Consider the following 57,671-nt stretch of genomic DNA (forward strand, 5'->3'; position numbering starts at 1 on the left):
CTGGTCATATCTGAACAGAACGGCAGGACGCGGGTACAGGTGGCCGGCATCATCCGTGGCGGTGACGGAACCCCTCGTGAATTGACGGCACCTGTCACCTTGGCCACCGAGAGCAACCCTGACCAGGGGGCGTGGGTCAGCGACACAACGGTGGCGGTGATGAAGGGGGCGGCGGCGTCCAACGTCACGCCGGAACTGCTGTCCCTCACGTCCGGCCAGCCGCAGCAACTGGCTCCGTGGCCCGGGCTTGTGGCCCTCAGCGCGGGAAATGGCGCCGAAGAGGTCTACGGGCAGTCAGCCGAGGGCATCTTCCAGCGGCTGGGCAACGGCTGGTCACCGCAGATCAAGGGACCTATCGATCCGTCCTTCCCCGGTTAACCACAGGAGCTGCGGCGGAACTGCCGCATGCTCCCCCGGCAATGTCCACATGCCATGACGGAGGACTGTCCTTCAACGCCCGCGGCGTGGAACGTGGAGCCATGACCAGTCCAGCTTTCCTGCCTCCCCCCGGCCGCCGCCACCGGACCGATCCCGATCTCTTTCCCCTGCCACCCCGATCCGCCCGGCACCGGTCGGAGCACAGCAGCCGTTTGCTGCGCCTGGCGGAGCAGCTGTCCGGCGCGGCCGCTGAGCTGCTGGCATTGGCCGTTCCGGTGGACTGCGTGTGCTGCGGCGCTGAAGACCACGCGCTCTGCGCCGCATGCGACCGGCAGATCAGGCGCCTGACCAGGGATCCGTTCCGTGCGGAGACCGGAGCGCCGGCGCTGATGGACATTGGCGGGAGGGTGCTGCTGCCGGTCGTAGCCTCCGGCGTGTACCGGGAGGAACTTGCGCAGGCGCTCCTGTCGTTTAAACGGCACGGCCAGCATCAGCTCAGGAGCAGCCTTGGCAGAGCCCTTGCCCGCGGTGTCCTGGCCGCGGCGGGGGAGGGGCAGGCAGCCTGTCTTGTCCCCGTTCCCACCAGTTCCACGGCCTTCATGAGCAGGGGTTTCAGCCCCGTCCACCTGCTCCTGGCACAGGTGGCGCGGCTGATGCCGGGAGTCACGGTGGCGGACGTCCTCGGCAAGGCCGGCAGGGCGGGCGTCCGGGTGGCCGGAGGGCAGAAGGGGCTCGGCCGGGGAGCCCGGGCCAAGCGTGTTCGCGGCTCAATGAAGGTCCGGCGCCGGGATGGGGTACGGATTGCCGGACGACGCTGCATCATCGTCGACGACGTCCTTACCACCGGCGCCACCCTTGCCGAAGCGGCCCGGGCTTTGCACCAGGCGGGGGCCTTAGTCACCGGTGCGGTGGTCCTGGCCGCGACACGCCCGCCCGACGCTGCTGGCGCCGGCACGGATGCCTCCGGGGCCGCGGAAGCAACCATGACTTAGAAAAAAATAAACCGGGAAAGGATGAATAACGGATGGCTATGAACTAACGTCGGTGGTGGGTACCAAGAACAGAATGTACCTGTCGATGGCGGCTCGGAGAGGGGCTTGACTGTCAAACAGCTCGGCCCAGCGAAGTGCCGCCGTCGTGTCACCGAAGTCATTTGGAGGGCACCATGGAGTTTATGATCAGCGGACGAAATCTGACAGTTTCAGACCGGTTCCGCGAATACGCCGGGGAGAAGATCTCAAAGATCGAGTCGCTTGGAGACAAAGTCCAGCGCGTCGATGCCAAGGTCTCCAAGGAGACGAATGCCCGGCAGACCGGCGACCAGCTGACCGTTGAGGTGACAGTATTGGGCCGTGGACCTGTGATCCGTGCCGAAGCCAGTGCCGCCGACAAGTTCGCAGCGTTCGATCTTGCATACAACAAACTGCTTGAGCGTCTCCGCCGCGCCAAGGACCGCAAGAAGGTCCACCACGGGCGGCACACTCCGAAGGCCGTCCGGGAAGCGACCGCCACACTCGAGCCTGCCAGTACCCACGAACCGCTTTATGTCGAGGCAAGCCACCGGAACGAAACCACGGCAACGCCTGTTGACAAGTCCCCTTATGACGTGGACAACGACATCCCGGCCGGGGATTCCCCCGTGCTGATCCGCCGCAAGGTCTTTCCGGCCGCATCCCTTTCGCTGGATGACGCCGTGGACAATATGGAGCTTGTGGGCCACGATTTCTACCTCTTCGTGGACAAGGCAACCAACACGCCGTCGGTGGTCTACCGGCGCCGCGGCTGGACCTACGGGGTCATCACGCTTGACCACGAATGCGAGCCCGGGGACACGGTAATCGAGGAAAAGATCCTTGCCTACCGCTCGGATGAATCTGCAGCCAACGCTTAAGGTGGCCATAGCCACCAGAGAGGACTGACGTGCCACCGCTGAGCCTGGACCAGGCACGGCGGATCGCCTTGGCAGCGCAGGGACTTCACAAAGGACGGCCCGCCGGCCCCGTAACATTACGGACGGTGGGCCGGACCTTTGCCCAAATACAGCTGGTACAGATCGACTCCGTCAATGTCCTTTCACGCAGCCATTTCCTCCCCTTTTTCTCAAGGCTTGGCAATTACGACCGCACCATCCTGCAGCGGATGTCCGGCACCCACCCACGACGCATGGTGGAGTACTGGGCCCACGAGGCAAGCTATATCCGGCCCGAGCACTACCAGGACCTCCGGCTCTGGCAACGGCGCGCCTGGGTGGGTGCAGGGCGGATGGATCCCGGCCAGCGCGCCGCCATCACGGCCAAAATACTCGAAACCCTTGCCAGCAGCCGCCCCCTGACGGCTTCGGAACTGACCGCCAGGATTGGCCACGTCGAGGAAAAACAGGAAGCGAACTGGGGCTGGAACTGGAACGCGGTCAAGCGGGTGCTGGAGCATTTGTTTGAGGAGGGGCTGGTCTCCGCGGCCTCCCGGACAGAACAGTTCGAGCGCAAGTACACACTGGCTGAACGAGTGCTGCCACACGCGGACCGGAACGGCGACGCGGATTCGGCGGCGGCACTGCACCGGCTGACGGAGGCCGCAGCCCAGGCCCACGGCATCGGAAGCATCCGCTGCTTTGCCGACTACTTCCGCACGCCCGTCAAGGCAACCGCCCAGTCCGTTGAGCATCTGGTGCAGCTGGGCAGGCTTGAACCCGTAACGGTAACCGGCTGGAAACGTGACATCTACCGGCACGTGGACGCCGTGCTGCCACGCCGGGCCGTGGGGCGCGCCCTGCTCAGCCCGTTCGACTCGCTGGTCTTTGAGCGCCGCCGGCTCGAGGAACTGTTCGGGTTCCACTACAGGATCGAAATCTATACTCCCGAACATAAAAGGCGCTTTGGCTACTACGTCCTTCCGTTTCTCCTCCGTGACAGGATCGTCGCCCGCGTGGACCTGAAAGCCGACCGCGCCGGCGGGAAGCTGCTGGTGAGATCCGCCTTTGCTGAGCCGGGCGCACCGGCGGACACCGGCGTCGAACTCGCCGCGGAACTGGCCCTCATGGCTCAGTGGCTGGGGCTGAGTGAGGTGGAGGTGCAGCCCACGGGCGACCTGGCGCCGGGCCTCGCCAAAGCCGTGGCACTCGGATAGGTGAGTATCAGCTCTGAGGGAAACCGGCGTCTGCCGGTGGTCTCTCCCGTAGACTAAAAACGCCAGAATTCGGCGGCATGAGACTGGGAGCATTTTCACGTGGCATCACTTATCGAAAAACTACTCCGCACGGGTGACAAAAAAACCCTGCGGCAACTGCGGAACTATGCCGACTCCATCAATGCACTCGAAGACTCGTTCAAGACCTTCACCGACGCTGAACTCCGCGAGGAAACGGACCGTCTGCGCGAACGGCACCAGGACGGCGGGAAACTGGACGACCTGCTTCCGGAGGCCTTCGCCGCGGTAAGGGAAGCCGCGTCCCGGACCCTGGGCATGCGGCACTTCGACGTCCAGCTGATGGGTGGCGCCGCCTTGCACCTTGGCAACATCGCCGAAATGAAGACCGGTGAAGGCAAGACCCTGGTGGCAACCGCTCCTGCCTACCTGAATGCCCTCACCGGCAAGGGTGTGCACGTGGTGACTGTGAACGACTACCTGGCCGAATACCAGTCCGACCTGATGGGCCGCGTCTACCGGTTCCTGGGCCTGACCAGCGGGTGCATCCTGTCCAACCAGGATCCTGCCCTGCGGCGCCAGCAGTATGCAGCCGACATCACGTACGGCACCAACAACGAGTTCGGATTCGACTACCTCCGCGACAACATGGCCTGGGACCGGAACGAACTGGTCCAGCGCGGGCACCACTTTGCCATCGTGGACGAGGTGGACTCCATCCTGATTGACGAGGCACGTACGCCACTGATCATCTCCGGCCCCGCCCAGGGCGACACCAACCGGTGGTACAGCGAGTTTGCAAAGGTTGTTCTCCGGCTGCAGCCCGAGAAGGACTACGAGGTCGATGAGAAAAAGCGGACCGTCGGTGTGCTGGAGAGCGGCATCGAGAAAGTCGAGGACTACCTCGGCATCTCCAACCTGTACGAATCGGCGAACACTCCGCTGATCGGGTTCCTCAACAACGCCATCAAGGCGAAGGAACTGTTCAAGCGGGACAAGGACTACGTCATCCTCGACGGCGAGGTCCTGATTGTTGATGAGCACACGGGCCGCATCCTGGCCGGGCGCCGCTACAACGAGGGCATGCACCAGGCGATCGAGGCCAAAGAAGGCGTCGAGATCAAGGCCGAAAACCAGACGCTGGCCACGGTGACCCTGCAGAACTATTTCCGCATGTACGGCAAGCTTTCCGGCATGACCGGTACCGCGGAAACCGAGGCTGCCGAGTTCATGAGCACCTACAAGCTCGGCGTTGTGCCCATCCCCACCAACCGGGATATGCAGCGCATCGATCAGCCGGACCTGGTCTTCAAGAACGAGACCGTCAAGTTCGACGCCGTGGTGCGTGACATCGCCGAACGCCACGAAAAGGGCCAGCCCGTCCTGGTGGGCACCACCAGCGTTGAAAAGAGCGAATACCTGTCCCGGCTCCTTGCCAAAGAAGGCATCCGGCACGAGGTACTGAACGCGAAGAACCATGCCCGTGAGGCTGCGATCGTCGCCCAGGCCGGCCGCAAGGGAGCCGTCACCGTCGCTACCAACATGGCCGGCCGTGGTACGGACATCATGCTGGGCGGCAATGCAGAGTTCACTGCGGTTGCCGAACTCGCAAAGCGCGGACTGGACCCGGAGGAAAATTCGGAGGAGTACGAATCCGCCTGGCCGGCCGCCCTGGAAGCAGCCAAGCAGTCGGTGAAGGACGAACATGAGGAAGTGCTGAACCTCGGCGGTCTCTACGTCCTGGGGACGGAGCGGCACGAATCCCGCCGGATCGACAACCAGCTCCGCGGCCGGTCCGGCCGCCAGGGGGACCCGGGCGAGTCCCGCTTCTACCTGTCCCTGACCGATGACCTGATGCGGCTTTTCAACTCTGGTGCTGCCGAACGCCTCATGAACAGCTCGGTACCGGACGACGTCGCGCTGGAATCCAAGCTTGTCTCCCGGGCCATTGCCTCTGCGCAGGGACAGGTGGAAGGCCGCAACGCCGAGCAGCGCAAGAACGTGCTGAAGTACGACGACGTCCTGAACCGCCAGCGCGAGGCCATCTACAGCGACCGCCGCCGAATTTTGGAAGGCGACGACCTGCACGAGAAGGTGCAGTTTTTCGTTGAGGACACCATCACGGCACTGATCGACGACGCTACGGCGGAAGGGAACGGCGACGACTGGGACTTCCAGCAGCTCTGGACCAACCTGAAGACGCTCTACCCTGTGACCGTCACGGCCGAGGACATCATTGATGAGGCCGGCGGCAAGTCGCGCCTGACGGTTGAATTCCTGAAGGAAGAGCTGCTGTCCGACGCCCGCCTGGTCTACCAGGCGCGGGAGGAAGCCATCGGCTCCGAGAGCATGCGGGAGCTGGAACGCCGTGTGGTCCTGTCCGTCATCGGGCGGAAGTGGCAGGAACACCTCTACGAGATGGATTACCTCAAGGAAGGCATTGGCCTGCGCGCCATGGCCCAGCGCGACCCGCTGGTCGAGTACCAGCGTGAAGGGTTTGTCCTTTTCCAGAGCATGATGGAGGCTATCCGCGAAGAAAGTGTTGGGTTCCTGTTCAACCTGGAAGTGGAAGTCACGCCTGCACAGGACGTCGTGGTTCCGGATGCCGCCGGCGGCCACACTGAACATGTTGAGCCACAGGTGAAGGCGGCTGGCCTGGAAGCGCCTGAAAAGCCTGCTCAGCTGCAATACACGGCACCGAGCGAAACCGGCGGAACCCAGACCCGGGTGGAGACGCGATCGTCCGGACGTTCCGGAAATCCCGCCAAGGCAGCGGCGCAGGATGCGGCCCGGCGGTCGACGGGCAAGAAGAAGCGCCGCTGACCCAGCGCTTGTTGATCGGGTGCGCCGGACGGTAGACACCTAAGGAGGCAGGTCCGTAAGTTCCGGACCTGCCTCCTTTCTGCATATCAGCCGATGACAAGTTGGGTCACCCTCCACACCTGCTTGCTGCGCTCCAGCCGGACGGCGACGGCGCGGGCACGGACGTCATCCACCACCACCGCGCTTGCTTCAAAAACACCTTCGGCGACTTCGCAGACGCGGACCGAGCGGACGATGGAATTTCGGTGAAGCCGGGCCAGCGCCGGGTTTCCGGTGCGGTTTATCTCCCGCCTGATGAGGGAAGCGCGGTGCTGCAGATTCCCCAGGCAACGCGGATCCAGCCGGCGGGCCAGTTGGTGGATAGGCCGTATCCCGGCCAGTACTTCCATGGCGGCCTGGACGGTGCCGCGGGTGATGGCCCGGACCTCTGCTGTTTCGTCCACTGCCCGAAGCTCTGGTGCATTTGGCGGCCGGGGAGTTCTGGTGCGGCGCTGGTCCAGCGGAACTCCCGCTGTCCCCGGCGCCCGTCCTGTTCCAGGATTGCTGGCTGTTGGTCCCTGGGCGGCACGGATTGGCGTGACTGCAGACATGGATTCCCCTTTGTAGTGGTTTCGTTTGATGAATTCGTGCCGTCGGTGCCCGGCGGGTCAAGTTCCTGCCGGGGCGGCTGGTTAGGCAGGTGCCGGCGGAAGCAGAACCTGACCCGGGAGGAGGACATCCGGGTTCTGGCCAATGAGCTCCCTGTTGGCTTCGTACCAGCGCGGCCACTCGAGGGCTATGTCCACGTCCGACGCCCCGTGGCCCAGATGGTTCGCCACGATGCTCCACAGGCTGTCGCCGGCAAGGACGGTTACGGCCCCGGCAGGCCAGCCCGTTGCCGGTGAGGAGAAATCACCCCGGACGGGGGACGCGGCCAGCGGCCCGGGTTCGACGACAGGTTCCCGCGGCTGCCACCCGGGCTCAAACGTTGATGGGGGAGTGTCGCTGGAGGGGGCATCAGAAGCCGGTGAAGCCTGGGTTCCTGCGGTTTGTACCCGGGCCAAAGCGTTGTCCCCGGCGTCAGTCGAGGTTCGCTCCTGTCCCTGGCTTGTGGGTGCCCATTCCGGCCCCGGTGCTGCCGCATTGGCTGCAGCCCCGGACAAGAGTTGGAACGACACTGTGGCAATGACCAGCCGCCGCATGAACGCCGGTGCCATGCTGCCTGCCGCTGCGGCGGCACGCATCCTGCCGCGTTTCTCCAGAATCAAACTGGCTGCCGCACTGGCGAGAGAAAGCAGCCACCAAAGGAGCAGGATGGCACCGGAGGCTGTTGCGGCCGCTCCCAGAATCTGGTCGACGGTGAATTCGTGGTTCCGGTCAATGGATTCCTGCCATTGGTCGAGGAGCCCCGCGCCGATGACTGAAAGCAGCACGCCCAGGAGCAGCAGGCCGGCGGCTATCGTTGCGTCGGCGCCGAGGGTGGAGTCGGGTCGTGCCATCTTTACCCCTTTGATGCACTTTGATGCAGTTTGATGTGACTGGTTCAGTTTGCCGCCGGATCTACATGTTTGTCCAGACGTTGGAGGGCGGAAGTTTTTTGTTGACCCGCCGGGGATGCGGCCCTACTCTGGCCGGATGCGCTGGGATGCACTCTTCAATGACATGGAAAGCCAGTTGGCGGAGTCAGACAGGCTCTCGCTCGACTCCGAAGTCAACGAACGCGCCAGGGCCGAGGAGGTGGGCTTGGGGCTGGCCGACCGGTTGCGCGCGGCGCTCGGTTGCCTCGTAGGTGTGCATCTGTCCGGCGGGGAAACGCTGCACGGCACACTAAGCCATGCGGGTGCGGACGCCCTGGTCCTGCATGACGATCCTCACCAGATCCTGGTTCCGTACGCCGCGGTAGCCCGGTACACGGGCCTGGGCAGGTTCTCGCGTTCCGAGCCGTCTCAGGTGCGCCGGGCGTTGGGTCTCGCGCACTCTCTGCGTGCCCTCGCCAGGGACCGGGCGGTTCTTACCGTTACCTTGGGATCCGGCCCCGGCACCGTCCGCCTCGAAGGGGTCATCGACAGGGTGGGCAGGGATTACCTCGACCTCGCGGCAGTGGTTCCGGGGGAGCCGCGGCGAAACCCTCACGTCACGGGGGTTTCGACCGTTCCGTTCGCGGCATTGGCAGCTATCAGGTCGCCCCTTGTGCGGGACATGTGACCGCACGGCCGGAAGGTCTCCGGGGCGCGTGCCTTGTCAGACGGACCGGGACTTGGACTCCTGGATCATGCGGCTGGCCTCGGCGTAGCGCTCCTCGATGTACTGCTCGAGCATTTTCTCTTCCACGCGCCACTGGCCGCGCCCGCCCACCTGGATAGCCTTCAGTTCTCCGCTTCGCACCAGTGCGTACGCGGCCGGCGAATTGATCTGGAGCTGCTCGGCGACATCCGCGAGCGTCAGGAACCTGGGCATGCCTCCATTTTGCCATTACCTGAATCACTTTGCGTTCGTTATCCACAGATTGGCCTTGTTTACACCAATGACTTTCGTTTGGCGGCCCTGGCCGCAACAATGAGGTGTCCGGCCGCAACGGGGGTGCCGGCGCTACCAGGGGGAGACACGGCATGGTTCCAGAATCGACGGCCACGGCTGCGCGTCTGAGGCGCCCCTCCTGGAAGGATCCCCGCCTGCTGGTGGGCATACTGCTGGTCCTGGTGTCCGTGGCAGGGGTGGTCTTCCTGATCAACGGTGCGGACCGGACCACGGAGGTCTACGCGGCCCGTGACGGCATCGCAGTGGGAGAGGAGCTGACCCCTGAAAACGTTGTCCGGGCCAAGGTCCGGCTAGGCGAAACCGAGCAGCATTACATCCCCGTTGAATCCGGTTTGCCGGAAGGGGTGGTGGCGGTGCAGCGGATCGGCAAGGACCAGCTTGTACCCCGGGCAAGCCTTGGTGAAGTTGATGACCTTGATCGCAAACCGGTGGCTATCAGCATCGAGGAGACCCTTCCCTCGCAGGCGGTAGCTGGTGCCAGGGTTGACGTCTGGGTAGCCCAGCCGGATGCGAAGAACGGCTTCAGCGAGCCAAAGCTCCTTCTTCCCGGAGCTGAAATAGCTGAGGTGGCAGAAGGTTCCTCTGCGCTCGGCTCCACCAAGACAACGGTGCTCATGGTCCTCGTGGAGGACGGCCAGATGCCGGCTCTGCTCGGCGCGCAGGCCAACGAAGCCAAGATTTCGGTTGTCTGGAATCCCGGTGGCGGAACGAGATGAGCATTCCGGTGGTCACCGTAGGCCAGAGCCGGGAGGATCTGGTGGGCGGACTTGAACGGCTTCACGGCCCTGTCACGGTCGTCAGGAGATGCGCCGAACTCCCGGAACTGCTGGCCGCATGCCAAAGCGGGCTGGCGCGGGCTGCTGTGGTTGCGGATGGCAGTGAGGGATTGACGGCTTCGCTCGTGGACAGGCTTGAAGCCGTGGGAGTCGCCATCATCGCGCTGACGGATAATGCCGAAGAAGCCGCCAGGCTGCGGAAAATCGGCGTCTCCTGTGCTTTGTCCGGGGTGGAATCAGCTGAGTTGTCCCGACGGATCGCGGAGGCAGTAAAGCAATTAACGACTGCAGGCCGGCGATCCTCCGGCCGTACCTCCTCGCTGGCGGACACCGGCGCAGCCCTCCAGGCGGAGCCGGCTGACACACCCGCAACTTTTCCCGAGGGCCCGGGAGCAGGACGGATTATTGCCGTGTGGGGTCCGGCAGGCTCTCCGGGACGCACCACCCTCGCGGCCAACATCGCCGGCGAGCTGGCCGCGGACGGGCAACAGGTGCTCCTCGTTGATGCCGACAGTTACGGAGCAAGTATCGCCGCCGTGCTGGGTTTGCTGGATGAATCAGCTGGCTTGGCGCAGGCCTGCAGGCTGGCCGACCAGGGGAGGCTGGACGATGCCGCCCTGGAACGGATTGCCACCCCGGTTGCCACTGCTTCCGGCACCTTCAGGGTGTTGACCGGCATTACCCGGGCAGACCGGTGGACCGAGCTTCGGGCGCCCGCCCTTGCGCTGGTCCTGGAGCGGGCACGCCGGAACGCTGACGCCATCATTGTCGATACCGGGTTTTGCCTCGAAGCAGATGAGGAACTTAGCTTCGACACCATGGCCCCCCGCCGCAATGCCGCCACGCTGCGTCCGCTAGAGCTGGCCGACACAATTTATGCGGTCGGCGCCGCGGATCCGGTGGGAGTGCCGCGCCTGGTGCGTGGGCTTGCAGAACTTGAGGCCGCAGTGCCGCAGGCCTCTCCCGTTGTGGTGATGAACAAGGTACGTGCATCGTCTGTGGGCAGGAATCCCGAACGGCAGTTGCGTGACGCCTGGGAGAGGTTTGGCCCGGCGGCTGCCCTCAGGGAGTTCCTTCCCTATGACCCCGCAGCTGCGGACGCAGCCCTCCTGTCAGGTTCACTGCTTCTTGAGGCGGCGCCCGAGTCGACGCTTCGCCGTGCAGTGCGTAGGCTCGTTTGTGCACCTGACCAGCAAAAGTCCAGATCCTCTGTTTTTTCTTCCACAGCACGGCGCCGGGCAAAGGACTAGGCTCGCCATAAGAGCTGCAATGGAGCGGCAAAAACTTGTGATGGAGGCGTGTGTCGATGTCGTCGGGATCCAGCGTGGAGGATCAGCCCCTTTCCATTGAAGGCGCTGAGGGCTTCATTGGGGACTACTACCAGCATCTGGCCGAGGAGGACGCGCGGAGCTATCCCCGCGAGATCCTCGTCGCCCGGGCAGAGAACCACCGTGAGGTCGCGGCTGTACGGCGGCCCGGCCAGGCGAAAACCGCCATCATGGACGAGGAAGACAGCAGTGTCGTCTTCGTGGTCACGGACGACATGCCGTTCCTGGTTGACTCGGTCAATGCGGAACTCGTCCGCCAGCACGCCGCAATCAAGCTGGTGGTCCACCCCCTGATCGTCGCCACCCGCAACAGGGAAAACGGGAACCTGGTCAAAGTGAACAGGGTCCCGTCCCACATCGGAATCTCCAGCGGTGACACGGCGGCGATGCCCAGCCTGTCCCACCTCATTGCGCAGGGCGAAGACGCCTCGCACATGGAGTCCTGGATCGCCGTCGAAATTAACCGCGTGTCCGAGGAAGCCAAGACTTCATTGCTGGAGGGCCTCAACCGCGTCCTTAATGATGTCCGTGCTGCCGTGGAGGACTGGCCGAAAATGCGCCAGAAGGCCCGCCAGATCTCCGAGAGCCTGGACCAGGTGGCAAACCCGGCTCAGATCGCCGAGCTGCGGCAGGCGAAGGACCTCCTCCGCTGGCTGGACGACGGCAACTTCACCTTCCTGGGCTACCGGGAGTACGACCTCATCAATGTGGACGGCGAGGATGTCCTTGAGCTGCGCGAGGACAGCGGGCTGGGGCTCCTGCGGGCGGCCGCCGACTCACCGCATATCCAGCACCTCACCGACACGGGGCGGAAGAAGGCGCGGGAAAAGCGGGCACTTGTCATCACCAAGGCCAACTCCCGCTCCACCGTCCACCGCTCCGCCTACCTGGACTACATTGGGGTCAAGAGCTTCGACGCCGCCGGCAACGTCAACGGCGAGCGCCGATTTATCGGCCTCTTTGCCACCAGCGCCTACACCGGCTCCGTCCGGAACATCCCCATTGTCCGCGAGAAAGTGGACGCCGTCCTGCGCAGCGCCGGCTTCCCGCCTGACTCCCACTCCGGCAAGGACCTGCTGGGAATCCTGGAAACCTACCCCCGTGACGAACTTTTCCAGATTGAAGTCCCTGACCTGGCCGCAACTGCCCTGGGCATCCAAAAACTGCAGGAGCGCCGCAGGACCCGGCTGTTCCTGAGGCCGGACATCTACGGACGCTTCATGTCCGCCGTCGTCTACCTCCCCCGCGACCGGTACACCACCAACGTCCGGCTCCGCATCGAACAGGAACTGCGCGAAACATTCCAGGCCGTGTCCATTGACTACGAGGCACGCATGACCGAGTCGGCACTCGCACGCCTGTTCTTCCGCATCCGCCTGCCGAAGAACGCGGACGTCAGCCACGTGAACACCGCCGAACTCGAGAAACGGCTGGTCCGCGCGGCCCGCTCCTGGAGCGAAGGCATCGCCGAGGTCCTGCGTGAGGGGCGGGATGCCGAGGAAGCCAAGGAGCTCGCCGCGATCTGGGCTGAAGCCTTCCCCGCAAGCTACCGGGTGGATTACGAGGTGGAGGATGCCCTGGAGGACATCGCCCGCTTCGAGAAATACGGTGCGGCCGCCGAACGTGCGGTGGGCGCCCGGCAGGAACGGCCCGGTGTCCATGTCTACCTTCCCGAAGGGGCAGGGGCGACACTCGAAGAGGACGCCCGTGTGAAGCTCTACATGCTCGAGCCCAAGAGCCTGAGCCAGATCCTGCCCTACTTCCACAACCTGGGGCTTGAAGTCCTCGACGAGCGCCCGTTCGAGATTGAGACCGCGGACCGCCGTGACTTCTTCCTGTACGACCTGGGGCTGAAGTACCCGGCGGGTGTGGATCCCGTGTCCACCGGCGAACTGCTGGCCGATTCGTTCAGTGCCGCAGTGACAGGGGCCGCCGAATCGGATGCGTTTGACCGGCTTGTCCTCCGTGAGGGCATGCACTGGCGGCAGGTCACCGTGCTCCGCGCATACGCCCGGTACATGCGGCAAATGGGAAACAGCAACTCCTTCGGCTTCATGGCGGACACCCTGCTCGCCAACCCGGACGTCGCCAGGGGCCTGAGCGCGCTGTTTGCTGCGCGCTTCGACCCGGAGCTCAACGACGCCGAGCGGGCGGACGCCCAGGAGACCGTGCGGCAGGAGCTCGCTGCCTCGATTGAGAAGGTGGCCACGCTCGACGCCGACAGGGTCCTGCGCACGTTCGCCAACCTGATCGAGGCCACACTGCGGACCAACTACTACCAGGACAAGCGGCACCTGAGCTTCAAGCTTGATCCCTCCCGGATCGACGGGCTGCCGTTCCCGCGGCCCATGTTCGAAATCTGGGTTTACGCACCCCGGGTGGAGGGTGTCCACCTCCGCTTCGGCAAGGTTGCCCGCGGCGGGCTGCGCTGGTCGGACCGCCGGGAGGACTTCCGCACCGAGGTCCTGGGCCTGGTGAAGGCGCAAACCGTCAAGAACGCCGTCATCGTGCCCACCGGTGCGAAGGGCGGATTCTTCGCCAAGCAGCTTCCGGACCCCGCCGTTGACCGGGCTGCCTGGATGGCTGAGGGGGTCGAGAGCTACAAGACGTTCATCAGCGGCCTGCTCGACCTCACCGACAACCTCGTGACGGAAGGAGACGGCGAAAGGCTCGTGCCGCCGTCGAACGTTGTCCGGCACGACGACGATGATTCCTACCTCGTGGTGGCTGCAGACAAGGGAACGGCCACGTTCTCCGACATCGCAAACGGGCTGGCCGCGGAATACGGGTTCTGGCTGGGCGACGCCTTCGCCTCCGGCGGATCCGTGGGATACGACCACAAGGCCATGGGCATCACTGCCCGCGGTGCCTGGGAATCCGTGAAGCGCCACTTCAGCGAACTCGACCTGGACACCCAAACCCAGCCATTCACGGTGGTAGGCGTCGGCGACATGTCAGGTGACGTCTTTGGCAACGGGATGCTGCTCTCACGGCACATCCGCCTGGTGGCCGCCTTCGACCACCGCCACATCTTCCTGGACCCCAACCCGGACGAGGAGGCCTCGTTCGTGGAACGGCAGCGGCTGTTCGAACTGCCGAGGTCGTCCTGGGACGACTACGACAAATCGCTCATCAGCGAGGGCGGCGGTGTCTTCCCGCGGCAGGCCAAATCAATTCCGGTATCGCCGCAGGTCCGCGCAGCGCTGGGGCTTCCCGCCGAGACTACGGAACTCAGCCCGCCGGAACTCCTGCGGGCGATCCTCCTGGCCCCCGCCGATCTGCTGTACAACGGTGGCATCGGGACCTACGTCAAGGCCAGCACGGAGTCCAACGCGTCGGTGGGGGACAAGGCGAACGACGCCATCCGGGTTGACGGCCGGGACCTGCGCGTCAAGGTGGTGGGCGAAGGTGGAAACCTCGGCATGACCCAGCGCGGCCGGATCGAAGCCGCACTGCAAGGGGTGATCCTCAATACCGACGCCATCGACAACTCCGCCGGCGTGGACTGCTCCGACCATGAGGTCAACATCAAGATCTTCGTCGACCGGATGGTTGCGGCGGGCAAGCTCTCCCCGGAGGAACGGCCAGCGTTCCTCGCCTCGATGACCGATGAAGTCGCCCGCCTGGTGCTGGAAGACAATATCGACCAGAACATCCTGCTGCTGAATGACCGGACCAAGGTGGCCGAGTGGAGCCCTAGCTACGAGCGGCTGATGGACTGGCTGGAAAAGAAAGCCGACCTGAAGCGGGACCTCGAGGCGCTGCCCACCACGGAGTCACTGCGCGAGCGGCTGCAGCAAGGCCAGGGGCTGACGTCCCCTGAGCTTTCGGTCCTCGCAGCGTACGCGAAGATCGAACTGACGTCCGCACTCCGGGACAGCAAGCTTGCCGACGACCCGTGGTTCCGGCAGACGCTGCGGGACTACTTCCCCCGGCAGCTGCGCGAGCGCTTCGACGCCGAACTGGACACCCACCCGCTGCGCCGCGAAATCATCGCGACGGTGGTGGCCAACGACATCATCAACCTCGGAGGCATCACCTTCGCCTTCCGGGTCATGGAAGAGACCTCGGCCAGTGAAGTTGCTGTCGCCAAGGCGTTTGTGGCGCTGCGGGAAATCTACGAACTGGATTCGATGGTCGGGGAGCTCAACAGCCTGCCTGCATCGTTCCCCACGGAGCACTGGAGCACCGTGCACCTCGATATCCGGCGCCTGCTGGACCGGGCGGTCAGGTGGCTCCTCACCCAGGGGTCCATTTCCCAGCCGATTGCGGATGTGGTGGCAGAGTTCAAGCCGCTGATGGATCCGATGCGTGCCCGCCTGCTGGACTACCTGCGCGGTGACGACCGGGAACGGGTTGCCGGCTGGCTTGAAACAGGGCGTGAATGGGAACTACCGGAAGGGCTTGCACTGCGGTGGGCCGAGCTCTTCGAGAGCTTCGTGCTGCTGGATATCGCCAAGATAGCCCGGGCGCGGAAGGAACCGGTGGAGGAGATCGCTGCCGTTTACTACACCGTGTTCAACCGCTTCCATGCAGACTCGCTGCTGGAACGGATCAGCAGCCTTCCCCGGCAGGACCGGTGGCAGGCCCTGGCCAGGGCAGCACTGCGGGACGATTTGTATTCCACAGTTTCGGATATGACGACGGCGGTGCTGGACGCTACAGAGCCGGGTGACTCGCCGGAGGCGCGCCTCAAGGAATGGGAGGCGCGGAACGCCGAGCAGCTGGGACGGGCGAAGAGCATGTTCGACGAGGTGAACGCCCTCGAGTCAGACGATATGGCTTCACTGTCGGTAGCATTGAGGCTCTTGAGGTCAATCGTCCGACGCTAGCCAATCCGGCGTCGCAAATGGAGGTGCAGTGGCAATCTTTACGGACCCCATCAGGGAACACGCTGATTTCGGGCCGGGCGATGCCGAGTGGCTGCACCTGCTGGTGGGGGACTGGCAGATGGTGGCGGACCTGGCGTTCGCTGACCTGGCGCTCTGGTTCCCCCACCCGGACCATGGGTATATCGCACTGGCGCACGTCCGGCCGTCCACCACCCACACGGTCTTCCACGGGGACTTTGTGGGTGAGGGAATCCGGTCGGACCTGCAGCCGCTAGTAGACAAGGCGTGGAACAGCCGGGCTATCGAGCGCTCCAGCGAAACAAACTGGAGCAGCGACATGGCACTCCGGGTGGAGGCCGTGCCCATGGTCCGCAACGGCCGGACCCTGGCAGTGGTCACCACCCACATGGACCTGTCCAGCTCCCGGATGCCTTCCCGTCTTGAACTCACGTACCGGCAGTGTGCTTATGACCTGCTGCGGATGGGCACTCTCGGGCTGTGGCCGGACTTTGCCTCGCCCACGGGATCACGGCGCGGCGCGCCCCGCGTGGGGGACGGGCTGATCCGCCTCGACGCCGAGGGGGTGGTGCAGTACGCCAGCCCCAATGGGGTCTCCGCGTTCCGGCGCCTCGGTGACGGGGAATCCCTGGAGGGCCGCTCGCTCGCCGAGGTCACCGCAAGCCTTCTGAAGGACCGGCGGATGGTGGACGAGACCCTGCCACTGGTGGTCACGGGCAGGATGCCGTGGCGGAGTGAGATCGAGTCCCGCGGCGTCAGCCTGTCCCTGCGGGCCATTCCGCTCCGGGACGAACAGCAGCGCTTCGGCGCACTGGTCCTGTGCCGCGACGTCTCCGAGCTGCGGCGCCGGGAGATGGAACTGGTGACTAAGGATGCAACCATCCGAGAGATCCACCACCGTGTGAAGAACAACCTCCAGACTGTCGCCGCACTGTTGCGGATGCAGTCCCGACGGATGGTCAGCGAAGAGGCGAAGCAGGGGCTTGAACAAGCGATGCGCCGGGTCGCCACTATTGCGCTGGTGCACGAGACCCTGTCCCAGGGGCTTACCCAGAGCGTCGATTTTGACGAGCTGATCGGACGCCAGTTCAGGCTTTCCGCGGAAGTTGCTTCTCCTTCCCAGCAGGTAAGGACCGAGCGGTCCGGCACGTTCGGTGAACTGCCGAGCGACCTTGCCACGCCACTGGCCCTCGTCATCAATGAACTCGTAACCAACGCGGTGGAGCACGGCCTGGAGGGCAGGGCGGGAACCGTGTGGCTCATTGCGGACCGTTCCGAGGGGGAAGACGGCGAGGACCTTACCGTGACGATCGCCGACGACGGCGTGGGATTGCCGGACACGCCCCACGTTGAGGGACTTGGCCTGCAGATTGTGCGCACGCTGGTGACCAGCGAACTGGGCGGCACCATCCAGTGGCAGCCGCGCGAGGGAGGCGGCACCGCCGTGCAGATCCGGCTCAGCCTGTCCGGCAAGTAGACGTGGCAGGCGTGCGGCAGTTGGCGCCCGCTTGTATTTAACGGAAAGAGCCCCTGCCGCAGCTTGCGGAAGGGGCTCTTGCGTTGCTGTTAGGAAGCGCGGCGTGCGCGGGCTGCGCGGCGCTTGAGGGCGCGGCGTTCGTCTTCGCTCATGCCGCCCCAGACGCCGGCGTCCTGCCCGGACTCGAGTGCCCATTGCAGGCAGGTGTCTACGACCTCGCACCGGCGGCAGACACTTTTGGCTTCCTCGATCTGCAGCAGGGCCGGGCCTGTGTTCCCCACGGGGAAGAACAGTTCCGGGTCCTTATCCAGGCACGCTGCGCGGTTACGCCAATCCATGCTGATCAGTTGCTCCATTTCTGGGAAGTGCTTCTTGTGAAATAATTCACTAGTAGCTACAAAGGAAAAGGGCCCGGCAGGGCCCCCTTGGTCATCTGAATCAAGCCTGTCATGTTAACGCTGTGTAAACAAGGGGTAATAACGCCCGATATCCCCGTAACGCTGAGCGATACATCACACTGCCCATGCTGGCCCTCACCAATGACCGACTATGTCCGGTAGGGTGCCAGTGTGTCAAGACCCCCGGAAGATCCCGAACCGCCGGCCTCCCCGAGGGGGGCGAAGCCCGTATCCGGCCGCGCTAGCGCCGGGGTAAGAGGAAGTGCGCCGCCGGCCGCCATCATTGTGGCGCTGATTGTTGCCGTTGAGGCGACTGCTCTTCTGGTCGCGGCAGGCTGGTATGGCTATCAACTGCTGGCCGGAAGCCCTGTCCTGTCCTTGTGGGGGGCGGTTTTCACCCTCGTACTCCTGCTTGCGTTCGCTGTTTGGCTTTTCGCCGTGGCGGTCTTCCTCTACCGGGGGTACCGCTGGACCCGTGCGGCTGCCCTTGTGGCCCAACTGTTCGTTCTCACCATCGGTTTCCCCACCCTCACCGGCGGCCTTGTCGCCGTCGGGCTGGCGATGCTCGTGCCGGCGGTAACGGCCACCCTGCTCCTGTTCCACAACAAGGTCATCAGCTATGCATCCCGGACCGGAAGCGCCCCGCCCGCATTATAACGGGAAGTAGCCGTCCGGTGGCCGGCTTGCTCCTTTATGCCGGCATCGGAAGCCCATGCCACTTGGATGGCGCGGGCCCGTCCTGCGGAGATGAGCACCGCCCTGCCCGGGGGCGGAGCCGGTTCCACTTCGAATCGCACCCCAAACGCGTCGCCGTCCGCAACGGACGCCGGTCCAAGCAGCAGCGCCGTTCCGGCAGCACGGGAACCCATGACGGGCGGGACCCGCTGCAGGAGCAGCGGACTGTAGTTGGCAGTCAACACCAACGGCTTGCCGAGTGCCTGCAGCTCCGAGAGGTCACGCATGGCGGCCGGCGACAGTAGATCTGCGTCGTCAGCGAGCAGCACAGCATCCCTGGGCAGGTCGCCGGCACGGGCAGCCGACAGTACCTTGGCCCATGGGTTGGCTTCCGGTATTCCGGAGTTTGGGCGGAGCCAGTGATGACCGGGGTTCAGTTCCTCCAACACCTTCAAGGTGTTGGTCTTGCCGCTGCCGGACCGACCGAGGACGGCGACGGTGCTTGCGGAAGCCAGCCGAAGGTAAACAGGGGAAGGCTCGTCCCCGCCCATTCCAAGGAGCAGGTCCTGCGGGGTCTGTCCGGGTGCAGCGTTTACACGCCCGGCCGCAGGCGCTTGGAGGCCGCGCACCTGCGGGGCCGAGATCCGCAGGGGCAGCGGCTCCACCCGGAATGGCGGTGGTTCAGTGGGGCCAACGCCCGACGGACCGCCGGGCCAGTTCGGGCCGGGCGCCAGCCGGAACACCTGGCAAACTGCGGAATCACCGCCTGCAACCGGGCCGAAAGCCACGGCCCTGCTTTTGATTGCCGTCGTGGACGGCAGACGGGGCCAGCCCGCCCTGCTGTCCTGGTTTGAACCGGCGGGAAAGTAGAGCCTGTTGGGCAAAGCCCCGCAGAACCTGGCGCTGACCAGCTCACGGTCACCCGAAATAACCACCGTGATGCCCGCCCGGCCACCGTCCCGGACCACATCGTGCATGAGCTCCTCCGCCCACGCCAGGGGACCCGATCTAAAGGCCGACACCCACGAGCCCCAGCCGGAGACCACCACCACCAGGGGAACTGCCCCCTCCCCGGGCCTGCTGAGCCGGCGAATCATTTCCTGGGCTACACGTTCCAGGATCCGCACCGCACGGCGAAGCTCATGAACACCGGTGGAAGCACCCACGCGCGGGTGCCTGGCCACATCACTGAAGGATCCAGTGCCGTCGAGGACGTAGCAGTGCGCCGGCTGGCGGTGGGCCAGTAGACCCCGAAGCACCAGCCGCGCCGCTTCGTCTGTACCGGATTCGGGGGCGCCGATCAGCGCCAGGTGACTGTCGGCGTCCGGTCTCCAAACGAGCGGACGAACAGCTTGCGCCTTCGGCAGGTCCGCTGCTCCGAGCGTGATGGCCCAGACAGGGTCGCCGGAAGATGGGCTGTACCCGGTGGCATCCGCCGGAGGCTCAATGATCTCATCGGGCAGGGGAGGGGCGACCGGAACACGTGGCACAACTCCCTGCCGGGACGCCCATTCTTCACGAATCAATGCGATCAGGGGCGCAACGGCCTGCGCAGGAGTCTGCGGTTCCACTTCTTCAGGCTCAGGCATGCCTGAAGAGAGATGGTCCGTAGTGAGCTGCACAGTGATGGTCCCGTCCGGGGTTGTCCGGGGCCGGACCAGATTTGTTGTTGCAGCCTGGAACTCCCGGGCTGGTTCCGTGCCCCGGGCCAGGAATGCCCGTCCCGGGGCGTCAACGCCGATGGCCGCTGCCTCCTTGGAACCGATGATGTCAACGGATTCCATGTCCGACTGCACCCTCAGGGCGATGCTGGAGGTGACGTTGGCCCGGATATCAGCCGTCAGGGCTCCCTGCGGCCGCTGGGTCGCCATGACGAGGTGGATACCGAGGGATCTGCCGATGGATGCTATCCGCATCAGCTCGCGGATTACCTCCGGTGCATCGTCGACGAGCATCCGGAATTCGTCAATGATGATCACCAAGTGGGGAAGGGCGAATCGTTCGGCTTCCGCTGTGGACGCGTATCCCGAAAGGTCCGGAACGCGCGCGGCCGCCAGCACTTCCTCACGCAGCCGGATTTCCGCGCGCAGCGAGGTCAGCGTGCGTTCCAGTTCGTCCCTCGCCAAGTCGGTCACCAGCCCCACGCAGTGGACCAGGCCGGTCAGCGGGCCGAGCCCGGAACCGCCCTTGAAATCCAGGAACAGGAAGTTGATGCGGTCGGGCGGATGGGTCAGTGCCAGTGCCAGGGTGAGGCTGCGCAGCAGCTCGGATTTGCCGGCCCCGGTGGTCCCGGCCACCAGCACATGCGGTCCATCGGCCTGGAGGTCGAGCATCCTGGCCCCGTCCGCATCGAGTCCCAGCGGGGCGGCAAGGCCCGCTTCCCGGATGCTCGAATCCCAGCGTGCAGCCACGTGGGGGGGCGACAGTGGCAGTACATTCTCCAGGGCGCAGGTGCGCGGGATTGGTTGCCTCCCAATGTTCCGCCGGCTTGGGGCAGTGGCAAGCTGCCGGCAAAATCCGTCAAAGACTTCGTCCTGTGCCAGGTCGGCCACGAACCTGATGTGTTCTCCCTGTCCGCGCAGCGTTGAGCCGTGATGGTGCAGGACGACGTCAACGTTGGGTGTGCCGGCTGCTGCCGTGGAATGGAATTCCAGGACCTGCCAGCCCTGACGGAGCGCTTCTTCCGTGAGTATGGCGGCCGTCCTGCCGTCAGCTGTGGCGTCTGCCAGCAGGAGGACACCGTGCTCATAGTCGGGTGCGAATCCCTCCCCCAAGGAACTTCGGCAGGCCTCTGCTGCCACCATGAGGACGACATCAGGAAGATATCGTGCGGCCAGGGGGAGGCTCGTTGACTGCCCGTAGATGATGAGCCGCGTGCTCCTGCACAGGGGATATCCCGAGAGTTGCATGATGATGGACCTGATCATTCCGTCCCGGAGTGGTCTCGTCCCGAGGAAGACGGTCCGGGGGTGCAGCAGGTCGAAGGTAACCGGGACCGAGTCAACGGATGGGACGTCGAGGGCGGCGGCCGGCACCGTTGTGATATTGGCGTCCTGCTCCACCTCGCCCAGCCGCAGCCAGATGCCACCTTTATCGGGTGCGGAAGCACTTGCCCTGGTCCCATTCCGCAAGGCCAGAGCCATAACAGCAAGCGAAGGTCCGGATGCCCGGCGCCTTTCCCGGTCCTGCGCCACCGCTTCCCTGACTGCCCTGGCGGTATCCCGCCGTTGGCGCCGCCCGGCAACAACGGGAACCAGGAGGACAAACGTCGAGGTGGCCGCGAACGCCAAAAACATCCACATGCCCGTAAAGAGGGCCAGTCCGACGCCTATCGCGAGTGGGAGGGCAGCTGTCACAAGAAGGGCGGCCCGGTTTCCCGCATCCGCCCTCCCCGGGACAGCGATCGGTTCCTGTGCTGATGCTCCGGCCTTGGCCAGGGACTTGATCGGGACGTCGGCGAACATCAGGGACATGGCTGAATTACCGCACCTGATGGTTGATCCCGTGGAGACGGCCGAGTACCGGATCCTCCCGCCGTCCACGTAGGTGCCGTTGGCGCTGTCCAGGTCCTCGATGAAGATGTCTTGGTCAGTCAGCGTAAGGCGCGCATGCTCCCGGGAAAGCTCAGCGTCCGGAATGACGATCCGTGTATTGCTCCTGCCTACGGTATATTCGCCGCGCTGCAGCGGTACGACGGTTCCGGCACCGGCGCCAGTGTGGACGGCAAGGACAAGCCCGGCAGGATGGCCGCCGCAAGGACGGAACCGTTGCTTCCGGCGCATTGGTTCCGTGCCGCCGTCGACCAGTATTGCCCCTGTGACGAGGGGCGGGATCCCCAACCTGGCCGACTGCAGGTCCTCGCCGGCGACGGTGACCGTACCCGTTCCAAATTTCTCCGTGAGCTGCCGGCAGATCAGGGTGCCTGGAACGCCGTCAGGGGCTTCGATCGTCAGCTCGAGCGGGTGGGGGGCCAGGCAGGACCCGGGTCCGCCCACCAGTGTGCAGTCCAGCCTCATAAGCACCGATCCTTCTTGCCGTTGATTCCACGCTAACCAGACGTGCCGGGTACCGCCCCCGCCGTAAGCAGCTATGTGGACAACTACGCGTGGCGAGTGCCGGCGGCGTGACCGGCACGCTGATTCGACGGGCGCCGCGATGCCTCGGGTAGGCTAGAACAGCAGACAATGCGCATCATTGCGCTGCCCGCATTCAAACCAGGAGATTTTGTGACCGCTGACCTTGTTATCGTTGGGTCTGGCTTTTTTGGCCTGACAATCGCAGAACAGGCCGCTACCGAGCTCGGCCTTAAGGTCGTCGTCATCGACCGCCGCCACCATATCGGCGGCAATGCCTACAGCGAGAAAGAAGAGCAGACCGGCATTGAGGTGCACCGCTACGGGGCGCACCTCTTCCACACTTCCAATGAGCGGGTGTGGGAGTACGTCAACCGGTTCACCACCTTCACGAACTACGTCCACAAGGTGTACGGCGTGCACAAGGGCGAGGTCTACTCGCTGCCGATCAATCTCGCCACGATCAACCAGTTCTTCCGCGCAAACATGACCCCGGGCCAAGCACGTGAGCTCATCCAGGAGCAGGCCGGTGAGCTCGCCGGTACAGATCCACAGAACCTGAACGACAAGGGCATCCAGCTGATTGGCCGCCCGCTGTACGAGGCCTTCATCAAGCACTACACGGGCAAGCAGTGGCAGACGGATCCGAAGGATCTTCCTGCCGGGGTCATTTCGCGCCTTCCCGTGCGCTACAACTATGACAACCGGTACTTCAACGACAAGTACGAGGGACTGCCGACCAACGGCTACACGGCGTGGATCGAGAAGATGGCGGAGCACCCGAACATCGAGGTGCGCCTGAACACGGACTTCTTTGACGAGTCGCACGAGTACAGCAAGAACAAGGTTGTGGGCAACATCCCGGTCGTCTACACGGGACCTGTCGACCGCTACTTCGACTACGCCGAAGGTGACCTTTCCTGGCGCACCATCGATTTCGAGGAGGAGGTACTCGACATGGAGGACTTCCAGGGCACGTCCGTCGTCAACTACAACGACGCCGATGTCCCCTACACCCGCGTCATTGAACCCCGGCACTTCCACCCGGAGCGCGACTACCAGACGGAAAAGACCGTCATCATGCGCGAGTTCTCGCGCTTCGCGGAAAAGGGCGATGAGCCGTACTACCCGGTGAATACGACGGCGGACCGCGAGCGGCTGCTGAAGTACCGCGACCTTGCGGGCGCTGAAAAGGACGTCCTGTTCGGCGGACGCCTCGGAACCTACAAGTACCTTGACATGCACATGGCCATCGGGTCGGCACTGAGCATGTTCGACAACAAGATCCGGCCGCACTTCGAAAGCGGCGTCAAGCTGGAAAGCGGAGGCGTCGACGCATGAGTGCCGCGCCGGGCTGGTCAACACTTCAGAGGGTAATTTTCCCGCCGGAGTCGGGGGTGGACACTATGTCCCTCTATGCGGATGCCGGCCCGGCAACCGGGGTTCGCTTCAAGGAAAGCGATGAGTTCGCCAGGAACCCCAAACCCGTTGAACAGAAACTGCACCTCGTCGGCTCCAATACCCGCGAAGTGCACGTGGACGATCTGCTGTCGCGACAATCAGTCCGGGTGCGGTCCGGGGAGCAGCTCTCCTTGGGAACATACTTCAACGCCTTTCCTGCCAGTTACTGGCGCCGCTGGACCCACCTTCGGGACATCCGCCTGGTGGTGGAGACGGCCGGGCGGGGATCCGTTACCGTCTACAAGTCAAATGCCCGCGGCACCATCCAACGCGTGGATGGTGCCAGGGTTGAGAATGACGCGCGCACCGAATTTGAGTTGTCCATCAAGCCGTTTGGCGACGGCGGGTGGTATTGGTTCGATCTGGCCTCCAGCGGGGGAGACCTCGTCCTCAAGGAGGCACGGTGGGAGGGCCCGCCGCCGGTGAGGACCGGGGAAACGGCGACAATCCAGATCACCACTATGGACAAGCCGGACTTTTGCCTGGCCAATGTCCGGACCCTCGCTGGCCATCCCGAAGCCTTGGAACTCGCCAAGGAAGTGATCATCGTCGACCAGGGCTCGCGGAAGGTTGCCGACCAGCCGGGGTTTGCGGAAGTAGCCGCCCTGCTCGGTCGGAAGCTCCGCGTCATCGACCAGGCTAACCTCGGCGGCTCCGGAGGGTTCGCCCGTGGCATGTACGAGGGCGTGGAAAACGGCAGCGACTACGTCCTCCTGCTGGATGATGACGTGGTCATGGAACCGGAAAGCATCATGCGGATGATGGCTTTTTCGGGCAGGTGCAAGAGCCCCACGATCGTCGGCGGACACATGTTCGACCTTTACAGCCGGAGCACCCTGTACTCGATGGGTGAAACCATAGATTCCCGCCGCTTCTCCCCAAGCCAGCCCCACCGGGATATGCAGATGCGGCACGACTTCAGCGTGTCCAACCTTCGGCAAACCCCCTGGCTGCACAGGCGGTTCGATGTCGACTACAACGGGTGGTGGATGTGCATGATTCCCACCTCCGTCATCCGGCAGGTTGGACTGCCCCTCCCGCTGTTCATCAAGTGGGACGATTCAGAATATGGCCTGCGTGCACGAGCCGCCGGATTCCGGACTGTGTCCCTGCCCGGGGCGGCGCTCTGGCATATCTCCTGGATCGACAAAGACGATCTTGTCGGATGGCAGGCATACTTCCACAACCGCAACAGGCTCATCACCGCACTGCTGCACAGCCCCCACCCAAAGGGCGGCAACGTTCTTCGTGAGTCCTTCCAGGAAGACGTCAAGCACCTCGTATCCCTCCAGTACTTCACGGTCCATAACCGGTTGAGCGCCAGGGCAGACCTGCTGGCAGGCCCCGGGCACCTCCATCCCTCACTGCACGGCAAGCTTGCCGAGATCCTGGCCCGCCGCGGCGCTTACTCGGATGCGCAGATGCTGGAGGACGTGGACGAATTTCCCCCTCCGGCACTGGGTGCCGGGCTGTCCACCTCCGTGGACATCCAAATGCCGGCTAAGAAGGATATGGTCCAGTGGGGAGTCACCACAGTGGCCCGGCAACTACTGAAGCGGCCTTCACGGGAATCCCTGGAACGCCCGCAGGCGTACCTTGCCCATATCGATAACCGCTGGTTCCGGATCGCGCACTACGACTCCGTGGTTGTGTCCAATGCCGAGGGAACCGCCGCGTCCTGGTATAAGCGTGACCCCCGGAAGCTCAGGGAGATGCTCAAGCAGTCGGCAAGCCAGCATGCCCGGCTGTACAAAGAGTGGGACGGCCTCGCCGAGGCCTACAAAACCGCCCTGCCGGAACTGGTCTCAATGGACTCCTGGCGCAGGACCTTCCAAGCAGCGGCCCCGGGGCAGGACCACGTTGGTGGCCCCGCCGCCAGGAGCGCTGCGGCTTCCAGCTGACTAAGCGCTGTGAGTATGCACGGCTGGCCGGGCAGTAGTAGCCGGCGTTGCCAGCCTGCTCCGCCAGGCAGGCGCTGCCGTCAATAGCCGGTACAGCAACGTTCCGCTGACGGCCAGCAGCACGAGGTAGGCGACGGCGAGCAGCTGCCAGGTACCCGGCGGCTGCCACTCCGGCTGGAACATCTCCGTCCAGTTGACGTGGTCGCCGTGGTCGCCCACCGTGTACCTGCGAAGCCCTTCAGCCATGAGGTACGTGTGGGCTAGAACCCCCAACACGATGCCCCATCGGATTCTGGACCTCATCGTCGGGGTCAGTCGCCAGGGAAAAAAACGTATGGCAAGTCCCGAAGCGAGAATCAACACCACAACCATCGCCAGCACATAACGCCCTTGCCAGATCCAGCCCAGACTTTCGCTGCTACCGGCTTGGAGCAGCACCGGAATCACCATAACGGAAGCCGCTAATAAGGCAGTTGCCCATCTTCCACGGACTGGCCGGGAAGTAAAGGATAAAAACAAAAGAACCCCGTACCCGAGTACCCAGGCATAGACGACGTCTACCGGTGGTGCTGTATCGAGGGATCCCAGAACACCCACATACTCGCGCATGTACCCAACGGTGCGGTCAAGCATCAGTAGCGCAGCCTCTTCCCGTGGAATGGGCGGAGTCACGGAAAAGAGACTGTCGAAACTGCGTGCAGTCAGCGTCCACCAGATCGAGAAGAGACACGACAGCCCTACCAGGAGAACGCTTATCTGAAATGACCTGCTCTTGAACGTCCTTACCAGTGCGAATGTGCTGCTGGTAAGCGCTGCTGCAGCCACCGCCAGGCCCAGCCATACCAATGATAGGGGCCTGGTATTGGCCAGCAGTACACCGGCGAGGGTCATGATTGCCACGTTGAGAATCTTTGGTGCAAAACGGGAGGATTGCTCAAGTATGAGGCAGAAATTCATGAAGAATGCCGCCGTCGCGGCTATTTCCAAGGCATTCGGGTTGATAGCACCCGTAAGAAAAAACACCGCGGGAGTCAGGGCAATAGCTGTGGCAATCGTGGGCAGCTGAAATCTTCTGAATGAAGCGGCAGCGCAGACGGTGGCAGCTAGGAAGAAGGCGGTCAACCACGAGCTAATAAGTCGCATCGCGTAAAGCGCTGCTTCGCCCGTTAAGCCGCGACTGCCTATGCCGACTATGGCGTAGTAGACCGGGTTGTAATTTCCCGCCGTTGTTGTAGCCGAGGTTGGCCCCCTGTCATTGCCGTCGATCGTCGGGGAGCATGCAGGAGTAACGCTTGGTCTTGTGGCGAAGCAGTTGTATTCGTTGAGGCGGGCAATGTAGCCGGGGACGGACACTGAGAGCGGCTGCCCTTGCGCCCCCGTGGCGCTGCCGCCCAGTTGACCCCTTGCTACGGCGGCGGCCTTGATCGTATGTGCGGCTTCGTCGGGTATGGACATTAGGGGGGAGGCGAAGCTCCAAAGGGTGCCGATGCAACCGAACAGAAGCCAGGAAACCAACAAAACGCGCAGCGGCGAAGGACGTTTTTTGTCGGATAGGGATGAGTTGAGCGCGCGCGGCAGCGTCGGTCTGAGGGAATTTTGCATGATAGGTTTAACCATACTTTGGACGTACGGGGTTTAAATCTGTGCTCCAGCTTCTGGGGAGGATAACAACGATGCGCAGTTCTATTTCTGGTGCATCGTCGTCTCCACAATCACCTGCCGAAGCCCCGCCGTCAGTCCCGGGGCCTGCCCTTGGCTTGTACCAGAACGCTGTCGTCCGGTTCCTGTTTGTCGGTGGCCTTTCCTTCGCCCTTGACTTGGGGCTCCTTGCACTGCTTCATGAAGTCTTCGGAGTGGAACTGTGGCTTGCGACACCTATTGCATTCGTCGTGAGCCTAGTGTTCAACTTCCTGTTGCAGAGAATGTTCACCTTCCGGGCCACCAACAAGGGCAGCGTTTCCGCCGTTAAGTACATCCTGCTGGTGATTGTGAACATAGCCGTAAGCGACCTCGTGGTGACCGGCTTCGATGCCATCGGCTGGTCCTACCTCATCGGTAAGGCATGTGCCACGGTCATGACCACGGTTTGGAATTACTTCTTGTACCGCCACTGGATCTTCAAGCGGGACTCCGGCGAATAACGCTGCTGCTGACTGGCGGGTCCTTCTGAACACGCCAGAAGTTGCTCCTCCAGCTCCACCGGCCAGTTACCGCGTGACTCTAAGTGCCAGGCGGCTGGAACTTAATCCCTGCCCTGAGGCCAAGCCCAGACGAATCCGAGACCGTACCGCCGGACGACACAAAGGAAGCCCCCTTTACCTGGATAAAGGGGGCTGTAGCTTTGTACACCGACCGCCGAGGAAGACGTTTTGTCTCCTCCTCGCAGGGGATTGGAACCTAGGACTGGCCCGGTCCTGCTGATACCCCGGATCCGGAAGTAATACGGTCCCCGGTAGCCGCCGGGGCGATAGTCCCTCCGCCCATCTGCGGCTGCTCATGCTGCCCGCCCGCCCTGAGCCGTCCCAGGCCCTTACCGCCAGCAGCGGCAGCCCGGACAATAAGCGGCTGGCCCGGGTGGAGGTAGCGGAACAGGAGCAGAACTCCGGCAGCAGTGACCAGCAGATAGGCCGCCGTCAACGTGAACCACCCGAGGGGCGGCTGCCAGTCCGGTGAGGAGAAGAGCGTTTGCCAGTTGGCAATCTCACTGATTCCCACCACATACCGGCGGAGGACGTAAACGAACGTCAGGGTGTGGCAAAAAACAATCAGCCAGAACAACACCCGCGAAATATGCACTGCAACCGGGGAGGTCGGGAATCGAAGCTTCCGGAGCCCCAGGCCAACACTGACGAACAGCACGACGACGAGCGGCAGCGTATACCGGCCCTGCCAGATGAATCCCATGCCGCGCCACAGGGCAGTTTGCAGCAGCGCAGGGACCAGGTAGAGCATGGCCAGGGCCACCCAGTAGCCCGTCCAGTTGCGGAGGGGGCGGACGCAGAAGGGGACAATTAGCGCTGCGACCATCAGACCGCCCCAGACAAGCGTCACCAGTTCCGGTGCCGGGGTGTCCAGCCATCCCATGGTGCCTATGTACTGCGGGAAGAAATCGTAGGTCCGGTCAAGCATGATCATGAAGCCGCGGTAGAGGGGGGCATCCGGGTGCGGATTCGCGATTCCCTCAGGCGCCACGCCGACGTTCGCCGGCCCGTTGGCTGCAACGTACATCCAAAGGAATCCCAGCAAAGCCCCCGGGACGGCAACCGCGACGGCGGTCAGCACACGTCTGTCGGTGAAAACAGCGAGCGTGCGGCGCAGCCGGAACGAACAGACGCCGACGATCAGGGCACACAGCAGCCATACAAGGGAAATCTGCCGTGCGTTTGCCAGTACCACCGTCGCGGCCACGACAGTTGCAAGCGCAGGCAGGACCAGTCTTGTGTTGCGCCAGTTGTCCAGCACCACAACGAAACCGGCAAAGGCTGCCATGGTGGCTGCGATTTCGAGGGAATTCGGGTTGATGCCTCCTCCAAGGAACAGGATCATCGGAGTCATGGTGAGGGCCGCGACAAGGACGGGATATTTGGGGCGCCGCAGTTCTGTCAGGGCGGTGAACCCGGCGGCAAAGAACAAAGCACAGAGCGCCGCGCTGACGAGCCTCATGGCATAGATCGCGGGGGCGCCGGACATGAACAGAGTGGGAAGCCCAACCACCCAGTAGTACATCGGATTGTAGGAGCCGGCGGAGGTTACGCCGATATTCGTGAAAGTGTCGTCCGCATAGACCGGCGCTGCGCAATCGGCTGCTTGTGCCCGGTTGAATTTATAGCAGCTTTGGGCATGAAGGCTGGCGATGTAGTTAGGGACCCGGACATGGACGCCGTGACCGAAGGAAGTACCTTCTTCCACCAGGACCTGGCCCCGTACCACCGCGGCGGCCTTGATCGTGTGCGCGGGTTCATCGGGCGACCCCATAAGCGGGGTGGCAACCGCCCACAGCCCGAACAACAGGGCAAAGATTGTGGCCAGGAGCCCGAACGTCGGCAAGGGACGTGGAAGTCCGCGTCGGACGTTGTTGAAGAAAAAGGTCATTGTCCGTCTCCGTTGGTGCCGATCAATGCACGGGCTTCGCTTACTGCTGTCTTGCTGGGTGACATGACAAAGGCGAAGGCGTTGGCGTTCTTCTGCGCGTCTTCGCTCAGGAGGCTCTGGCCCAGGGACCGGCTCAAGCGCGTCAAGGCGGGCTCGGAGTATTGCCGGCACATATGTACATAGATCACGGTGCCCAACGCGTAGCCGGAGGCCCCGTCCAATTCCTGCACCACGCCGTGCGGAGACGAGTCCACATCCCCGGTAGTGACGGCGTCGACGACGGAGGAGGCCTGGAGCCGCCTCGGCTTGCCGTCAAAGACGAGTTGCGCTGCTGTGAAGCGGTTGCCGATGATGCTTCCGTCGAGAATGGAAATCCCGCCGTTGGTGTCATCCAGTTTGTCTGCGAGGTCCAATGGCGGCGACGATACCTGCCCTATAACCCTGGACGGCCAACTGTCCTGGGAATCCGGCTCCCACGCAACACCTGCCTCCCGGGCGAGGTAGTCATTCACCGGACGTACCGTATCCGAGGGACCTTCCGGTGCGATGACCGTGATCTCAAGGTCGGGGAGGTCCGTTCCGGTATTCAGGCCAAGGATGCGGGGGTCGTTCCAGCGCGTGATCTCACCCTGCAGGATGGCGGCAAGGGTGGGCGCGTCCAGCACCACGTCATTGACGCCCTTGATTTTGATGGCCACGCCTACAGGCAAAACCCCCGCCGCCACCGATATGGCACCGCCAGGCGCGCACATACCGCGAACAGCTGTGGCTTCCTGCGGGGTAAGCGGCGCGGAACCCACCGCGAAATGTGCCTGTCCGTCCTGGAGGGCTTTGAGCCCGGCTGCGGAACCGTCGGGGGAATAGCTCACCGAGGTGCCTTTAACAGCACTGCCCCATGCCAGGCCCCATGCGCTGACTGCGCCCTGGGCAGCGTTGCTGCCGATTCCGGTAAGGGCACCTTGGACAGTGCCCGGGGGAGTGATGGCACACGCAGACAGGGACAAGAGGCCCGACAACAAGGCGGCAGCCTTCATTTTTGCTCGGAGAGAAACGGGAATCACCCTTTCAGCCTAGTGCCCGTGCCACGGAAGTTGAGGCAGGCCAACGTTCGATGGTGCACGGGGTTTGTCATGCGCACGCCGTAATTTCGTACAGCCGGGCAGAGGAGCCTTGTGAGTCGACCATGGTGAAGCCGGGAGCATTCCCGATGTCGGTGACGCCTGGATACTCCCGGGATCCGGGGAGATTTAGCAAGTATCGGCTCCCGAAATCCAACACGTACCGTACGTTCTTGCTTTTCAATGCTTCGCACATCCGGGTATCATCCGGTGTGTCCTTCAGGTGTTCATCAATCAGGATTGCGTCCTGGTCCTTTTCCGCGAACAGGTGGGCGGTCAAGACCCGCCGGCCAGTGTAGGCGTAGGCAAGGGAGCTGCCGTTCCACGGATTGTCGGCCACCACCGCATCGGCAGGAACATGATTTGGGAGACGCTTTAACAGCGCGAGCTCATCCGGGGTCAGCAGCTCTGAGGCCGCGTCGAACCGGTAAACAGTGGAGGCGCCGCCAATATAGTGCGTGACCGGGCCGGCGAATGTCGCCAGCACTGCGAAGACACCGGTAGCGAGTACGGCCCCGGCAACCGCTCCCCGGTTAGCCAGCCAGCGCAACCGCCGCTCCAGCGTGCCGTGCAGGCGGTGGGCAGCAGCGGAGTTCCGCCAGGAATCCCAGAGACGCAGGCCGCCCACAACTGCAAGCGGGGTTGCGAACAGCGGCAGCAGGGCAGCAAGCCGGTAGGTGTCCTGGTACCAGGTGCCGATGAGGGCATCGCGCAGTGCACCCTTGGGAAACGAAGCGGCCACCACGTACAGCGCACCAACGACGCCGTAACAGGCTGCCAGCCAACGCAATCTTCGGGTTTGGAAGACTGTGAGCAAACCGGCAACCGAGAGAATGGCAACAACCAGCGCCGGTATGGCCGATTGCATGGGGCTTACAGTCAGGATTTCCCCGACGGCGGCGCCCGGCTTCACCGTCGGACCCCAGTTGTCGTAGGGGGCAGGGCGCAATTTCAACCAGAAAGCGGCTGCCACCACAAGGGTAAGCAGGGTCCCGCCGATGAAGAGCCATGCCCGCAGGACGCTGGCCTGGAACTTGGTGTTCCTCGCCAGGTGCCACCAAAGCAGCCCGAGAATCGGAAAACTCACGGCGATGGTCGTGTTGATCGAACTGGTGTGTGCAAACGCAAGCCCCGCCAGCGCGAGGAACAGTGCCGAGACCCAGCTGCGCAGCGGGTCTGTCCGCGTACGGCCAAGCCGGGCGACTGCCGCAAGGCAGGCTATGACCGCCGGCATCATGCTCAGTGCCAGCGCATACGGAAACAACGGACCCCAGACGATCATGAGGAACGGGAAGGCGACCTGGGCCGCTGCGATCACTGACGCCACCACGAGGGCGGCCGGCCGGCGCGAGATGGTCTTAGCCACCAGGAACAGGCATGACGCCGGCCAGAGGACAGCGGCGAGGACCAGGTTGAGCACGTTCTGCGACGTAGGGATGTCGACGGCGGCCAGCTGGACCAGGAGCGCCGCGAACGAGTGCCACGCGGCAGGGTACACGGCATCGAAGCCGGAGACCCCTTGGAGCGACGCGAGATTCAGGGACGAAGCGTTGCCGGTGTCCAGGATGTACCGGATGGCGTTCAGATGGAAGACGTTGTCGAAAACCTGAGACGGGTGCTCGGGTGAGCCGACCAGTTGGATGAAGCGCCAGGTGATAGGGACAGTGGCAAGGGCCATGGCAGCGAAAGGCAACCACTGCCGCCGGGGAGGCGCGCCCGCCATCCGCCGGCGGAGACCTCGTGTGACCAGCAGGGCGGCGCCGGCAAGCAGGGCCGTCACCGCGGCAAACGGCAGGACGCTCCACGGGATGCCGAGCAACCCGGCGAGTACTCCCGCAAGTCCGGCAGCCGCCGTCGACAGAAGCGGTGCGAGGCCGAGGATGCCGCCCAGGCGGAATTTCAGGCATGCCGCCACTACAGCACCGGGGATATAGAACAGAAAGATGGTTACTACCACCGCGGGAAGGATACCGATCCAGCTCACGAAGGTACTTCCTCGGTCCTGTCCTCCTGCGCCTTGTCCCGGAGGAGTTGCAGGACCGCACGCAACTGTATGGCTGTGACCGCTATTTCGCCGATCGCCAGGCCAAGGGCGCCGCCCGGGCCGCCCATCAGGCCGGAAAGGATGATCATGGCGGGCAGGCCCACCACAGCGCCGGTGATGGTGCTGGAGAATACAACGCGCATCCGCTTTGCCGGCACCAGCCAATGGGCGCCGGTGGATGTTGTCACGCAGACAAGCAGGAATGACAGGCCAAACCAGAAACACGTCCAGAAGTCGGCGGCCAATGCTGAACCGAAGAGCAACGCACTGGCCCAAGGTCCCAGCAGGGCCATGATTAACCAGCCGGTAAGGCCCAGGCCGGTAAGCGCCATAAGCGAGAACTTCCTGCGGTGCCGGTGGTCAGCACCGAACTCGCTCACCCAGCCCTGGAGGCTGTTACCCAGAGCTGCCGTGGCAAGTTGCCCGATACGGTAAAGCTTCTCGGCAGAGACGAAGGCGGCCAAGCCGGCGGCTGAAGCGGCAAATTGCACCACCAGCACAGGCGTGGAGGCGTAGGCCCCGGCGGCGACGGTAATACCTGCGCCGGCCCGAAGTCCCCAGATTTCTTTCAGCACGACGGGCGGAGTGAGTCCTTTGAAATCCTCGCGGTTCGAATGGTCTTTGTTGAACCACAATGTTCCTGCCAGGCCCAGTGCCAGCAGCACCAGGGGGTAGAGGTAGATCTCACCCGTTGCGAACAGCAGCGGTATGACGCCAAGGGTGGCAATCATCCGCGGAACGACGTCGTACTTTGCTATCCGCCCCGCATGTCCGGTCGCAATGCAGTACCAGGCCGGGGTAAGGCCGGACGCAGCCTGGGCACATGCCATCAGGAAGGCGACCCAAAACTGGTTGGTGCCACTGGTGAAGATCAGGGCAAGCGCCATGAGGGGCACAATGCAAAGGAACATGAATGAACGGGTCACGAAGCTGACCGCGTAATGCCGCCGTCGTACGTGCTCTTCCGGTGCCGATGCCACGGCAGCCGGTCCCGTGAGCGGCCATCCCAGTGCTATGACGATGGCGGCAATGGCGCCCACCGCCTGGCCGACGGCAAGGGAGTTCCAAGCCGGGGCGCCACCCACGCGTGCAATGATCGGCAGAAGGATGAACGACGCCAGCGAACCCAGCAGTGGCAGCCCGGCGAACGCTGCGATCCTTTTGATCATGCCCGTCCCCCTGGCCCGGGGCACGCACTACAGGTAGTCATACGCGTCCTTGCCAAGCCGGCCCCGCACAAAAACGTCTTCCACTTCGCTCATGAACCTGGAGCGCTCGTTGAGGATGGCCGTCCGGTAGGTGTCCTGCTTTGCCACCTCGGCGTCGAAGTTGTCGATGAGTTGGGGAAGCATGGCTGCAGCTGCCGGCACTTCATCTCGGCCAGGCGTGATCTTGTGTTCCCAGGGAACAGGAACATCCGCATAGAAGGCCCCCGAACCCCTGCGGGCCACCACAGTGAGTGCACCGGACAGGGCTGCCTCGCGGGGCATCCGGTCCTTGCCCGGGTGGTGTCCCAGATCCAGGTAGATACCGCATCCCTGCAGTGTTGCCACAACCTCGGACCTGGTCATCCCCACGATGGGGCGCCACTCGATGGACGGTGGGCACTCCGCCTTCACGGCCTCAATAAGGTGTCCGCCCTTAGCCGGGTTGTAGGTGACCAGCTGCCGGTTGCGCGGCGGCTCGGGCGTGCCCTGGAACTCAGCGTTTGGCGTGTAGTCGGAAAGCAGCGAGGGCACGACGTCCAGGCGCGTGGCAATGAAGGCCCAGGCGTACGACGACTGGACCAGGTGGACCACATCCCGGTCCTTCCGGAGCATGCCGGGGTTGACCCTGTTCTTCCACATCCGCGCGTAAGGAACAGCGCCTTCTTTTGCCTTGTCCACCAGCCCGGAGGTGTTGCGCTGCCACATCCTCTCCGCCATGAACGTGAGCGAGTTGTCGATGCTCAGCCACCAGCACATGCGCCGTGCGAGCTTAACTTTCGGCATTTCATAGATGTAGGTTTCCGGGAAGACAACCACGTTCTCCGGCGCGTCCACGATTTCAGGAGCCTCGGGCGCGTTGTAGACGCTGTACTGCTCCACCCGCGAATTGTGGGCCGTGTGGGGATGCGGAACCAGGTAGGCATCCTGCCCAAGCTCCCGGAGCATATCCACGAGCTGGTGAAGGGCTTCGGGGCCTCCGGTCCTTAAGCCCTTGTGGTAGAGGACGAAGATTTTTCCTGAAATGGTGGTCATGACTGGTCTTTCGGTCTCGGCCGGGCCAGGGCACTGCTGAATGGTGGAATTTTGCTACCGCAGCCGGGCGGCGAGGGAGTCGTCGATCTTGCCCATCTTCTGGCGGAGAGCATCGCGAACGCCCGCCAGCGCGGCGACGAGGTGCTTTTTCCGGTTGGGGCCGAATCCGAACCTGACAACATGGCTCTGGATCTCCATGTAGATCCGGCGGAGAACCCACGTCGGCTGTTTCAGGGCGTAACGGCGGGCGAGAATCAGTGAGTTGCGTGTGATGTAGTACACGCGGAACGGTGCGTGGTAGTAGACATAGAGTTTCTTGCAGCCCACCCGTGCATGCCAGCCAAGGATCTTCATTGGACGTGCATTGCCCAGGCTGTGCTCCAGGTTGCAGCCCTTTCCAGCCAGGGCTCGCAGTCCACGCTCCCGGAGCCGGGCATTGAATTCTGAATCCACGCAGTCAATGAAGAAGCCCTCGTCGAAAAAACCTATGGCCTTGAACGAGCTGCTGCGCACCAGGGTGCCGCTGGTCATCGGATCGAAAATCTGGGGTTCGTCCTGGCTGCCCCAGGTTGGCAGGGGGATGTTGTTGTGTGATTCAGCGCAGACCATCCCTACCGTTTCCGGTTCATGGGAGTTACAGGCCGTAGCCAATGCCGAAGCCACATAGTCGCCGGTGAAACGCGAGTCCTGGTCCATGGTCACAACCCATTCAGGATTCCAGCGGGAAATGGCTTCCTTGATGCCGACGTTCAGTGCGCGGGCAATCCCGGAATTGGTGTCGAGCCTGATGACAACAGCACCCGCCCGCTCCATCTCTTCCAACGCCTGCGAGACGTCGTTGGGTGAACCGTCGTCGACCACCACCACGTGCTCAACAAAGCGCAGGAGCCAGGTGACGTTGGCCACGTTTTCCGGGCCGGGGTTGAACGCCGAAACGACTCCGCACACGTCCCGGGACGGCTGGGTTGCTGCAAACTCTTCAGGCGCCATCACGCCGCCCTGGCCCGCCAGGCGCGCCGGACCGCCTCATAGACGTTGCGGAGGAAGACGATCCGCGCCTTCAGGATCTTGGGCGCGGAACGGATGCCGTGTGGGGTCAGGTTTTCACCGTGTAAACGATGCAGGATGGTGTCTTCTTCCAGGTAAACGATGGAGCGGTTAACGTTGCCCACTGTGGCCAGCCATTGGTCGTGGGACTCTCTCATGTACGGCGGGAAAGGCAGTACCTGCTGGAGGAGCCGGTGCCGCACTGCCATGGCGCATCCCCAATGAAGCCGGTACCCGATCACGATGCCGAGGATGTTGCGGACGGTGTGCGATGAATCTTCGGGCCGAAGGCGGATCTCATGGAATGGTCCCAGGGGCCCATCGAAGTGTTTGCAGTTGCTGACCACCATGTCCTTGCCGTCCATGGCCGAGATCATGCGCTCCACCCGGCCCGGCAGCCACACGTCGTCCTGGTCCGAAAGGAAGACGAACTCGCCGCGGGCCTCAGTGAGGGCCCACTCGAACGTACGCACGTAGCCGTTGTTCCGCTCCGCCTGGATCAGCCGGATCCGCGGGTCATTCATTCCGGCCACAATGGCCGGCGTTTCGTCGGTGGAACAGTCGTTGACGACAATCAACTCGTCGCGGGGTCCGATTTCCGCCAGGATTGAGTCGATTTGTTCCTTGATGTGGCGGGCGCCATTATATGCCGCCATGCACACGCTGACGCGCGGGTTTGGGGCGGATGCGGGCTCCATAAGTTTCTCCTCGTGCCTCCGGGCGGTGCCAGCGGGGCGGGCAGGGTCCCAAGCAGTCTAGCAAGCTGCGCCTGCCGGGAAGGACGCGGGTGCCGGTCAACTATACTCGAGGGGACGCAGCCGCCGAGCTCTTCGAGCGGAAACCACGGAAGGAACCTCAGGTCCATGACCGTTGACGTAATGTTGCCGTACTACGGCGATGTCCATCAAATGAAGCTCGCCGCCCGCAGCGTGATGAATCAGGAGAACCAGGACTGGCGGCTTGTTGTCATCGACGACGGGTACCCCGATCCGGAACCCGAACGCTGGTTCTCAACCATCACGGACCCCCGCGTCACGTACATGAAAAACGAGCAGAATCTCGGTGCCAACGGTAACTACCGCAAGGCACTGACCCTGGTTGAAGCACCCTATGTGGTCATCATGGGTGCCGACGACATCATGCTCCCCAACTATCTGGACGTTGTGGTCAGCGCCTTTGAGGAATACCCCAAGGCAGACGTCGTCCAGCCGGGTGTACAGGTGATCGACGAACAGGGTATTGCCTGCACCCCCCTGGTGGATGCAGTAAAGAAGGTCTACGCCCCGAAGACCAGTGAGCGCATCGAACTGAAGGGGGAGGCAATGGCAACCAGCCTCGTCCGCGCGGACTGGGCTTACTTCCCCTCGCTGGCGTGGCGTTCGGAGACGGTGAAGCGCATCGGGTTCACCGAAGGCCTGGACGTGGTCCAGGACCTCGCACTCCTGCTGGATATCGCTGCCGATCACGGCTCCATGGTTGTGGATCCGGTCCTGGCATTCCTGTACCGCCGGCATTCGGCGTCTGATTCATCGGTGCGTGCATTGGACGGCAGGCGGTTTGATGAGGAGCGGCGCTTCTTCCAGGAGCAGGCCGAACGTTTCGGCAAATTGGGCTGGAAGGGAGCCGCGCGGGCTGCAAGTTTCCACACGACATCCCGGCTCAACGCCGCTTCCCTGATCCTGAAGTCGGTCCAGAAGGGCAAGTTCGATTCGCTGCCCCGCCTCGCCAGGCACATTGTGAGCTAGAGGTCGCAAAAGAAAAGGGACGCCCACACGGGCGTCCCTTTTCTTGTTTACGCTTGTTTTTTGTTGTACGGGCCCTTTTCCGTGGCGCCCAGGGGCGCGCTATTGCTTGTGCGGCTCTGAGCCGTTGGCGGGTCCGCGCCCCGCGTCAATCTGGTCTCGGACATCAGCCAGTTCTGCCCGCAGCAAAGCCACTTCCTCGCAGAGGATCCGCACCTCGTCTTCAGCCTGCGACTGCTCGCGGGAGAGATGGAGGCAAACGCCCACCAGCAGAATCAGCGTCATGATGAACAGAAGGTTCGCCGGTACCTGGATGCCGATGAGCCCGCTGGCTTGTTCGAGGAGCGAGGGAAAAGCAGAAAGGAGCAAGGTGCCTATGCCGATGACAATCCACAGAACGGCATACTTCTCCCGAAGTTTCTGCCGGCGGAGCATCTCGAAGACAAAGAAGAGGATCGCCACGACGACGATGGAGCCCATAAGGAGCGACATATTGGAATCCTAGTTAGTGGACGGCTCGGTTTTCTTCCGCGTCAGGGCAAACAGCAAGGCCATTCCTGAGCGTCCGAGGTATACTGCGGCCTTGATTGGATCGTGGCTGGGGGTGCCGCCCTGGCGGGCCCGCATCGAGACCGCGACCTGCCTGACAGTACAGCCGGAGCGGATCGCAACAACCAGCGAATCGATGGTGTCGCCAAGATACTCCGCCGGATAGTGGTCAACGTACTGGCGGATGGCTTTCATGTTTGCTGCCCGGAACCCGGAGGTAACGTCCGTAAGCGTCGTACCGGCGACCCGGGAGATCGTCCACGCCAGTACTTTCATGGCCCATTTCCGCGGGCCGCGTACCGTGTAGTTGCCCTTGTCGGCGAACCGGGCCCCGATGGCGATGTCGGCATGCTGGAGACCGTCGAGCACAGCCTTGATATCGCGGGGATCATGCTGGCCGTCCGCGTCGACCTGGATGACCTGGCTGTAGCCGTGGCTTTTCGCATACTTGAAGCCGGTCCGCATTGCGCCGCCCACGCCCATGTTGAACGGGAGTTGCAGGACAGTGGCTCCTGCCGCCCGGGCAACCTGGGCTGTATTATCGCGGGAGCCGTCATCGACGACCAGGACATCGCAGGGAGGACCGAATTCGAAGACTTCCCGGATGGTATTTCCGATGGCCTCGGACTCGTTCCACGCGGGCATGATGACGAGTGTGTCGGGGGTGCGGGCGTGCACGGTCACTGTTTGATCAGTCCATTCTTGAGGTAGGACTCCAGGCGGGTGCTCGACAGGGGCGGCTCGTACCCGGCTGCCTTGATCTTGGTCAGGTCCAGCACGCTGTTGAGGGGACGGGGCGCTGCTTCCTTGCCCTTGAAATATTCGGCAGTGCTGACGCCGGTCACAGCGGCCCGCTCCTTGCCGGACAATTCGTACACATCGGCCGCGAGGTCAGCCCAGGATTGCGGCTCGCCGTCACTGCTGAGGTTGTAGGTCCCATACTCCGCACCGGAATCAATCAGGTGGCGGATGCCAGCGGCAATGTCCTCCGTGAAGCTGAGACGGCCAATCTGATCGTTGACGACGGAGGGCTCGATGCCTCGGCCAGCCAGTGATGCCATGGTACGTACGAAGTTGTTCCCGTCACCGATGACCCAGCTGGTGCGGACAATGTAGTGGCGGGGCACCACCTGGACAATCGCGTCACCGGCGGCCTTCGTCTGGCCGTATACGCCAAGCGGGGTAAAGGGCTCGTCCTCGCTGTGGAGGACCTGGGCGCCGTCGAAAACGTAGTCAGAGGAAACATGGACCAGTGTGAGGTCATGCTCGACGGCGGTCCTGGCCAGTGCGGACACGGCCGCAACGTTGACGGACCAAGCTTCGGCGCGTCCCTGCGGGGATTCTGCAGCATCAACCGCCGTGTAGGCGGCCGCATTGATGATGGTGGAGTAGTTCTTCCAGTTCCGGCCGGCGAAGGAATCCGGGCTGCCCAGATCGAAGTCGGAGCGGCCGGCGAACTCGACCGAAGGGTCTCCTTCGAAGAGGTTCCGGAGGGCTTTGCCCAATTGCCCGTTCGCGCCCACAACCAGGGTCTTCTTCGGCGGCATCGGCACGACGTCGGCCAGACGTGGATGCGCCTTATCCTTGTCGGACAGTTCCGCCTGGCCCAATGGGATGGGCCAGGGGACCGCGACCGTCTCGTCTGCAAGGTTCAGAAACGTGTACTGGCTTTGGGCATCGGCTGACCAGTGGTCGTTCACAAGGTAGGTGTAAGCCGTGTTGTCCTCAAGCGTCTGGAACGCGTTACCCACGCCTCGCGGAATGAAAATAGCCTGGCTCGGGTCCAGTTCAGCAGTGAAAACAGTGCCAAATGACGGGCCTTGGCGAAGATCGACCCAGGCGCCAAAGATTTTGCCGGTGGCTACCGAAATGAACTTGTCCCACGGCTCGGCGTGGATGCCGCGGGTGGTTCCTGCCTTCTCATTGAACGAGATGTTGTTTTGGACCGGGCGGAAATCCGGGAGCCCAAGGGCTACCATCTTCTCGCGCTGCCAGTTTTCCTTGAACCAGCCCCGGTTGTCGCCGTGCACCGGGAGGTCGTAAAGAACGACGCCGGGGATAGGGGTCTCGCGGGCAGCAAGCTTTTTCGAGAATTCCAAAGGCATGGACTACTGGCCCTGTTCCTTGTATTTGGCTTCGGTGGCTGCTTTCTGCGGCCGCCACCAGTCCTCGTTGTCGCGGTACCAGGCAATGGTGTCTTCGATGCCTGCGTCGAAGTTGGAGAACCGGGGTTCCCAGCCGAGTTCATCGCGGAGCTTGGTGGAGTCGATGGCGTAGCGCAGGTCGTGTCCGGGCCGGTCTACCACATGGTCGTAGGCGTCCGGGGACTGGCCCATGTGCTTGAGGATGAGTTCGACGACGTCCTTATTGTTCTTTTCGCCGTCGGCGCCGATCAGGTAGGTTTCGCCGATCCTGCCCTTGGCGATGATGGCAAGCACTGCCGAGGAGTGGTCGTTGGCGTGGATCCAGTCACGGACGTTTTCGCCCTTGCCGTAGAGCTTGGGCCGGACGCCGTCGATCACGTTGGTGATCTGCCGGGGGATGAACTTTTCCACGTGCTGGTACGGGCCGTAGTTGTTGGAGCAGTTGCTGATGGTCGCCTGCAGCCCGAAGGACCGCACCCAGGCCCGGACCAGCAGGTCAGAGCCTGCCTTCGTTGAGGAGTACGGGCTGGAGGGGTTGTACGGGGTCTGCTCGGTGAACCGCTCGGGGTCATCCAGTTCCAGGTCGCCGTACACCTCGTCGGTGGAGATGTGGTGGAAGCGCTTGTTGTGCTTCCGGGCAGCCTCGATCAGGGTGTAGGTGCCGATGATGTTCGTGTCCACGAACGGGCGCGGATCATGCAGCGAGTTGTCGTTGTGCGACTCGGCGGCGTAGTGGACCACCACGTCCGTGGCGGCGACCAGCCCCTCCACCAGGCCGGCGTCGGCTATATCACCCTGGACAAAGGTGTAACGGCCCTCGGGAAGGCCCCGGAGTGATTCCAGGTTGCCTGCATAGGTCAGCTTGTCCAGAACGGTCACATGGTCATCGGTGTTATCAAGTACGTAATGGACGAAGTTGGAACCGATGAACCCGGCACCGCCGGTAACAAGAAGTCGCTGCATAATTCCCAAGAGTACCGGATTTGCCGCGGCAGTTAGCGAAAGGAAAGATGGGGGACATGCGCGGAATAATACTTGCCGGCGGTACCGGCTCCAGGCTTCACCCCATCACTCTGGGCGTCAGCAAGCAGTTGGTCCCGGTCTACGACAAGCCGATGATCTACTACCCGCTATCCACACTGATCCTTGCCGGCATCCGGGACATCCTGATTATCACCACCCCGCATGACGCCGACCAATTCGAACGGCTGCTGGGGGACGGATCGCGTTTCGGCGTTTCCATCACCTACAAGCAGCAGCCCTCTCCGGATGGCCTGGCGCAGGCCTTCATCCTGGGTGCAGAGCATATTGGCGATGACAACGTTGCCCTCGTCCTTGGTGACAACATTTTCTACGGCCAGGGCATGGGTACGCAGCTGCGCCGGTTCGAAAACATCGACGGCGGAGCGGTCTTCGGTTACTGGGTTGCCGATCCGAAGGCATACGGAGTGGTTGAATTCGACTCCGAGGGACGGGCTATTTCGCTTGAAGAGAAGCCGGAAAAGCCGAAAAGCCATTATGCGGTTCCTGGTCTTTACTTCTACGACAACGACGTCGTGGAAATTGCCCGGAATCTCAAGCCCTCTGCGAGGGGGGAACTTGAGATCACGGACGTCAACCGCACTTACCTGGACCAGGGAAGGCTGCAGGTGGAAATACTTCCCCGGGGAACTGCGTGGCTGGACACCGGAACCTTCAACGACCTCAATGACGCGTCCAACTTTGTCCGCACCACCGAGAACCGGCAGGGCCTGAAGATTGGGGCACCCGAGGAAATCGCGTGGCGGCTCGGCTTCCTCACCGACGATGAACTGCGGGAGCGGGCGGAGCCACTGGTCAAGAGCGGTTACGGCTCCTACCTGATCGACCTTTTGGAGTACGGCCACTAGGCTTCGGCCCATTAAAGAGAGGGAGGCGGAACCCGCTGTGCGGGTTCCGCCTCCCTTTTCCTTTCGGTTAGCGCAGGGTGATTCTCGCGCCGCCTGCTGCTGTCCAGGTGATGCTGCCGCCCTGGAACGACTGGCTGCAGGAAGTCCTGTCCGCGGTGCAGGTCTGGCTGTTGGTGGGATACCCCAGGGCCCCGGCTTCGAATCCCTGGCTGGCCCAGCTCTGCTGGATCGGTCCCGGCGTTACCACGTGGGCGCCACTGGCGGATGACCACATAACCGTGCCCTTTTCGAAGTTCTGGAAGCAGCCACCATTGCGAAGGCCGCAGATGGTTCCGCTTGTGGGGTAGCCCAGTGAACCGGACTCGTACCCTGTGGCGGCCCACCTTTCCCTGATGGGCGTTGACGTGAGGGCCTGAGCTCCCGTCGTAGGGGAGTACATTACGGTACCCTTGGCGAAGTTCTGGAAACACCCACCGTTGCGCAGCCCGCAAATTTGGCCGCTCACCGGGTAGCCGAGCTTGCCACTTTCAAAGCCGGTGCTCACCCAGGCATCCCTGACCGGACCGAACATCAGGGCGTTCGCTCCGCTTGCCGGTGACCACATCACAGTTCCCTCAGAGTAATTTTGGAAGCATCCACCATCCACGAGGCCACAGGTTACGTTGGAGGCAGGGTAGCCAAGCGACCCGTTTTCGAAACCGGTTTTCTGCCAAAGATCGCGGATGGGACCCACGATGCTCGGCTGGGCCCCCGTTGCCGGCGAGTACATGAGCGCGCCCTTGACGAACATCTGGAAGCAGCCGCCATCCTTCAGTCCGCAGTACTGCGCTGAAGTTGGATAGCCCAGGCTGCCTCCTCCCCAGCCTGTCCGCTCCCACCCAGCCGCCATAGGTCCGGCAGCAACGGTCTCCGGCGGAGTTGTGGCGGAGTAGGCAACTACACCGTTTTCAAATGCCTGACGGCACTCCGTCTGGATGGCGCCGCAGCTGGCCGGGCCGGTCGGGTAGCCAAGGCGGCCGTTCTCGAATCCTGACTTCTGCCAGTAGTCGAGGATTCGGCCTGTGAGTGTATGTACCCCGGTCGCAGGCGAGAACAGCAACGCACCACCCTGGAAAAGCTGATAGCAGCCACCCCCTCGGAGTCCGCACACTTCGCCCCCGACTGGAAAGCCGATCGGCTCTCCCTTGGCCCGGGATGCTTTCCACGTTTCACCTATGGCCATGAAGATTGGCCAGGCGCCCGAGGACGATGTCCAGGCGACGACCCCGCCGCTGAAGTTTTGGGTGCAGGAGGAGCTCGTGCACACGGCTTCTGCGTTCGGATACCCCAGCAGACCGTTTTCGAACCCCCCACGGGCCCAAGCGTCCATAATCGGACCACTCTTCACAAGGCGCGCACCCGTTGAGGGGCTCCACAACACGGAACCGGCCTGGAAGAGCTGGAAACATCCGCCGTTCTTGAGACCGCAGACCTGGTCGCTCAGCGGATATCCAAGGCCTCCGTTTTCGTAGCCCAGCGACGCCCAGTACTCTCGGATGGCTCCAAACGGCACCAGTGCGGCGCCGGTGGCGGGTGACCACATAATGGATCCACCCTGGTAGTTCTGGAAGCAACCGCCGTTTTTCAGCCCACAAATAACGCCTGAGACCGGATACCCCATCTGACCGTTTTCGTATCCTTTGCGGGCCCAGGCGTCGCGGATAGGCCCAAGGAGGCTGGGCTGCGCCCCCGTCGTGGGAGACCACATGACAATCCCGGTCTCATACCCACGGAAGCACCCGCCGTTGCGAAGGCCGCACACAACTGGCGACGTGGGTGCGCCAAGTGACGGCATGGATGCGCGCAGCGCATCGATGGCTTTGACCGCGGCGGGCGGGACTCCGCTTGAGGCAAACGCCTTCAGTCCCGCGTAGTCACCGTTCCAGACGTTGGAGTCGCCGGCAAAAGGCCCTGTGCTGCTGTACTGCCAGATGCTGTACGTGCCCCAGCTGGCGGTTGGCACAGGTCCGGCGTTGTTGGTGGGGGAACTGGGGTAGGCGGCGACCCAGAGCGGGTAGTCACCGAAGCCGGCCGGGTTGCCTAGGCACTGGTTCCACCAGTTTGTGTTGGTATAGATGACCGGCAGCCTGCCCGTCAGGGACTGCACTGTGTTGCCGAAGTCCCGCACCCAGGTTTGGAGCTGCGCGGGAGACATGTTGTAGCAGGTGTTGCCGAAGTAGAAGCCGTTGATGGTCCGGCCTTCATAGGGATTGAACTCAAAGTCCAGGACCGGCGGCATGGTGTATCCGTCGCCGGACCAGCCGCCACCGTTCTGCACGAAGTAGCGAGCCTGGTCCGCACCGGAGGACCAGTTGGGAATCGCGAAGTGGTAGGCGCCGCGGATCATGCCGATATTCCGCGAGCCCTGGAACTGGGAGCCGTAGTAGGGGTTCGTATAGTAGTTGCCCTCGGTGGCTTTGACGTAGGCGAAACGCGCCCCCATGTTCCACTGGTGCTGCCAGTCCACGCTTGGCTGGTGCCCGCTGACGTCCAGTCCCTGCACACCGAACGTTGGCATCCAGGTGCCTTCGCTCGCCAGCGGTTCCGCACTGAGTTTCTTCAGCGAGTCTGAGCGGGCAGAGGTTACCCGTGCTGAACGCTGCCCCATCTCAGCCCCGCCCACACCGACCGCCTCCGCCATTGACTGCGTCGTCCCGGGCGATGGGGCCGGGGCCTGCGGTTCGCTGGCTTCCGGACTGGCTTCAGCTGGGGATGTGGCCCTGGGCTCCGGGGTTGCCGTCGGAGCCGGGGCAGGTGCAGAAGGCTCGGCTGTGCCCGGCGCAGGCGAAGACGTGGCTGGTGCCGGAGCAGGTTCGACGGCGGACGCAACGCCCGCCAAGCCGGGACCAGCCAGCAAGGAGGTGGCTAAGAGCGCTATTCCCACGGATTTCCATGAGGGGCGACGGGACTGAGACGGGTTCCGTTTCATAATGGCTCCGGAGACAATGAGGCGCTCCATGAGCCCTCATCAGGGTTGCTGTTCCGGCAGGTCCCTCAGGAACGAACCGGACAGATTTTTGATAATTAACGCGCTCACCATAGCACCGTGTTGCTGGTGTAAACAGTGGTACTGCTGAGGCCCTTGAGAATCTTGTGACTATCCTGCGCTTATCCACAGTTGATACTGAGCACTTGTTGCAGAGCTGGGGGCTCTTTAGGCTTTTACCCAATCGCACTGCCATCCGCTGGGGAAGGCACTCGTTTGGGGGAACAATATGGATGCTCTGGCAATTGTCGAGGATGAAGTCCGCGAGCTCATCCGGCGCAGGGGACTTGATCCGTTGAGGCAGGCAGGCGAGGTTCGAAGGCTGGTTGAGGCTGTCGTTGTTGACTACGACGAGCGGGCGCTTACGGGTCCGCTACCCCCGCTTGGCCCTTTGGATACGGCACGCCGGTTCCTTTTTGATGCAGTGGCTGGCTTTGGAATCCTGCAGCCACTGCTCGACGATCCTTCCATAGAAGAGATTTGGCTTAATGCCCCCAATGAAATCTTTGTGGCCAGGAACGGTGAGTCCGAACTGACGTCCCTGAGCCTTTCGGAACAGCAGGTGCGGGACCTGGTGGAGAGGATGCTCAAGAGCTCCGGCCGCCGCCTGGACATGTCCTCCCCGTTCGTTGATGCGGCTTTGCCCGACGGCTCCCGGCTGCATGTAGTGATTCCCGACGTCACGCGCCGGCACTGGGCCGTGAATATCAGAAAGTTCGTTGTCAAAGCCAGCCGGCTCGAACATCTCGTCGAACTGGGCACCCTGACTCCACAATCAGGGCGGTTCCTCGGTGCGGCTGTTTCAAGCGGGCTCAACATCCTGGTGTCAGGGGCCACGCAGGCGGGCAAAACCACCATGCTGAATTGCCTTGCCGCTGGCATTGGAAGCAGGGAGCGGGTCATCACGGTCGAGGAGATCTTCGAGCTGCAGCTTCCGCTGCGCGACGTTGTGGGGCTCCAGTGCCGGCAGCCGAACCTCGAAGGAGAAGGAGAGATCCCACTCCGCCGTCTGGTGAAGGAAGCCCTGCGCATGCGGCCGGACCGCCTTGTTGTCGGAGAAGTCCGCGAGGCGGAGAGCCTGGACATGCTCATTGCGCTCAACTCCGGCCTTCCGGGGATGTGCACCGTCCACGCCAACTCCGCCCACGACGCCGTGACAAAGATCTGCACCCTTCCCCTCCTGGCGGGGGAAAACATCTCATCTGCTCACTATGTCAAGGCACTACAAGGCGCTTATACTGGTCCACATGAACTCAGTACGAGCGGCCATCTACTGCCGCATTTCCAAGGACCGCGAAGGCGCGGGCCTTGGGGTGCAGCGGCAGGAAGAGGACTGCCGCGAAGTAGCGCGGACGCTTGGGTGGGAGGTCGCCCGTGTGTTCGTGGACAACGACATAAGTGCGTTCAGTGGGCAGTTGCGGCCACAGTACCGGGCACTGCTGGAGGCCATGGGCGGTGGGCTCGTGCAGGGCGTTATCGCATGGCACACGGACAGGCTGCACCGGTCCCCGCTGGAGCTGGAAGAATACATTGACGTTTCCGAGAAGCGCGGAGTCACTACCCAGACGGTAAAGGCCGGGGAAATTGATCTAAGCACCCCGTCAGGCCGCGCGGTCGCCCGGACGCTGGGCGCATGGGCCCGGTACGAGTCAGAACACAAGTCAGAACGTATCGTTCGCAAGAAACTGCAACTTGCCCAGGCCGGGGCCTTCTCAGGCGGTCCAGTGCCTTTTGGTTGGATCCTTGAGGACGGCCAGCCGGTCGTGGTGGATGCCGACGCGGCCGAGATCCGCAAAGCGATAGAAGCCACTATTGCAGGGGCCAGCATAGGCTCCATCGTGAAGGATCTGAACACTCGTGGCGTCCCTACGAGGCGGGGACAGAAGTGGACCTCTACGAGCGTCCGGAACCTGCTGCTAAGACCAACCAACGCCGGGCTGTCAGCCTACAGAGGCGAGATAGTAGGAAAGTCATCCTTCCCGGCGATCATCAGTGAAGATCAATGGCGGGCGGTCTGCGCAATCGTGAGCAACCCTTCCCGTCGTTCACAGACGGACTCCCGGGTGAAGCACCTGCTGGCCGGCCTGCTGCGCTGCGGCAACTGTGGAGCGGCAATGAAAACGTCATCTCGTGCTGGCGGAGGGGCGCGGCCCAGCAAGTTTTACTACAAGTGCCCCACGACAGGGGCCGGACATGCATTCCAGACGGCGGAACCCGTAGAGCACCTTATCTCTGAGACTGTGATTGCCCGGCTAGATACTCCGGGTGTGCTTGCCAGGCTCAATGACCCGCGGGACCACGAGCAGCAGCATGCTTTGCAAAGCGAGGCGGCAGCGCTGCGGGGGCGTATGGATGAAGCGGCTGATAGCTTCGCGGATGGCTTGATGACCCGGAGGCAGTTGGAAGCGATCAATCAGCGCGTGGAGTCCCGGCTGGAGGCCATAAGCCAGGAGCTGGCTATCGCTGCGCGGGCCTCTGTGGTGCCTGCTGCGGCCGCGGGAAACGTCAGGGCATGGTGGGAGGCGGCAGGCATCGAACGTCAGCGAGCGGTCATTGACGCCCTTATGGTGCCTATCGTGGATCCGATCCGCAAGAGCGCTCCACGGGTGTTTGATCCTGAGCGGATTCGTATTGAGTGGAAGGTGGGCTGAGCGGTGACGTTGATCCAGGATATCCGGGTCGTTTGCACCGGGACCGCGAAGAACGGCCGTCATGAGGAAGTTGACTTGACGGTGATTGGCTGGGATCCGGAGTCCAAGCGTCCTGAAGTCGAATTTCTAGAGTATTCAGGACCAACACCCTACGGGCGTGAGAGGCCGCAGCTGTGGGACAGGGAACGGAATTTCGTTGATCACGGAATGACCTTCAGGTTCAACAGGTGTCCGCGGTGCCGGCGAGATACACCGCTCTCATTTTCCGTGCTGCATGGCTATGCCCTTGCTCTGCGGGAAGAGGGAAAATTCGACGCGCTGGGGCGGCTTACTCTGAATTTGTCGGCCCCGCCTGCTAGCCTAAGTAGTAGTTAGCTCGACTAGCTGAAAGTCTGCTGGACAAGACTGTTCGTCCAGGCCAAGCTCTCCCGCAAGGAAAGCGAAAACACTCTGCTGAACTTAAGTAGGTGCAATCGCTTTGCCTGGACCATCAAAAGATGTAGCTCGCGCCCGGGGTGTTGTTGCTGGCCTCTCACGCTCCCGTAGTGCCTCTGATCCTGAGTTTGTAGCCGCTCGGCAGCACCTCAAAGCCGTTTCGCTTGCGGAATACATCCAGCGCGTTGTCAGTGAAGCGCCGCCGCTTACGGATGAGCAGCTGGATACCATCACCCTGCTGCTGCGTCCCGGGGGCGGTGCGGCATGAGCGCAAAGGAAGCCCCCACAGTGGGGCCTGTGGGGGCTACAACGGGTCTAGGGGACCTCAGTACTGATTCTACGGGCGATGTAGCCCCGCTACAGTCGGGCCACGCCAACCCAAGCGACATTACCCTTGCGATTCTCCGCAAGTCCGCCGCAGCCTTCGGCCTGACGCTTTGCTGCCGGTGTAGCCGGTGCAACGCGCCTCTTTGGAACTCCCGCAGCGTCTCTGCCAAGCTCGGACCTGTTTGCCGGAAGCGGGTGCCGGCATGAGCATCGAAGCGTTGAACTGGGCCTTTCAGCAAAACGTAACGCCGATGGCCCGGAAGTTTGTTTTGGTCGTCTTGGCGAATTACGCGGACGAAAAGCATTCTTGCTTTCCCGGCCAAGAAACAATTTCGGAGCAAATAGGCGCATCGGTAGCAACGGTGCGCCGGGCTCTAAAAGACCTGGAATCAATGCAACTGGTCCAGCGTGAAAAGCGGTTTCGGGAGAACGGTAATCGTACCTCTGACCGGTACGTACTACCGGTCAATCTGACTACTGGTCAACCTGACCGCCGGTCATTGAGTGATCCACCACCGGTCAATTTGTCATCCACCACCGGTCAATTTGCACGAGCAGAACCATCAGTTAACCCAGAGAAGGAACCTAAAGGAGGGGAGCGCAAGCGCTCCCGGGCCTCCACCACCATTCCTGCTGCTTTTGAAGTCACTGAATCCAACATGACATGGGCGAGAGAAAAAGCCCCTGGTCTGGATTTGGTGGAAGAAACTGAGCGCTTTTGCAATTACCACGCGGCAAAAGGCGGCGCATTCAAGGATTGGCAAGCGGCCTGGCGTACATGGATCGGCAATGCCGTGAAATATCAAAAAGCGTCCACTCTGCAACCCCAACGAGTGCAGGAGTGGGACTAAATGGCAGTTTCGCTATTCTTTGATATTTTCGGCCGCGACAAGGGCGTCGGCCAAATGCTGGACGACGTAGGGGCCAAGGCTGAGGGGATGGGTTCCCGGGCCGCCAGCGGAATCCAGAAGATGGCTGCCCCGGCTGCCGGGGTGCTTGGCGGGTTGGGTCTTGTGGCGGGCAAGTTTGGTGCGATGGCCGCGGAAGCTGAGCAGTCCAGCGGAGCTGTGGAAAGCGTCTTCGGTTCCGCTGCCACCAAGGTGGAGGAATTCGCGTCCCGGTCTGCCGGGGCGGTGGGCCTTTCCAGCCAGCAATATAACCAGCTGTCGGCCGTCACCGGTTCAGCGCTGTCGGAAGCGGGGGTTGCCGTTGACGAACTGGCGGATAAGAATGACCAGCTGATCACCCGAGGCGCTGACCTGGCATCGGTGTTTGGTGGTACGACGGCGGACGCCGTAGGGGCCATGGGCGCGGCCCTCCGCGGCGAGTTCGATTCACTGGAGCAGTATGGCGTGAATTTGTCGGCTGCCAAGGTGGAAGCGGAGCTTGCGGCGCGCGGGCAGAGGGACTTGGGCGGCGCGGCTGGTGAGGCGGCCGAAAAACAGGCAATTTTGGACCTGATCATGCAGGACAGCGCAAAGCACGCCGGGAACTACGCTGACGAGGCGGATACCGCGACAGGGGCGCATGACAGGGCGAATGCGTCGTTCGCGGACGCCGGGGCAAAGCTCGGGGAAGTCCTGCTGCCGGCCATGGGCTTTGTGGCGGATGCCGCAGCCGGCATGGCTAAGTGGGTTGGCGAGAATTCAGAGCTGGTGACCATCCTGGCGGGCGTAGTCGGTGGCCTGGCAGCAGCCGTGGTCATCATGAATACCGCCCTGGCTATAACCAGCATAATTATGGCCCCTCACGCGCTACTGATTGCCGGGATAGTGGCGGCCCTTGCGGGGCTGACCGCCGCCGTGGTTTGGGCTTACGAAAACGTGGGCTGGTTTCGGGACGGTGTGGATGCCGCCTTTTCCGGGATCAAGACAGCCATAGGTGCCGTAGTGGACTGGTTTACCGGGACCATAGCGCCAGCCTTTTCAAACAGCCTAGGGCAGATCAAGGGGTTCTTTGATGACACGGTGACGAACGTTGGCCGGATCTGGAACGGGATCAAGGACAAGACCAAGGAACCGATCAACTGGGTTATCGACGTCGTTATCAACAACGGCATCGTCAAGGGCTTCAACGATTTCTCCAGGGGCTTGTTCGGTAAGGACGCTCCACAGCTGGGCACCATGGCCCGGTTGTGGGATGGCGGGTACACGGGCGACGGGGACAAGTACGAGCCCAAGGCTGTTGTCCACGGCGGCGAGTACGTGTTCACCAAGGAAGAAACCGCAAAGGCGGGCGTATCCAACCTTCGGCGGCTGGCGCGGGTTCTGCGGGGCTACGCTGACGGCGGTTTTGTCAACCCGGTGGACGGCGGCGGTACGGTTACGCAGCCGTACCGCGGGGCCGCCCACAACGGCATCGACATTGGTGCCCCGTTGAACACCAAGATCATGGCGGCGTTCGACGGCAACGTGGCATGGGCAGGTTGGAGCCCTCACGGCGGCGGCAACGAGATCCATATCAAGCACGCTGGCGGGTGGGAAACCTGGTACGCCCACTTGAACCGGATCCTGGTGAAGGCGGGGCAGGTTGTGAATCGGGCAATGACCATCGGCCTGATGGGTTCGACTGGCAAGTCTACTGGCTCCCACCTGCACTACATGCTGTTGAAAGGTGGCTGGCCCAACCACGTGGATCCGGCACCCTACATGTCCGGCAAGGTGCCGGCGCTGGCCATCAATCCGATAGCGGCAATCATCGACGGGCTGGCCGGGACGCTTCGGGGGGCGTTCGGGGCGGGCAACCTTATGGCTGAACTGGCGTTCGGTGTTGGCAAGAAACTCGCTGGTGTCGCGGGCGACTGGGGCATGAAGCAGCTCGGTTTCGGCAGCACGGGCGGATCCATGCGCCTGGGTGTGTTCGATCAGGGCGGCTGGCTGGATACACAAGCCATGGCCCTGAACATGAGCGGCAAGCGGGAAGCGATGATCCCGTATGAGCAATGGCAGAACGTAGTCACGCACGCGGGTCGGAGGCCAGTGCTTGACCTGGACGGTTACGAGCTGGTCCTGAACGCGGACGCCACCAAAGCAACCTTCCGGCGCATCGCCGACAAGGCAGCCGCTGACGCGATCACGGCCGCCGACGAAGACGCGGCGCTGAGAAGGGCGGGTATGCCGTGAGCGCAGGAGACTATGACGCGGAAACCATCCGCAGCGCAGTGATCATGCTGGTGACGGCGCAACTGACAGGTGGTGCACACTTCAACCGGCTCCAAGTCCTGGACCTTCTGACCGAACACGACAGTGCAGCCTACGCGGCAGATCTGATCCTCAGCCTGGCGCACACCCTGGCTAACGCAGTCGCAGCAGGGCCGGGCGGAGTAGAGGAAGCCCTCCATTGGCTCCAGATGGCAGCGATAGCACCCCTACAACCAGAAGAGAAAGGCAACGCCTGATGGGGAAGCAGCAGAACAAGACCCAGGCAGTCAAGCGCCAGATCAAAGAGCAAGCCAAGCAAGCCAAGCGGGCCAAGGCAGCAGAAGCCAAAGGCACCAAGGGATCACGAGCAAACAGCAGGAGGAACCAACCATGACACAGCCAACCAAAGCCCACGCTCAAGACACAGCACTACGCACCCTGGCATTCACCAGGGCCATGCTCCGTAAGGACAGGGCAGGCATGGAAGCCCTGAAACCCACCAACGACACAGAAGCCATCGAAATGCTCACAGCAGCAGCAGCAACCATCCTGTACCTGATCGATGAACGGGAAGACGTACTGGACGCACTCAAAACCGCGCAGCTCGCAGCAGGACGGGAATAACCGGTGACAAACCGGGCTGGTTTTTTGGTAGGGGGAGGGGTGAATGACCGCGGCGTCTACCGATTTTTCTCTCCCCGTAGATTTTACGGATTGTGTAGCCGGTAGCCGAAGTTACAACCATGGGATTTGTCGGCCCGGGGCCGTAGAATTGACTTACGGCATCCGGGCCGGCGAAACCACCCGGGAGCTGGGACACGGAGCTAGCATCCGCCGCAGGCCGGGAGGAACCCACCTGCTGAAGCCCCCAAGGGGCGGCGTTGAGGCACGAGGCACCGGGAGTAACCCCCAGTTCATTCTTTGGTGCCCGAGTTCGGGCCCCTGTTTCGTTCCCGAGAGGGGAAATTTCTAATGTCTAATTACAACGACGCGCCTCCTGCTGGTAGCCGGTACGATTTCCAACGTTCTTTCCCGGTTCCCCCCGGGGCAAGCCGTTTCGACGTGCTCCGTGGTATTCAGCAGGTCCTTCAAGATGAGGCCCAGGCGATCACGGATCTCTGTGAAGCGGAGAAGCGGGAGCTAAGTCCTGACGAGGAGAAGCGGCACAACCAGATCTGTGATGACATGAGGAACGTTCGGTCACAGATTGATGAGCTGGCAAAAGAGGCCAGCTGGAACGAGAGACTGCGGAACCATCCGGTCTTTGGGCAGTCCTTGGCGTTTTCTTCGCATTCTGCACCTCGTGAGGGTGAGTGGATCTATGAGGCCACCGGGCAGCGCGCGGCTGTCGCCAAGGGCGAGAGCTTCCGGTCCCATGCACTGGTATCCGGGCACCGGGAACCGAATGAGGACGCTTCCGAGTCCCAGTACGGCAACCTGGGCAACATGATCCGTGCACTGTCCACCACGGGCGGTTCGGCGGTCATTCCCACTGTGTGGAGTGCGCAGCTGATCGATCTGGCGCGGAACAAGTCTGCTGTCATGCAGGCTGGCGCGCCGATCATCCCCATGGATGCCGGCACCGTGAAGATCGGGCGGCTGACGGGGGATCCTACGGCTGCTTTCCGGGCTGAGGCTTCCGCGATCACTCCCAGTGATCCGACGTTCGATAACGTGACGTTGGAGGCCAAGACCATGTCCTGCCTCGTTATCGGCTCGCTGGAGTGGTTCCAGGACGCCGACAACGCTGACGCCATCGTGAAGGACGCTATTTCCAAGGCGATGGCCCAGCGTCTGGACCTGGTGGGCCTGTACGGCGGCATCACGTCCGGCGCGGGCACCATCAACCTGTCCACGCCGCCGAACCCGCGTGGTGTCCTGGCAGCATTGAATGCGGTACTGCCGGCCCACGTGCTGGGCGCAGGCGCCAACGGCACGGCACAGACCCCGGCCACGTACTACAACGAAGTGCTGGACACCATCTACAAGGTCCGGTACGCGAATGAGGAACCCACAGCGCTGATCTGGAACGCGAAGCTGGCCCGCCAGTACGCGGGCGCGAACGACACCACTGGCCAGCCGCTGCGGCTGCCGGCGGACGTGGAGGGCCTGCCCCGGCTGGGCTCCAATCAGATCCCCAGCTATACGCAGGGCACGATGACGAACCGGGCAACGGACCTTTTCGTGGGCGACTGGAACCAGCTGCTGATCGGGCAGCGCCTGAGCATCACTATCCAGGTGCTAACCGAGAAGTACGCGGACACCGGTCAGATCGGCATTGTGGCGCACTGGCGCGGCGACGTGCAGCCGGCCCGCCCTGCGGCCTTCGCCGTGTACCGCGCTATCCAGGGAGCCCTGTAATGAGCCGGGTGAGTGACGAGCTGGAAAATGCAGGGCTTGAGCCTTCGGAGGCGGCTGCTGTGGCCGCTTCAGAGGCCGGGCTTGGTATTCCGGGTCTGACGACTGGCGGCGGCGCTGAGAAGATCAGTCACGGCTACCTGCACACGGTCCACCCGGACACGGGCAACGATGTTGTGTTCGTGCCCGGGGAAGCTCTGCCGGACTGGGCGCAGAAGGTCCAGGCTGAGAAGCAGCAGGCGGCGCTCTGGAGCCCTCCTGCTGAGAAGCCGGCACCCAAGGGCCGCAAGTCCATCAGGGAGTCGGAGAAGCCAAAAGACGGGGCGTAAACGTCACCGCCGCCGGGTGGCATATTTTCCTTTCTGGCCCGGCTAATGCGGAATCGATGGCGGTGGAGGTTCTTCCCTCATTGCACGCCGCCAGCGCCCAACAAAGCGCCCTTCCCCTTCTGCTGGCGCACGGGGGAGGGCGCTTTTTCTTTTGTTACTGGACAGTCGCTGAGAGCAGGGAAACAGAGGGGGGGACCCCCGCCGCAACCTGGGGCGCGGGAGGCGGTCCCTTTACGGGGGGCGGGTCACGGAGTAGTGAAGTTTGCGACAAAATGTGGAGTGCGCGCGCACTCTCGTGCATACTTGAGCAATGGCGGAGGCGAAGGTGGGGGAGTTGTCCTCTTACAGAAACTTTGTTGAGGATGGGGAGGTTCTGCCTCCTTCACTCGTTGATTTTTGCGAGATCCTCGAACAAAAGGGATGGTTGGTCCAAAGCAGGCAAGCCAGGGGCTTTAGGTATTGGTGCAATTGCGGGAAGCACCAGACTTGGGTGGATGTTGCACCTATAACCGAGGACCGAATTAAATTTATCTGGCGAAAATCCTGCCTGAGCTTAAATGGAGAGGTGAACGAATAATGAACACGCTGACTATAGAGACAACGCTTACGCGCCACGAGGGCGAGGAAGACCTCGTGGAGCTAGGACTGCGCATTGACCGCATGCATGACGTACTTACGGCAGACCCTACTGTTACGTCTGCGGACGTGATGACAGTCGGCGGCTCGTGCATTGAGATCCTACTCATCGCTCACTCTTCTGACGGCGAAGATGAGTACGCGACGGAAGAACGCCTTTCCAACTTGATGGACGCGGCCCTAGAGGCTGCTGACATTTCAGCACCCCACGCAGCAACTGGCCGGGTGCGCGAGTTCGCACTGGTGTAATCACGACGCTCCTAAACGAAAAAGGGGAGCCTCACGCCTTTAAGGCGTGAGGCTCCCCTTTTTCCATATAAGCGCAGTAGCGGTCAGCGCCCGATCCACGCGAGCTGTTCCGTGGCCGCACGGCAGGCCCTGGCGAGTTGCAGCGCAGTATGCGGGCTCATGTTCTCGTCATCGGCCCATACGTTGATCCGCGGGCCGGTGCTGATCACTTCGCCGCTGATATCCAGGTTGTCGAACTGGGTAATCTTGACGGACGCGTTGGGGGTGTCGAGCAGGGAGCGCGTGTGTGTGCAGGACCAGGAGTCCAGTTCTTGGTTCTGGTTCCGTACGTCGTGGTAGTCCGTGGTGAAGGCCCAAGCAGGCTTTGGCGTGCCGAACACGAGGCGCGGGTGAATCCCGGTTAGGGCCTCGAACCTTTCTTCAGCTGTGAGCGATTCCAGGTAGCTGGCGCTAACGCCGTCGTAGGCCCGGAGAATGTTCCACCCCATGCTGTTCCGCTCGATCTGCCGCTCCCGGCTCTCCGCCGGCCAGGTGCGAGCCCGGGCGATGAACATTTCCGCTTTCTCAACGTCCAAGTGGTACTTCGCGCCTGGATCGATCATTTTGTACTGGGCTGCCGTGGTTTCCATGGCACTACCTTTCGCAGAGGGGGTTTAGTAGTGATTTCAAACTAAACCCTTCAGCCTTTGTTGTGCCCACAGTCGCCTCATGCATCGACCTTGTGGTGCACTGCAGCCGGCGGCCGGACGGACGCAGGGAGGTTACCGAAATCTTGTCCCTCGGCCGCCGCGTGGAAAACGGCATCATCGAGTCATCACTTGTTTTCGCCATGACGGACGGGGTCCTGCAGCCCCGCGCCAACAGCATGCCGGCGGCGGAGAAATTCGCGCGCGCAGGCTTCGACGTCGCTGCACTGCTGGATCCACGATGATTTCTGCCTTGCTGGGGGTAACGACAGGAACAGGGCTGTTCCTCATCTGGTGGTCGCTGTGGGAATCCCCGCAGCCGGGACGCCGAAACCGTAAACCAAGCCGGGTAGCCGATCTCCTGGTTGCAGCAGGGGTGGACAAAGTATCGGTCGGCGGGCTGCTGGGCACCTGCCTGGGCCTTGCTCTGTTCGTGGCCCTGGTCTTCTTCGCGGTCAGCCGCTCCTGGCCCATCGCGGCCTGCTTTGGGCTGTTTGCGGGCTGGCTCCCCGTCACCATCCTGCGATGGCGTGCCAAAAAGAGGACGGCCATGCTTCGCCAGCTGTGGCCGGACGTCGTGGACCACCTGCGTTCCGCCATTCGGGCAGGACTGCCGCTGCCCGAGGCACTGATCCAGCTTGGCGACAAGGGCCCCGAAGAACTACGGCCGGTATTCCGCGATTTCGGCGCGGATTACCGGGCCGGCGGACAGTTCGACGGTTCGCTCAACAAGCTCAAGCACAAGCTGGCCGATCCCGTGGCGGACCGCATCGTCGAAGCATTACGCCTGACGCGGGAAGTGGGCGGCTCCGACCTCGGCAGACTGCTGGGCACACTAAGCGAGTTTTTGCGCGAGAGCGCCCGCACCCGCAGCGAACTGGAAGCACGGCAGTCCTGGACCATAAACGCTGCACGGCTGGCTGTAGCGGCACCGTGGGTCGTCATGATCCTGCTGGCCACCCGGCCGGAGGCAGTGCAGGCGTACAACACGCCGGCGGGCGCCGCGGTACTGCTCGGCGGCCTCGTTGTTTCCCTGATCTGCTACTCCATCATGCTGAAAATAGGGGCCCTGCCAGAGGAAGAGCGGGTGCTCCGGTGACTGTTGCCTCGCCAGCCGCCATCGTCTGTGGAGCACTTCTGGGCATTGGCCTGTGGCTCGTCATCTTTAG

Annotated in this window: 47 protein-coding genes and 2 pseudogenes (2 of these 49 only partly in view); 30 read left to right on the plus strand and 19 right to left on the minus strand. The window is 62.8% G+C overall.

Going from position 1 to position 57,671, the window contains the following annotated elements; all coding sequences use genetic code 11:
* The 5 genes from AC5RUO_RS05905 to secA form a co-directional block, all read left to right on the plus strand.
* Positions 1–378, plus strand: the end of a protein-coding gene (locus AC5RUO_RS05905; RefSeq protein WP_494008994.1) for an LpqB family beta-propeller domain-containing protein. It extends 1,335 nt beyond the left edge of the window; 378 of the gene's 1,713 nt are visible here — the last part of the coding sequence; the start codon falls outside the window, past its left edge; its stop codon occupies positions 376–378.
* 101 nt (positions 379–479) lie between these two features.
* Complete coding sequence (locus tag AC5RUO_RS05910; protein ID WP_494008740.1) at positions 480–1,370, plus strand: ComF family protein; 891 nt, start codon at positions 480–482, stop codon at positions 1,368–1,370.
* Positions 1,371–1,543: 173 nt separating this feature from the next.
* On the plus strand, positions 1,544–2,269 hold the full coding sequence (gene hpf, locus AC5RUO_RS05915) for a ribosome hibernation-promoting factor, HPF/YfiA family (protein WP_494008739.1): 726 nt from the start codon (positions 1,544–1,546) through the stop codon (positions 2,267–2,269).
* A gap of 29 nt (positions 2,270–2,298) precedes the next feature.
* Positions 2,299–3,504, plus strand: coding sequence for a winged helix-turn-helix domain-containing protein (locus AC5RUO_RS05920; RefSeq protein ID WP_494103034.1), 1,206 nt, complete (start codon positions 2,299–2,301; stop codon positions 3,502–3,504).
* Positions 3,505–3,603: 99 nt separating this feature from the next.
* Complete coding sequence (gene secA / locus AC5RUO_RS05925; RefSeq protein ID WP_494008737.1) at positions 3,604–6,345, plus strand: preprotein translocase subunit SecA; 2,742 nt, start codon at positions 3,604–3,606, stop codon at positions 6,343–6,345.
* Positions 6,346–6,431: 86 nt separating this feature from the next.
* Here the strand turns inward: secA and AC5RUO_RS05930 are convergent, their stop codons facing one another.
* On the minus strand, positions 6,432–6,788 hold the full coding sequence (locus AC5RUO_RS05930) for an Rv3235 family protein (RefSeq protein WP_494008736.1): 357 nt from the start codon (positions 6,786–6,788) through the stop codon (positions 6,432–6,434).
* A 228-nt stretch (positions 6,789–7,016) separates the two neighbouring features.
* On the minus strand, positions 7,017–7,823 hold the full coding sequence (locus tag AC5RUO_RS05935; protein WP_494008735.1) for a LysM peptidoglycan-binding domain-containing protein: 807 nt from the start codon (positions 7,821–7,823) through the stop codon (positions 7,017–7,019).
* 136 nt (positions 7,824–7,959) lie between these two features.
* Between AC5RUO_RS05935 and AC5RUO_RS05940 the strand changes: the two genes are divergently transcribed.
* On the plus strand, positions 7,960–8,529 hold the full coding sequence (locus AC5RUO_RS05940) for a hypothetical protein (RefSeq protein WP_494008734.1): 570 nt from the start codon (positions 7,960–7,962) through the stop codon (positions 8,527–8,529).
* A 36-nt stretch (positions 8,530–8,565) separates the two neighbouring features.
* Here the strand turns inward: AC5RUO_RS05940 and AC5RUO_RS05945 are convergent, their stop codons facing one another.
* Complete coding sequence (locus AC5RUO_RS05945; RefSeq protein ID WP_009356834.1) at positions 8,566–8,781, minus strand: helix-turn-helix domain-containing protein; 216 nt, start codon at positions 8,779–8,781, stop codon at positions 8,566–8,568.
* A gap of 152 nt (positions 8,782–8,933) precedes the next feature.
* Between AC5RUO_RS05945 and AC5RUO_RS05950 the strand changes: the two genes are divergently transcribed.
* Genes AC5RUO_RS05950 through AC5RUO_RS05965 form a run of 4 tightly spaced genes read left to right on the plus strand, consistent with a single transcriptional unit; the run spans position 8,934 to position 17,293 of the window.
* Entirely contained in the window at positions 8,934–9,578 is a 645-nt protein-coding gene (locus tag AC5RUO_RS05950) for a hypothetical protein (RefSeq protein ID WP_494008733.1), read from the plus strand.
* Positions 9,575–10,888, plus strand: coding sequence for a CpaE/TadZ family protein (locus AC5RUO_RS05955; RefSeq protein WP_494008732.1), 1,314 nt, complete (start codon positions 9,575–9,577; stop codon positions 10,886–10,888). The genes AC5RUO_RS05950 and AC5RUO_RS05955 overlap by 4 nt, the downstream gene beginning before the upstream one ends.
* Before the next feature lie 56 nt (positions 10,889–10,944).
* A complete protein-coding gene (locus AC5RUO_RS05960) occupies positions 10,945–15,798 on the plus strand; it encodes an NAD-glutamate dehydrogenase (protein ID WP_494008731.1) in 4,854 nt (1,617 codons plus the stop codon).
* A 28-nt stretch (positions 15,799–15,826) separates the two neighbouring features.
* A complete protein-coding gene (locus tag AC5RUO_RS05965) occupies positions 15,827–17,293 on the plus strand; it encodes a sensor histidine kinase (RefSeq protein WP_494008730.1) in 1,467 nt (488 codons plus the stop codon).
* 89 nt (positions 17,294–17,382) lie between these two features.
* Here AC5RUO_RS05965 and AC5RUO_RS05970 read toward each other — a convergent pair whose 3' ends face one another.
* Entirely contained in the window at positions 17,383–17,631 is a 249-nt protein-coding gene (locus AC5RUO_RS05970; RefSeq protein ID WP_009356837.1) for a WhiB family transcriptional regulator, read from the minus strand.
* Between the two features lie 339 nt (positions 17,632–17,970).
* Between AC5RUO_RS05970 and AC5RUO_RS05975 the strand changes: the two genes are divergently transcribed.
* Positions 17,971–18,348 (plus strand): hypothetical protein, encoded by a 378-nt coding sequence (locus tag AC5RUO_RS05975; RefSeq protein ID WP_494008993.1) that lies wholly within the window; start codon positions 17,971–17,973, stop codon positions 18,346–18,348.
* Here AC5RUO_RS05975 and AC5RUO_RS05980 read toward each other — a convergent pair.
* Positions 18,309–22,382: a type VII secretion EssC family protein gene (locus AC5RUO_RS05980; protein ID WP_494103035.1), complete on the minus strand. Its 4,074-nt coding sequence runs from the start codon at positions 22,380–22,382 to the stop codon at positions 18,309–18,311. The genes AC5RUO_RS05975 and AC5RUO_RS05980 overlap by 40 nt on opposite strands.
* Before the next feature lie 210 nt (positions 22,383–22,592).
* Here AC5RUO_RS05980 and glf point away from each other — a divergent pair, with 210 nt between their 5' ends.
* The gene (glf, locus tag AC5RUO_RS05985; RefSeq protein WP_494103036.1) at positions 22,593–23,780 is read left to right on the plus strand and encodes a UDP-galactopyranose mutase; all 1,188 of its coding nucleotides are present in this window, start codon (positions 22,593–22,595) and stop codon (positions 23,778–23,780) included.
* Positions 23,777–25,801, plus strand: a complete 2,025-nt coding sequence (locus AC5RUO_RS05990) for a glycosyltransferase (protein WP_494103037.1) — start codon at positions 23,777–23,779, stop codon at positions 25,799–25,801. The genes glf and AC5RUO_RS05990 overlap by 4 nt, the downstream gene beginning before the upstream one ends.
* On the opposite strand, the gene AC5RUO_RS05995 is transcribed toward AC5RUO_RS05990, so the two are convergent.
* The gene (locus AC5RUO_RS05995) at positions 25,802–27,403 is read right to left on the minus strand and encodes a DUF2142 domain-containing protein (protein WP_494103038.1); all 1,602 of its coding nucleotides are present in this window, start codon (positions 27,401–27,403) and stop codon (positions 25,802–25,804) included.
* Positions 27,404–27,474: 71 nt separating this feature from the next.
* Between AC5RUO_RS05995 and AC5RUO_RS06000 the strand changes: the two genes are divergently transcribed.
* Positions 27,475–27,942, plus strand: a complete 468-nt coding sequence (locus AC5RUO_RS06000; protein ID WP_494103039.1) for a GtrA family protein — start codon at positions 27,475–27,477, stop codon at positions 27,940–27,942.
* A gap of 256 nt (positions 27,943–28,198) precedes the next feature.
* Here the strand turns inward: AC5RUO_RS06000 and AC5RUO_RS06005 are convergent, their stop codons facing one another.
* From AC5RUO_RS06005 to AC5RUO_RS06035, 7 genes are all read right to left on the minus strand, one after another.
* A complete protein-coding gene (locus AC5RUO_RS06005) occupies positions 28,199–29,893 on the minus strand; it encodes a DUF2142 domain-containing protein (RefSeq protein ID WP_494103040.1) in 1,695 nt (564 codons plus the stop codon).
* The gene (locus AC5RUO_RS06010; RefSeq protein WP_494103041.1) at positions 29,890–30,954 is read right to left on the minus strand and encodes a substrate-binding domain-containing protein; all 1,065 of its coding nucleotides are present in this window, start codon (positions 30,952–30,954) and stop codon (positions 29,890–29,892) included. The genes AC5RUO_RS06005 and AC5RUO_RS06010 overlap by 4 nt, the downstream gene beginning before the upstream one ends.
* A 67-nt stretch (positions 30,955–31,021) precedes the next feature.
* Complete coding sequence (locus AC5RUO_RS06015; protein WP_494103042.1) at positions 31,022–32,995, minus strand: DUF6541 family protein; 1,974 nt, start codon at positions 32,993–32,995, stop codon at positions 31,022–31,024.
* Positions 32,992–34,224: a lipopolysaccharide biosynthesis protein gene (locus AC5RUO_RS06020; RefSeq protein WP_494103043.1), complete on the minus strand. Its 1,233-nt coding sequence runs from the start codon at positions 34,222–34,224 to the stop codon at positions 32,992–32,994. Before AC5RUO_RS06020 ends, AC5RUO_RS06015 begins: the two co-directional genes overlap by 4 nt.
* Before the next feature lie 27 nt (positions 34,225–34,251).
* Positions 34,252–35,295, minus strand: a complete 1,044-nt coding sequence (locus AC5RUO_RS06025; RefSeq protein WP_494103044.1) for a hypothetical protein — start codon at positions 35,293–35,295, stop codon at positions 34,252–34,254.
* A 54-nt stretch (positions 35,296–35,349) separates the two neighbouring features.
* The gene (locus tag AC5RUO_RS06030; protein WP_494103045.1) at positions 35,350–36,285 is read right to left on the minus strand and encodes a glycosyltransferase; all 936 of its coding nucleotides are present in this window, start codon (positions 36,283–36,285) and stop codon (positions 35,350–35,352) included.
* A complete protein-coding gene (locus AC5RUO_RS06035) occupies positions 36,285–37,040 on the minus strand; it encodes a glycosyltransferase (RefSeq protein ID WP_494008719.1) in 756 nt (251 codons plus the stop codon). The genes AC5RUO_RS06030 and AC5RUO_RS06035 overlap by 1 nt, the downstream gene beginning before the upstream one ends.
* 165 nt (positions 37,041–37,205) lie before the next feature.
* On the opposite strand from AC5RUO_RS06035, the gene AC5RUO_RS06040 reads away from it, so the two are divergent.
* Positions 37,206–38,087, plus strand: a complete 882-nt coding sequence (locus AC5RUO_RS06040) for a glycosyltransferase family 2 protein (RefSeq protein ID WP_494103046.1) — start codon at positions 37,206–37,208, stop codon at positions 38,085–38,087.
* 99 nt (positions 38,088–38,186) lie between these two features.
* Here AC5RUO_RS06040 and AC5RUO_RS06045 read toward each other — a convergent pair whose 3' ends face one another.
* The 4 genes from AC5RUO_RS06045 to rfbB are packed head-to-tail and all read right to left on the minus strand — an operon-like array spanning position 38,187 to position 41,740.
* On the minus strand, positions 38,187–38,576 hold the full coding sequence (locus tag AC5RUO_RS06045) for a DUF2304 domain-containing protein (protein WP_494103047.1): 390 nt from the start codon (positions 38,574–38,576) through the stop codon (positions 38,187–38,189).
* Positions 38,577–38,585: 9 nt separating this feature from the next.
* Positions 38,586–39,311 carry a glycosyltransferase family 2 protein gene (locus tag AC5RUO_RS06050; protein WP_494008716.1) on the minus strand — a complete coding sequence of 242 codons (726 nt, stop codon included), beginning with the start codon at positions 39,309–39,311 and terminating at the stop codon, positions 38,586–38,588.
* Positions 39,312–39,313: 2 nt separating this feature from the next.
* Positions 39,314–40,738: a sugar nucleotide-binding protein gene (locus AC5RUO_RS06055; RefSeq protein ID WP_494103048.1), complete on the minus strand. Its 1,425-nt coding sequence runs from the start codon at positions 40,736–40,738 to the stop codon at positions 39,314–39,316.
* A 3-nt stretch (positions 40,739–40,741) separates the two neighbouring features.
* Complete coding sequence (gene rfbB, locus AC5RUO_RS06060; RefSeq protein WP_494103049.1) at positions 40,742–41,740, minus strand: dTDP-glucose 4,6-dehydratase; 999 nt, start codon at positions 41,738–41,740, stop codon at positions 40,742–40,744.
* A 56-nt stretch (positions 41,741–41,796) separates the two neighbouring features.
* On the opposite strand from rfbB, the gene rfbA reads away from it, so the two are divergent.
* Entirely contained in the window at positions 41,797–42,666 is an 870-nt protein-coding gene (gene rfbA / locus AC5RUO_RS06065) for a glucose-1-phosphate thymidylyltransferase RfbA (protein WP_494008713.1), read from the plus strand.
* 67 nt (positions 42,667–42,733) lie between these two features.
* Here the strand turns inward: rfbA and AC5RUO_RS06070 are convergent, their stop codons facing one another.
* Positions 42,734–45,223: a GH25 family lysozyme gene (locus AC5RUO_RS06070; RefSeq protein WP_494103050.1), complete on the minus strand. Its 2,490-nt coding sequence runs from the start codon at positions 45,221–45,223 to the stop codon at positions 42,734–42,736.
* A 4-nt stretch (positions 45,224–45,227) separates the two neighbouring features.
* On the opposite strand from AC5RUO_RS06070, the gene AC5RUO_RS06075 reads away from it, so the two are divergent.
* The 11 genes and pseudogenes from AC5RUO_RS06075 (at position 45,228) to AC5RUO_RS06125 (ending at position 55,816) form a co-directional block, all read left to right on the plus strand.
* Positions 45,228–45,617, plus strand: coding sequence for a hypothetical protein (locus AC5RUO_RS06075; protein ID WP_494103051.1), 390 nt, complete (start codon positions 45,228–45,230; stop codon positions 45,615–45,617).
* A gap of 303 nt (positions 45,618–45,920) precedes the next feature.
* Positions 45,921–46,907: pseudogene (locus AC5RUO_RS06080) on the plus strand (TadA family conjugal transfer-associated ATPase); the annotation flags it as partial.
* Between the two features lie 97 nt (positions 46,908–47,004).
* Positions 47,005–48,342 (plus strand): recombinase family protein, encoded by a 1,338-nt coding sequence (locus tag AC5RUO_RS06085; RefSeq protein ID WP_494103052.1) that lies wholly within the window; start codon positions 47,005–47,007, stop codon positions 48,340–48,342.
* 965 nt (positions 48,343–49,307) lie between these two features.
* The gene (locus AC5RUO_RS06090) at positions 49,308–49,955 is read left to right on the plus strand and encodes a helix-turn-helix domain-containing protein (protein ID WP_494103053.1); all 648 of its coding nucleotides are present in this window, start codon (positions 49,308–49,310) and stop codon (positions 49,953–49,955) included.
* Positions 49,956–52,226, plus strand: a complete 2,271-nt coding sequence (locus AC5RUO_RS06095; RefSeq protein WP_494103054.1) for a peptidoglycan DD-metalloendopeptidase family protein — start codon at positions 49,956–49,958, stop codon at positions 52,224–52,226.
* Positions 52,223–52,501, plus strand: a complete 279-nt coding sequence (locus AC5RUO_RS06100; protein ID WP_494103055.1) for a hypothetical protein — start codon at positions 52,223–52,225, stop codon at positions 52,499–52,501. The genes AC5RUO_RS06095 and AC5RUO_RS06100 overlap by 4 nt, the downstream gene beginning before the upstream one ends.
* Positions 52,501–52,638 carry a hypothetical protein gene (locus AC5RUO_RS06105; RefSeq protein WP_494103056.1) on the plus strand — a complete coding sequence of 46 codons (138 nt, stop codon included), beginning with the start codon at positions 52,501–52,503 and terminating at the stop codon, positions 52,636–52,638. Before AC5RUO_RS06100 ends, AC5RUO_RS06105 begins: the two co-directional genes overlap by 1 nt.
* The gene (locus AC5RUO_RS06110; protein WP_494103057.1) at positions 52,635–52,868 is read left to right on the plus strand and encodes a hypothetical protein; all 234 of its coding nucleotides are present in this window, start codon (positions 52,635–52,637) and stop codon (positions 52,866–52,868) included. The genes AC5RUO_RS06105 and AC5RUO_RS06110 overlap by 4 nt, the downstream gene beginning before the upstream one ends.
* 438 nt (positions 52,869–53,306) lie before the next feature.
* Positions 53,307–54,605, plus strand: a complete 1,299-nt coding sequence (locus AC5RUO_RS06115) for a phage major capsid protein (protein WP_494103058.1) — start codon at positions 53,307–53,309, stop codon at positions 54,603–54,605.
* Positions 54,605–54,931, plus strand: coding sequence for a hypothetical protein (locus tag AC5RUO_RS06120; protein ID WP_494103059.1), 327 nt, complete (start codon positions 54,605–54,607; stop codon positions 54,929–54,931). The genes AC5RUO_RS06115 and AC5RUO_RS06120 overlap by 1 nt, the downstream gene beginning before the upstream one ends.
* A gap of 576 nt (positions 54,932–55,507) precedes the next feature.
* On the plus strand, positions 55,508–55,816 hold the full coding sequence (locus AC5RUO_RS06125; protein ID WP_494103060.1) for a hypothetical protein: 309 nt from the start codon (positions 55,508–55,510) through the stop codon (positions 55,814–55,816).
* An 83-nt stretch (positions 55,817–55,899) separates the two neighbouring features.
* Here the strand turns inward: AC5RUO_RS06125 and AC5RUO_RS06130 are convergent, their stop codons facing one another.
* Positions 55,900–56,445 (minus strand): hypothetical protein, encoded by a 546-nt coding sequence (locus AC5RUO_RS06130; protein ID WP_494103061.1) that lies wholly within the window; start codon positions 56,443–56,445, stop codon positions 55,900–55,902.
* A 50-nt stretch (positions 56,446–56,495) separates the two neighbouring features.
* On the opposite strand from AC5RUO_RS06130, the pseudogene AC5RUO_RS06135 reads away from it, so the two are divergent.
* The 3 genes and pseudogenes from AC5RUO_RS06135 to AC5RUO_RS06145 all read left to right on the plus strand — a co-directional run.
* A pseudogene (locus tag AC5RUO_RS06135) lies at positions 56,496–56,747 on the plus strand (CpaF family protein); the annotation flags it as partial.
* Positions 56,744–57,601, plus strand: coding sequence for a type II secretion system F family protein (locus AC5RUO_RS06140; protein WP_494103062.1), 858 nt, complete (start codon positions 56,744–56,746; stop codon positions 57,599–57,601). The pseudogene AC5RUO_RS06135 and the gene AC5RUO_RS06140, both read left to right, overlap by 4 nt.
* Positions 57,598–57,671, plus strand: partial view of a type II secretion system F family protein gene (locus tag AC5RUO_RS06145; protein WP_494103063.1) — the start only. The gene runs 805 nt beyond the window's last position; 74 of the gene's 879 nt are visible here — the first part of the coding sequence; the start codon lies at positions 57,598–57,600; its stop codon lies off the right edge, out of view. The genes AC5RUO_RS06140 and AC5RUO_RS06145 overlap by 4 nt, the downstream gene beginning before the upstream one ends.

It is taken from the genome of Arthrobacter sp. Y3221087 (assembly GCF_059089905.1).

Excerpts from the sequence above, each read along its gene's own strand:
- AC5RUO_RS06095 (WP_494103054.1), top strand. The coding sequence starts at position 49,956 with ATGGCAGTTTCGCTATTCTTTGATATTTTCGGCCGCGACAAGGGCGTC.
- AC5RUO_RS05990 (WP_494103037.1), top strand. The coding sequence starts at position 23,777 with ATGAGTGCCGCGCCGGGCTGGTCAACACTTCAGAGGGTAATTTTCCCG.
- AC5RUO_RS05935 (WP_494008735.1), bottom strand. The coding sequence starts at position 7,823 with ATGGCACGACCCGACTCCACCCTCGGCGCCGACGCAACGATAGCCGCC.
- AC5RUO_RS06070 (WP_494103050.1), bottom strand. The coding sequence starts at position 45,223 with ATGCCAACGTTCGGTGTGCAGGGACTGGACGTCAGCGGGCACCAGCCA.
- AC5RUO_RS06030 (WP_494103045.1), bottom strand. The coding sequence starts at position 36,285 with ATGGCGCCTGAAGAGTTTGCAGCAACCCAGCCGTCCCGGGACGTGTGC.
- AC5RUO_RS05945 (WP_009356834.1), bottom strand. The coding sequence starts at position 8,781 with ATGCCCAGGTTCCTGACGCTCGCGGATGTCGCCGAGCAGCTCCAGATC.
- rfbA (WP_494008713.1), top strand. The coding sequence starts at position 41,797 with ATGCGCGGAATAATACTTGCCGGCGGTACCGGCTCCAGGCTTCACCCC.
- AC5RUO_RS06035 (WP_494008719.1), bottom strand. The coding sequence starts at position 37,040 with ATGGAGCCCGCATCCGCCCCAAACCCGCGCGTCAGCGTGTGCATGGCG.
- AC5RUO_RS06045 (WP_494103047.1), bottom strand. The coding sequence starts at position 38,576 with ATGTCGCTCCTTATGGGCTCCATCGTCGTCGTGGCGATCCTCTTCTTT.
- AC5RUO_RS05940 (WP_494008734.1), top strand. The coding sequence starts at position 7,960 with ATGCGCTGGGATGCACTCTTCAATGACATGGAAAGCCAGTTGGCGGAG.
- AC5RUO_RS06130 (WP_494103061.1), bottom strand. The coding sequence starts at position 56,445 with ATGGAAACCACGGCAGCCCAGTACAAAATGATCGATCCAGGCGCGAAG.
- AC5RUO_RS05995 (WP_494103038.1), bottom strand. The coding sequence starts at position 27,403 with ATGCAAAATTCCCTCAGACCGACGCTGCCGCGCGCGCTCAACTCATCC.
- AC5RUO_RS06105 (WP_494103056.1), top strand. The coding sequence starts at position 52,501 with ATGGGGAAGCAGCAGAACAAGACCCAGGCAGTCAAGCGCCAGATCAAA.
- AC5RUO_RS06090 (WP_494103053.1), top strand. The coding sequence starts at position 49,308 with ATGAGCATCGAAGCGTTGAACTGGGCCTTTCAGCAAAACGTAACGCCG.
- AC5RUO_RS05970 (WP_009356837.1), bottom strand. The coding sequence starts at position 17,631 with ATGGATTGGCGTAACCGCGCAGCGTGCCTGGATAAGGACCCGGAACTG.
- AC5RUO_RS06020 (WP_494103043.1), bottom strand. The coding sequence starts at position 34,224 with ATGATCAAAAGGATCGCAGCGTTCGCCGGGCTGCCACTGCTGGGTTCG.
- AC5RUO_RS06005 (WP_494103040.1), bottom strand. The coding sequence starts at position 29,893 with ATGACCTTTTTCTTCAACAACGTCCGACGCGGACTTCCACGTCCCTTG.
- AC5RUO_RS06140 (WP_494103062.1), top strand. The coding sequence starts at position 56,744 with ATGATTTCTGCCTTGCTGGGGGTAACGACAGGAACAGGGCTGTTCCTC.
- AC5RUO_RS06110 (WP_494103057.1), top strand. The coding sequence starts at position 52,635 with ATGACACAGCCAACCAAAGCCCACGCTCAAGACACAGCACTACGCACC.
- AC5RUO_RS05980 (WP_494103035.1), bottom strand. The coding sequence starts at position 22,382 with ATGAGGCTGGACTGCACACTGGTGGGCGGACCCGGGTCCTGCCTGGCC.
- AC5RUO_RS06055 (WP_494103048.1), bottom strand. The coding sequence starts at position 40,738 with ATGCCTTTGGAATTCTCGAAAAAGCTTGCTGCCCGCGAGACCCCTATC.
- AC5RUO_RS05910 (WP_494008740.1), top strand. The coding sequence starts at position 480 with ATGACCAGTCCAGCTTTCCTGCCTCCCCCCGGCCGCCGCCACCGGACC.
- AC5RUO_RS06040 (WP_494103046.1), top strand. The coding sequence starts at position 37,206 with ATGACCGTTGACGTAATGTTGCCGTACTACGGCGATGTCCATCAAATG.
- AC5RUO_RS06025 (WP_494103044.1), bottom strand. The coding sequence starts at position 35,295 with ATGACCACCATTTCAGGAAAAATCTTCGTCCTCTACCACAAGGGCTTA.
- AC5RUO_RS06120 (WP_494103059.1), top strand. The coding sequence starts at position 54,605 with ATGAGCCGGGTGAGTGACGAGCTGGAAAATGCAGGGCTTGAGCCTTCG.
- AC5RUO_RS05955 (WP_494008732.1), top strand. The coding sequence starts at position 9,575 with ATGAGCATTCCGGTGGTCACCGTAGGCCAGAGCCGGGAGGATCTGGTG.
- rfbB (WP_494103049.1), bottom strand. The coding sequence starts at position 41,740 with ATGCAGCGACTTCTTGTTACCGGCGGTGCCGGGTTCATCGGTTCCAAC.
- AC5RUO_RS05950 (WP_494008733.1), top strand. The coding sequence starts at position 8,934 with ATGGTTCCAGAATCGACGGCCACGGCTGCGCGTCTGAGGCGCCCCTCC.
- AC5RUO_RS06000 (WP_494103039.1), top strand. The coding sequence starts at position 27,475 with ATGCGCAGTTCTATTTCTGGTGCATCGTCGTCTCCACAATCACCTGCC.
- AC5RUO_RS05960 (WP_494008731.1), top strand. The coding sequence starts at position 10,945 with ATGTCGTCGGGATCCAGCGTGGAGGATCAGCCCCTTTCCATTGAAGGC.
- AC5RUO_RS06125 (WP_494103060.1), top strand. The coding sequence starts at position 55,508 with ATGAACACGCTGACTATAGAGACAACGCTTACGCGCCACGAGGGCGAG.
- hpf (WP_494008739.1), top strand. The coding sequence starts at position 1,544 with ATGGAGTTTATGATCAGCGGACGAAATCTGACAGTTTCAGACCGGTTC.